56 protein-coding genes (1 of these 56 only partly in view) are annotated in these 49946 nt (G+C 65.9%); 36 read left to right on the forward strand and 20 right to left on the reverse strand.

Annotated elements, in window-relative coordinates:
- The 6 genes from RDU83_10115 to RDU83_10140 all read right to left on the reverse strand — a co-directional run.
- Window positions 1–288, reverse strand: partial view of a pyridoxal phosphate-dependent aminotransferase gene (locus RDU83_10115; protein MDQ7841368.1) — the start only. The gene continues 912 nt to the left of window position 1, outside the view; 288 of the gene's 1200 nt are visible here — the first part of the coding sequence; its start codon is at window positions 286–288; its stop codon lies off the left edge, out of view.
- 99 nt (window positions 289–387) lie between these two features.
- Window positions 388–1518: an aminotransferase class I/II-fold pyridoxal phosphate-dependent enzyme gene (locus tag RDU83_10120; protein ID MDQ7841369.1), complete on the reverse strand. Its 1131-nt coding sequence runs from the start codon at window positions 1516–1518 to the stop codon at window positions 388–390.
- 34 nt (window positions 1519–1552) lie between these two features.
- Window positions 1553–2548 (reverse strand): succinylglutamate desuccinylase/aspartoacylase family protein, encoded by a 996-nt coding sequence (locus tag RDU83_10125; GenBank protein MDQ7841370.1) that lies wholly within the window; start codon window positions 2546–2548, stop codon window positions 1553–1555.
- 71 nt (window positions 2549–2619) lie between these two features.
- Window positions 2620–3525, reverse strand: coding sequence for a carbohydrate ABC transporter permease (locus RDU83_10130; protein ID MDQ7841371.1), 906 nt, complete (start codon window positions 3523–3525; stop codon window positions 2620–2622).
- 8 nt (window positions 3526–3533) lie between these two features.
- Window positions 3534–4460, reverse strand: a complete 927-nt coding sequence (locus RDU83_10135) for a sugar ABC transporter permease (protein ID MDQ7841372.1) — start codon at window positions 4458–4460, stop codon at window positions 3534–3536.
- Window positions 4461–4512: 52 nt separating this feature from the next.
- Window positions 4513–5853 carry an extracellular solute-binding protein gene (locus RDU83_10140; protein ID MDQ7841373.1) on the reverse strand — a complete coding sequence of 447 codons (1341 nt, stop codon included), beginning with the start codon at window positions 5851–5853 and terminating at the stop codon, window positions 4513–4515.
- Window positions 5854–6042: 189 nt separating this feature from the next.
- Here RDU83_10140 and RDU83_10145 point away from each other — a divergent pair, with 189 nt between their 5' ends.
- The 3 genes from RDU83_10145 to RDU83_10155 all read left to right on the forward strand — a co-directional run bounded on the left by RDU83_10145 (window position 6043) and on the right by RDU83_10155 (window position 8932).
- Window positions 6043–6543 (forward strand): hypothetical protein, encoded by a 501-nt coding sequence (locus tag RDU83_10145; protein MDQ7841374.1) that lies wholly within the window; start codon window positions 6043–6045, stop codon window positions 6541–6543.
- Between the two features lie 355 nt (window positions 6544–6898).
- Window positions 6899–7960, forward strand: coding sequence for an Ldh family oxidoreductase (locus RDU83_10150; protein ID MDQ7841375.1), 1062 nt, complete (start codon window positions 6899–6901; stop codon window positions 7958–7960).
- A gap of 609 nt (window positions 7961–8569) precedes the next feature.
- Window positions 8570–8932: a pyridoxal-phosphate dependent enzyme gene (locus RDU83_10155; GenBank protein MDQ7841376.1), complete on the forward strand. Its 363-nt coding sequence runs from the start codon at window positions 8570–8572 to the stop codon at window positions 8930–8932.
- A 39-nt stretch (window positions 8933–8971) separates the two neighbouring features.
- Here the strand turns inward: RDU83_10155 and RDU83_10160 are convergent, their stop codons facing one another.
- Both RDU83_10160 and RDU83_10165 read right to left on the reverse strand, forming a co-directional pair.
- A complete protein-coding gene (locus tag RDU83_10160) occupies window positions 8972–9763 on the reverse strand; it encodes an aldolase/citrate lyase family protein (GenBank protein MDQ7841377.1) in 792 nt (263 codons plus the stop codon).
- A gap of 83 nt (window positions 9764–9846) precedes the next feature.
- Complete coding sequence (locus tag RDU83_10165; GenBank protein ID MDQ7841378.1) at window positions 9847–10587, reverse strand: hypothetical protein; 741 nt, start codon at window positions 10585–10587, stop codon at window positions 9847–9849.
- Window positions 10588–10854: 267 nt separating this feature from the next.
- On the opposite strand from RDU83_10165, the gene RDU83_10170 reads away from it, so the two are divergent.
- From RDU83_10170 to RDU83_10210, 9 genes are all read left to right on the forward strand, one after another.
- Window positions 10855–11886, forward strand: coding sequence for a DUF362 domain-containing protein (locus RDU83_10170; protein ID MDQ7841379.1), 1032 nt, complete (start codon window positions 10855–10857; stop codon window positions 11884–11886).
- A gap of 279 nt (window positions 11887–12165) precedes the next feature.
- Window positions 12166–12375: a hypothetical protein gene (locus RDU83_10175; GenBank protein ID MDQ7841380.1), complete on the forward strand. Its 210-nt coding sequence runs from the start codon at window positions 12166–12168 to the stop codon at window positions 12373–12375.
- 64 nt (window positions 12376–12439) lie between these two features.
- Window positions 12440–13018, forward strand: coding sequence for an ATP-binding protein (locus RDU83_10180; protein MDQ7841381.1), 579 nt, complete (start codon window positions 12440–12442; stop codon window positions 13016–13018).
- Window positions 13019–13058: 40 nt separating this feature from the next.
- A complete protein-coding gene (locus RDU83_10185; protein MDQ7841382.1) occupies window positions 13059–13313 on the forward strand; it encodes a hypothetical protein in 255 nt (84 codons plus the stop codon).
- A 186-nt stretch (window positions 13314–13499) separates the two neighbouring features.
- Window positions 13500–13763, forward strand: a complete 264-nt coding sequence (locus tag RDU83_10190) for an AbrB/MazE/SpoVT family DNA-binding domain-containing protein (GenBank protein MDQ7841383.1) — start codon at window positions 13500–13502, stop codon at window positions 13761–13763.
- 3 nt (window positions 13764–13766) lie between these two features.
- Window positions 13767–14087, forward strand: coding sequence for a type II toxin-antitoxin system death-on-curing family toxin (locus RDU83_10195; GenBank protein MDQ7841384.1), 321 nt, complete (start codon window positions 13767–13769; stop codon window positions 14085–14087).
- A gap of 139 nt (window positions 14088–14226) precedes the next feature.
- Window positions 14227–14559 carry a hypothetical protein gene (locus RDU83_10200; protein MDQ7841385.1) on the forward strand — a complete coding sequence of 111 codons (333 nt, stop codon included), beginning with the start codon at window positions 14227–14229 and terminating at the stop codon, window positions 14557–14559.
- Window positions 14560–14842: 283 nt separating this feature from the next.
- A complete protein-coding gene (locus RDU83_10205; protein ID MDQ7841386.1) occupies window positions 14843–15091 on the forward strand; it encodes a type II toxin-antitoxin system prevent-host-death family antitoxin in 249 nt (82 codons plus the stop codon).
- Window positions 15091–15354 carry a type II toxin-antitoxin system RelE/ParE family toxin gene (locus tag RDU83_10210; protein MDQ7841387.1) on the forward strand — a complete coding sequence of 88 codons (264 nt, stop codon included), beginning with the start codon at window positions 15091–15093 and terminating at the stop codon, window positions 15352–15354. The genes RDU83_10205 and RDU83_10210 overlap by 1 nt, the downstream gene beginning before the upstream one ends.
- A gap of 12 nt (window positions 15355–15366) precedes the next feature.
- On the opposite strand, the gene RDU83_10215 is transcribed toward RDU83_10210, so the two are convergent.
- Window positions 15367–16299, reverse strand: a complete 933-nt coding sequence (locus tag RDU83_10215) for an HNH endonuclease (protein ID MDQ7841388.1) — start codon at window positions 16297–16299, stop codon at window positions 15367–15369.
- The gene (locus RDU83_10220) at window positions 16296–17084 is read right to left on the reverse strand and encodes an ion channel (protein ID MDQ7841389.1); all 789 of its coding nucleotides are present in this window, start codon (window positions 17082–17084) and stop codon (window positions 16296–16298) included. Before RDU83_10220 ends, RDU83_10215 begins: the two co-directional genes overlap by 4 nt.
- A gap of 216 nt (window positions 17085–17300) precedes the next feature.
- Here RDU83_10220 and RDU83_10225 point away from each other — a divergent pair, with 216 nt between their 5' ends.
- The 3 genes from RDU83_10225 to RDU83_10235 are packed head-to-tail and all read left to right on the forward strand — an operon-like array spanning window position 17301 to window position 18267.
- On the forward strand, window positions 17301–17537 hold the full coding sequence (locus tag RDU83_10225; GenBank protein MDQ7841390.1) for a BrnT family toxin: 237 nt from the start codon (window positions 17301–17303) through the stop codon (window positions 17535–17537).
- A gap of 4 nt (window positions 17538–17541) precedes the next feature.
- Entirely contained in the window at window positions 17542–17925 is a 384-nt protein-coding gene (locus RDU83_10230; GenBank protein MDQ7841391.1) for a hypothetical protein, read from the forward strand.
- A gap of 45 nt (window positions 17926–17970) precedes the next feature.
- Window positions 17971–18267: a hypothetical protein gene (locus tag RDU83_10235; GenBank protein ID MDQ7841392.1), complete on the forward strand. Its 297-nt coding sequence runs from the start codon at window positions 17971–17973 to the stop codon at window positions 18265–18267.
- Window positions 18268–18332: 65 nt separating this feature from the next.
- On the opposite strand, the gene RDU83_10240 is transcribed toward RDU83_10235, so the two are convergent.
- Both RDU83_10240 and RDU83_10245 read right to left on the reverse strand, forming a co-directional pair.
- Window positions 18333–19943: an iron ABC transporter permease gene (locus RDU83_10240; GenBank protein MDQ7841393.1), complete on the reverse strand. Its 1611-nt coding sequence runs from the start codon at window positions 19941–19943 to the stop codon at window positions 18333–18335.
- A 10-nt stretch (window positions 19944–19953) separates the two neighbouring features.
- Window positions 19954–20970: an extracellular solute-binding protein gene (locus RDU83_10245; protein ID MDQ7841394.1), complete on the reverse strand. Its 1017-nt coding sequence runs from the start codon at window positions 20968–20970 to the stop codon at window positions 19954–19956.
- 156 nt (window positions 20971–21126) lie between these two features.
- On the opposite strand from RDU83_10245, the gene RDU83_10250 reads away from it, so the two are divergent.
- Window positions 21127–22335, forward strand: coding sequence for a hypothetical protein (locus RDU83_10250; protein MDQ7841395.1), 1209 nt, complete (start codon window positions 21127–21129; stop codon window positions 22333–22335).
- Here RDU83_10250 and RDU83_10255 read toward each other — a convergent pair.
- Both RDU83_10255 and RDU83_10260 read right to left on the reverse strand, forming a co-directional pair.
- Window positions 22328–23791: an MBL fold metallo-hydrolase gene (locus RDU83_10255; GenBank protein MDQ7841396.1), complete on the reverse strand. Its 1464-nt coding sequence runs from the start codon at window positions 23789–23791 to the stop codon at window positions 22328–22330. The two genes, RDU83_10250 and RDU83_10255, sit on opposite strands and share 8 nt — an antisense overlap.
- A 40-nt stretch (window positions 23792–23831) precedes the next feature.
- Window positions 23832–24443, reverse strand: a complete 612-nt coding sequence (locus tag RDU83_10260; GenBank protein ID MDQ7841397.1) for a helix-turn-helix transcriptional regulator — start codon at window positions 24441–24443, stop codon at window positions 23832–23834.
- A 91-nt stretch (window positions 24444–24534) separates the two neighbouring features.
- Here RDU83_10260 and RDU83_10265 point away from each other — a divergent pair, with 91 nt between their 5' ends.
- From RDU83_10265 to RDU83_10285, 5 genes are all read left to right on the forward strand, one after another.
- Window positions 24535–25566, forward strand: coding sequence for a hypothetical protein (locus tag RDU83_10265; protein ID MDQ7841398.1), 1032 nt, complete (start codon window positions 24535–24537; stop codon window positions 25564–25566).
- Between the two features lie 111 nt (window positions 25567–25677).
- Window positions 25678–26337 (forward strand): hypothetical protein, encoded by a 660-nt coding sequence (locus tag RDU83_10270; GenBank protein MDQ7841399.1) that lies wholly within the window; start codon window positions 25678–25680, stop codon window positions 26335–26337.
- A gap of 120 nt (window positions 26338–26457) precedes the next feature.
- Window positions 26458–26703, forward strand: coding sequence for a ribbon-helix-helix protein, CopG family (locus RDU83_10275; protein ID MDQ7841400.1), 246 nt, complete (start codon window positions 26458–26460; stop codon window positions 26701–26703).
- Window positions 26700–27014, forward strand: coding sequence for a type II toxin-antitoxin system PemK/MazF family toxin (locus tag RDU83_10280; protein ID MDQ7841401.1), 315 nt, complete (start codon window positions 26700–26702; stop codon window positions 27012–27014). Before RDU83_10275 ends, RDU83_10280 begins: the two co-directional genes overlap by 4 nt.
- 7 nt (window positions 27015–27021) lie before the next feature.
- Window positions 27022–28269 carry an FAD-dependent oxidoreductase gene (locus tag RDU83_10285; GenBank protein ID MDQ7841402.1) on the forward strand — a complete coding sequence of 416 codons (1248 nt, stop codon included), beginning with the start codon at window positions 27022–27024 and terminating at the stop codon, window positions 28267–28269.
- Here the strand turns inward: RDU83_10285 and RDU83_10290 are convergent.
- From RDU83_10290 to RDU83_10300, 3 genes are read right to left on the reverse strand one after another with little or no spacing between them, the layout of a single operon-like run.
- Window positions 28266–29351 (reverse strand): uroporphyrinogen decarboxylase family protein, encoded by a 1086-nt coding sequence (locus RDU83_10290; GenBank protein ID MDQ7841403.1) that lies wholly within the window; start codon window positions 29349–29351, stop codon window positions 28266–28268. The genes RDU83_10285 and RDU83_10290 overlap by 4 nt on opposite strands.
- Window positions 29352–29402: 51 nt before the next feature.
- On the reverse strand, window positions 29403–31376 hold the full coding sequence (locus RDU83_10295; GenBank protein MDQ7841404.1) for an ABC-F family ATP-binding cassette domain-containing protein: 1974 nt from the start codon (window positions 31374–31376) through the stop codon (window positions 29403–29405).
- Between the two features lie 4 nt (window positions 31377–31380).
- Entirely contained in the window at window positions 31381–32391 is a 1011-nt protein-coding gene (locus RDU83_10300) for a LacI family DNA-binding transcriptional regulator (GenBank protein MDQ7841405.1), read from the reverse strand.
- A gap of 120 nt (window positions 32392–32511) precedes the next feature.
- On the opposite strand from RDU83_10300, the gene RDU83_10305 reads away from it, so the two are divergent.
- The 7 genes from RDU83_10305 (at window position 32512) to dapA (ending at window position 40771) form a co-directional block, all read left to right on the forward strand.
- A complete protein-coding gene (locus RDU83_10305; protein MDQ7841406.1) occupies window positions 32512–33927 on the forward strand; it encodes an L-fucose/L-arabinose isomerase family protein in 1416 nt (471 codons plus the stop codon).
- Between the two features lie 33 nt (window positions 33928–33960).
- Window positions 33961–35634, forward strand: coding sequence for a ribulokinase (locus RDU83_10310; GenBank protein ID MDQ7841407.1), 1674 nt, complete (start codon window positions 33961–33963; stop codon window positions 35632–35634).
- A 62-nt stretch (window positions 35635–35696) separates the two neighbouring features.
- The gene (locus tag RDU83_10315) at window positions 35697–37022 is read left to right on the forward strand and encodes an extracellular solute-binding protein (protein MDQ7841408.1); all 1326 of its coding nucleotides are present in this window, start codon (window positions 35697–35699) and stop codon (window positions 37020–37022) included.
- Window positions 37023–37087: 65 nt separating this feature from the next.
- Complete coding sequence (locus tag RDU83_10320; protein ID MDQ7841409.1) at window positions 37088–37966, forward strand: sugar ABC transporter permease; 879 nt, start codon at window positions 37088–37090, stop codon at window positions 37964–37966.
- Window positions 37939–38784 carry a carbohydrate ABC transporter permease gene (locus tag RDU83_10325; GenBank protein ID MDQ7841410.1) on the forward strand — a complete coding sequence of 282 codons (846 nt, stop codon included), beginning with the start codon at window positions 37939–37941 and terminating at the stop codon, window positions 38782–38784. The genes RDU83_10320 and RDU83_10325 overlap by 28 nt, the downstream gene beginning before the upstream one ends.
- Before the next feature lie 42 nt (window positions 38785–38826).
- Window positions 38827–39792, forward strand: a complete 966-nt coding sequence (locus RDU83_10330) for a sialidase family protein (protein MDQ7841411.1) — start codon at window positions 38827–38829, stop codon at window positions 39790–39792.
- A gap of 40 nt (window positions 39793–39832) precedes the next feature.
- A complete protein-coding gene (gene dapA, locus RDU83_10335; protein MDQ7841412.1) occupies window positions 39833–40771 on the forward strand; it encodes a 4-hydroxy-tetrahydrodipicolinate synthase in 939 nt (312 codons plus the stop codon).
- On the opposite strand, the gene RDU83_10340 is transcribed toward dapA, so the two are convergent.
- On the reverse strand, window positions 40756–41112 hold the full coding sequence (locus tag RDU83_10340; GenBank protein MDQ7841413.1) for a cupin domain-containing protein: 357 nt from the start codon (window positions 41110–41112) through the stop codon (window positions 40756–40758). The two genes, dapA and RDU83_10340, sit on opposite strands and share 16 nt — an antisense overlap.
- A 202-nt stretch (window positions 41113–41314) precedes the next feature.
- Here RDU83_10340 and RDU83_10345 point away from each other — a divergent pair, with 202 nt between their 5' ends.
- The 7 genes from RDU83_10345 to RDU83_10375 all read left to right on the forward strand — a co-directional run bounded on the left by RDU83_10345 (window position 41315) and on the right by RDU83_10375 (window position 47756).
- Window positions 41315–42265, forward strand: coding sequence for an aldo/keto reductase (locus tag RDU83_10345; protein MDQ7841414.1), 951 nt, complete (start codon window positions 41315–41317; stop codon window positions 42263–42265).
- 44 nt (window positions 42266–42309) lie between these two features.
- A complete protein-coding gene (locus RDU83_10350; protein MDQ7841415.1) occupies window positions 42310–42825 on the forward strand; it encodes a protein-tyrosine phosphatase family protein in 516 nt (171 codons plus the stop codon).
- A gap of 130 nt (window positions 42826–42955) precedes the next feature.
- Window positions 42956–43429 (forward strand): hypothetical protein, encoded by a 474-nt coding sequence (locus RDU83_10355; protein MDQ7841416.1) that lies wholly within the window; start codon window positions 42956–42958, stop codon window positions 43427–43429.
- Between the two features lie 397 nt (window positions 43430–43826).
- Entirely contained in the window at window positions 43827–45350 is a 1524-nt protein-coding gene (locus RDU83_10360; GenBank protein MDQ7841417.1) for a glutathione ABC transporter substrate-binding protein, read from the forward strand.
- A 67-nt stretch (window positions 45351–45417) separates the two neighbouring features.
- A complete protein-coding gene (locus RDU83_10365) occupies window positions 45418–46347 on the forward strand; it encodes an ABC transporter permease (GenBank protein MDQ7841418.1) in 930 nt (309 codons plus the stop codon).
- Between the two features lie 18 nt (window positions 46348–46365).
- Entirely contained in the window at window positions 46366–47247 is an 882-nt protein-coding gene (locus RDU83_10370) for an ABC transporter permease (GenBank protein MDQ7841419.1), read from the forward strand.
- A gap of 44 nt (window positions 47248–47291) precedes the next feature.
- Window positions 47292–47756, forward strand: a complete 465-nt coding sequence (locus RDU83_10375; GenBank protein MDQ7841420.1) for a DinB family protein — start codon at window positions 47292–47294, stop codon at window positions 47754–47756.
- Here the strand turns inward: RDU83_10375 and RDU83_10380 are convergent.
- Both RDU83_10380 and RDU83_10385 read right to left on the reverse strand, forming a co-directional pair.
- Window positions 47753–48232: an isoprenylcysteine carboxylmethyltransferase family protein gene (locus tag RDU83_10380; protein ID MDQ7841421.1), complete on the reverse strand. Its 480-nt coding sequence runs from the start codon at window positions 48230–48232 to the stop codon at window positions 47753–47755. The two genes, RDU83_10375 and RDU83_10380, sit on opposite strands and share 4 nt — an antisense overlap.
- Window positions 48229–49032: a DNA alkylation repair protein gene (locus RDU83_10385; protein ID MDQ7841422.1), complete on the reverse strand. Its 804-nt coding sequence runs from the start codon at window positions 49030–49032 to the stop codon at window positions 48229–48231. Before RDU83_10385 ends, RDU83_10380 begins: the two co-directional genes overlap by 4 nt.
- A gap of 135 nt (window positions 49033–49167) precedes the next feature.
- On the opposite strand from RDU83_10385, the gene RDU83_10390 reads away from it, so the two are divergent.
- Window positions 49168–49946, forward strand: a 779-nt coding sequence (locus RDU83_10390) for a biotin/lipoyl-binding protein (GenBank protein ID MDQ7841423.1), incomplete at its 3' end; no start/stop codon positions are given.

The following is a 49946-nucleotide window of genomic DNA, read 5'->3' on the forward strand; positions in this document are numbered from 1 at the left end:
GACGATCTCGCCCGACGGGTCGTAGGTGAGACCGTTGTCTCGGGCGAGCTTGTTCGCGATTGCCTGGCAGAGCGCGGGGGTCCCGTAGTTGGATGTGTAGTGCACCTCGCCGCGGTCCAGCGACGCTTTGGCTGCTTCCTTGATGTGGGCCGGCGTATCGAAGTCAGGCCGGCCGAGTTCCAGGTGTATGACGTCGACACCCCTTGCCTCGAGCTGTCTGGCCATCTCAAAGATGCGCCTGATCCCCGAGGGAGGGACCCCCTGCAAACGCCGCGCCTCTTCCGTCATTACCATCGTACCTCCCGTGCCCGTTCCGCACGACGAACGTTCGCTTCCAAGGAGGGGCAAGCAGCAGCTCGGGGGGGCCGTTGGCCCCCCCGAGCCGACTTAGACCTTCGCCCCCAAGGTGGCGGTGAATTCCTCCACGAGCTGGAGGCCCTTTTCCATGGTCTGCGGCGGTACACCAAATCCGATCCGGATGTGGTTGTCGTAAGATGGGGCATAGCAGACCCCAGGTACCAGATAGACCCGATATGGTTCCTCGGTGATCAACCGACGGCACAACTCCCATGATCCAATCGGCAGATCGAACCTCGGGAAGCAGATGTATCCCCCGCCGGATGGGACCCACGAGAACACCTTGCTCTTCTCCATCCAGCGCCGCAACGTCTCAAGATTGCGGCGACCATCCTGCTTACCCGACTCCAGGATCTGGCTGAACTTTGTCGGTTCGAGGACGTAAGCGCCGATCCGTTCGCTGAGCACATTCGTCACCTGTACGGCGTACCGATGGATGGGGAAGCAGCGATCGTACAGAGCCTTGTCCCGGGTGACCATCCATCCGAGGCGGAGACCGGCCATGCCAAGCAACTTGGTGACGCTCGCAGCGGACACCCCACGCTCGTAGTGATTGACGACTGACGGGGACATCGGCCCGTCCCATTCGAGGCCGCGATAGATCTCGTCGGAGAGGATGTAGATACCATGCTTGCGGGCAACGGCACACAGATCGTCCATCTCGGCCGACGTGAGGATTGATCCGGTAGGGTTGTTTGGATGATTGATGTAGATGAGTTTGGTCTTGTTGGTGATGAGCTTCTTCAGGTCATCAAGATCGGGCTTCCACTTGTTCTCCTGGCGGAGTTCCCACTTCTTGATTGTGCAGCCCAACCCCTCACAGACCGTGTGCACCTGCATCCAGGCGGGCATCTCAAGGATGACTTCGTCGCCGGCGCCCAGGAGGGCCATGAGCGGAAGCCAGTTTGCCTCGTAAGTGCCATTGACCGGTAGAATGCAGTCTGGGGTTACATTGTAGTCGAGAGACTTGATAATGCGTTCGAGCAGGACCGGCGGGCCGAACCAGTGCCCAGACCAGTCGAGCGACATGTCGGGGTCCAACGCTTCCATGACATCGCGAAGCTTCGAGGCCGGCCGACCAACACTGGCCAGTGCATACTTGTATCCTGTCTGGCGACCGAAGATGAACCAGTCCCCCAGGAGTTCTCGCTTGATTTCCACGTGACGGCCTCCTTTGGCAATCCTGCTCTTGCGCCTACTTCGGGTCCGCGAAGCACTTCATCAGGGTGTCTCCGGCGTTGACGACCCTCTTGACGAAGAGAATGCGTACGGTGCCACTCGCCGGCGCGGTCACCACAGCAAGCCTCTCGCCGAAGACATCGGTGATCTCGGCAAGAGGGGTGCCTTTCGCCACCTGCTGCCCAGGGTGGACCAGCGGGTGGAAGACTCCGCCGCAGGGAGCCGTCACTCCATAGGCTTCGGCGCGGATCTTCTGAGCGGACGCGGGGACGCCATCGGGGGTCCCGGGGATCATCTTCAGTTCCTTCAGGACGTTCTGGACGCCCTTGAAGTGGATGGCGACGTGCTCCTCGGCGTACGAACCAAGCCCCCCCACCTCGGAGACAAACCCGGCGACTCCCAGCCGGGCGGCCTCCCGCACGAAGGTCCCTGGGTTGCCGCTCGTGGCATCATTGACCCACAGGTACTCGGTCCCGAAGGCGCGCGCGATCCGCTCAGACTCCGCGTCCGTCGACGTGTTCCCGGTTCGGTAGAAGATCGCGAAGGGGAAGAGAATCTCCGGCAGGTCTCCGCCGTGGAGGTCTACTAGGTACTGGCACTTCGCGGTCACCTGGGCCAGGACAGTGTGGGCGATCCTCTGGCTCGCCGTCCCATCGGGTCCCCCGGGGAAGACCCGATTGAGGTTCTGGTTGTCCAACGGAACGACATACGGAGCCCCGATCATGAACGCGGGCATGTTGAGCACAGGAACCACGACAACCGTGCCCCGGAGCGTCTTGGGATCGATCGTTCGAAAGGTCTTGACTGCGGCTTCGATGGCGGCGTACTCCAGCGCATGAACGCCGGCATTGACATGTACGCATGGCCCGGGTTCTACCCCATGCACCACCGCAAGCGGGATCCGAACCTCCTGTCCCAGCGTCTCCATGACAGGAAGCCACCCCGTGGCCTTCATTCCAGGAGCCACCGTCAGGCCCCCGATTTTCGCTGCATCATGAACAGCCCGCCCCATACACGTCCTCCTTTGCAGGATATTCGCACGCTCATGTCCCGATCCGTCACACACGCCCCGTGCGCAGGCAATCAGCGGATCGCGCCTTTGAACATTCCAGACATGATGTAGCGCTGGAAGATCAACGCCAGAACCATCGGCGGAATGATGCTCACCACGGCGACTGCATTGATGAGACCGTAGTCCGTGTACACATCGCGCTCGCCCACCAGCATGGCCGCGACAACCTGAAGGGTCATGGAATTCTGCGTCTTTGCCAGGATCAGGGGAACCAGGAATGCGCTCCATGTGGTCATGAACACGATGATCGCTGTTACGATCAGCCCGGGCACCGCCAGCGGCATGACGATGCGTACGAGCAGCATGAAGCGGCTGCACCCGTCGATGCGCGCGGCGTCCTCCAGTTCCAGAGGAATAGCCGAGAAGTACTCCCGCAGAATCCATATGGCAAAAGGGAGCTCCAGGGCGGTGAGCACAACGACAATGCCAAGGAGGCTGTCGATCAGCCCAAGCGCCTTCATGAGGACGAACAGCGGGATGAGGATGGCGACAATCGGGACGGACCGGATCACCAGGGTACCGCCCAATACGGTGCCTTTGCCGCGGAAATCGAATCGGGCGAAGGCGTACGCTGCGGGCGCCCCCAGGCCAATCGTCAGGAACACCGTCGCGAACCCCACCGCAAACGTATTGACCATGACCCGCGGGATCCAGAGAACAAATGGAGGGATCCAGGTGGCCGCAAGGTTCGGTTGGTACTCCTGGCCGTAGCGCTTTCCCGCAAACACCGCGTAGTAGTTCGTGAACCAGGGATCTGCTGGCTTGATGCGTGGTGGATATTGGAACAGTTGTTCATTGGTCTGGAAGCTTGATGCCAGCGTCCACGCGAATGGAAAGAGGATGTAGGCGAGGAGCAAGGTCGCCGCCAGTACGAGCAGCCCCTTCCGGAGCAGACGGCCTGCGCGGATGGTTGCCATCACGATCGCTACACCTCCGTTTGCCGGTACAGGAGGCCTAGGTAGACGCCCGATAGGACGACTACGAGACCCGCGGTCACGAAAGCAATGGCTGATCCGAATCCGAAGTCCCAGTATCGGAAGGACGTCACATACGCCCAGTAAGACAGGGTTGTCGTGGCTCCCGCGGGGCCTCCCAGTGTCATCGTGAAGATCAGGTCGAACATCTTCAGGGCGGCTGCGCTCTGGAAGATGAGGATGACCACCGTGATGTTCTTCAACAGGGGCATGGTGATGAACAAGAAGCGCTGCGCGACGTTGGCGCCATCGACCATCGCTGCCTCGTAGATCTCCGCGGGGATACCCTGGAGCGCCGCCAGGAACAAGAGCGCAGAGAACGGCATCTCCTTCCAGATGTTGGCCATGATCACGGAGAACATGGGGTAGTCGATGAGCCAATTGACCGGTTGTGCGATCACGCCTACAGTCTGGAGCACGTGGTTGAGCACGCCGTACCGAGCGCTGTAGAGCCACCACCACATGGTACCGGCCGCGATTCCCGGAATTGCCCACGGCAGGAGGAGCGAGGTTCGCACAATACCCCGCCCCGGGAATTCTTGGCTGAGCAGTAGCGCTGCGGCCAGGCCGAGAACCGTGGAGGCGACGATGGATGTTGCTACGAGGACCGTTGTGTTTGTCAGCACCTCGCGACTCGGCCCGTCAGTGAAGACGCGAACGAAGTTACTGAGGCCGACGAATACCTCCGGGCGGGGTGACGCCTTGAGATTCCAGGCGAACCAGCTTGTATAGAACGCGAAGCCGAGCGGCAGAAGAATGAGCGCCGCGATGAGCGCAGAGGCAGGGATCAGTCCCGCGAGAACGAACCGCCGATCGCCGGACCGTACCTGCCCCAGGGTCCGAGACGCCCGGGCTAGCGCTGCTACATTCCTCGCCATATGCGCTTACCTCACCCCCGGGCCACGTGTGCTTGCCGCGCCGGAGACCCGGTCACTTCTTCCCCAATTCATCGGCTCGCCGGGCAATCGCCTGGAGGGTCTGCTCGACCGTCTGTCGACCCAGCAGCGCCTTCTGGAGTTCCTGATTCATGGCGTCCCGCAGCTCTGGGAAGAACGGCTCCATGTACTGTGGAACGATGTCAGCATACGTCTTCAGCTTCGCCATGGTGGCCTTGGCCTGGCTGAGATCCACCCACTTGCTCCAGGAGTCCAGGATCTCCTTGTCGGTCTCGAACGCCTTGAACGAAAGCCCGCGCGCGTTGAAGCCACCGTAGGGCCGGACTAGGTTCTCGGGAGCCGCCAGCCAGCGCATAAAAGCGTCGACGGCCTCCCAGTGCCGTCCTCCCCTGGCTCTGGCGCGTGACGTCACGGCGAAGATGTCGGTCCTGGCCATGTTGATCCCCTTGTCCGGCGCTGGTGCGATAGCGAAGTTGCCAGCCTCCTTCGAGGCCCCTGAGGAGTTGAACCGGATCAAGTCGTGGAAGCTGACCTGAAACCCCATAGGAACATCCCCGCGTCCGAGGAGTTCGGAGATCTTGCCGGCATCCAATTCAAACGAGGTGCGGTCGAAGATGCCGCTCTGCAGCCCCTGTACCATTAGCTGTAGGGCCCGATAACCTGGGGAAGTCTTCTCGAGGAACTGCGGGCGAAGGGCCTTGTCCCAAAGGGTCCCGCCCATGCTCGCGGTTATGAGCTCCCATGACCAGTGGATGCTGTCGGAAGATGAGGTGACGTTCCATGGCCACACGATGGGAGCGGTGAACATCTTCTTCTCCTTCATCGTCATGGCAATGTTGGAAACTTCGTCCCACGTTGTGGGCGGCTTGCTGAAACCTGCCTGGCGAAGCAGACGCATATTGTACGGGAAGATGTGCACGGCGTGGAAGTAGGGGACACCGTGCAAGACGCCTTTGTACGAAGAATTGGAGCGAGCGCTCGCGGTCAGGTCGCGCTTCAATTGACCAGACCAGGCGAGCCCCTCTATGTTGGTGAGGAAACCCGCTTTGACAAACGACGACAGGTCGCCATACATGATGGCAACCACGTCCAGATCATCTGGGTTCCCAACTATCACGGAGAGCGCTACGTCACGGATCCGGCCTGACGGCGTGGGCCGCCAGTTTATCCGGATACCTGGATTCTGCACCATGAACTTCTTCGCGGATTCCTCGTTGATAGTTGGGAGAGCCGTGGTGGTCATCCATGTGACTGTCTCGGGTTGCTGGGCCAGGCCAATGGGCGGCAAAGCAAGGAGGGCTGCCAAGAAGCACACGACCAAGATCCGGAGGGCGACGTGCCTTTCTGCGACCCGACTCCAGTGGACACCATCCATATTGTGCCTCCCCTCTCGCTGTCTCCGGCTGTTTCAAGGTGAAGCCACTGTTCTATGCGGCGCCGTCACCTCCCCACTTCACTGCGGGCGAATCCACCCGGGCCGTCGGCCACGATCACCGTTACCCCGAGTAGCCACTGTTTGTGGTGTAGCAACCATGCGCGCTGCCGACGGTTGACGAAGGCCTACGTGCTTTCCGGATCGCACCCGAAGCACAAGGGACCGCACGGCCTCAATGAGCCCGTCCAGGTGCACTTCCATTGCGCGCTGAGCAGCTGCAGGATCTCGCCCCTCGATCGCCGACAGAATGGCGTTGTGTTCGCGAGCACATTGAACGTGCTCGCGCGCTCGCGCCTTGCGAACGAACGCCGACACCTCGCGATTCTTCCTGATCATCTCCAGCAGACTCATGAGCAGTCCATTCCCGGAAGCCGCAGCGATGCTCTGGTGCAGAGACACATCGTGCTGCGTGTCGATCGACCCCTCCGACACGGCGTGGCTGTGGGCGACGATGGCTTCCCGCATGTCGGCAATCTGGGCTGGGGTGGCTCGGGTTGCAGCAAGACGCGCGGTCTCCCGTTCGATCCCCCGGCGGGCTTCCAATACCTCGATGAGCGCCTCGGGATCCTTGAAGAAGAAGAAGGATGTGATCTTGCGACCACTGGATTCGCGTTCAAGTGCAACGCGTAGAACTTGCAGGCGAGCGAGGCCTTTCCTGGTCAACGCCCGCCCGAGCTTCCCGGCCTTCCGAGTGCACCCAAGCATGTCAAAGTCCCTGAGCACTCGGCCTACCGTGGCCTCTCCGACTTCGATACCCGCGACACGCAGGTGTTGCTGTAGCTGCGAGGCACCTATCCACCCGGACGTCTTCGCGAGAACGTCGAGGACGACGAGCTCCATCTGCTGTCGGCGGTTGTGCATCAGGTCTCCCTGCGAGGGTTTATCATCATCGATGAAGAAGATAGCATCAATCGCGTCGTTGCGTCAAGAAGCTGGGCATTCACCGTTCGGCTGGGCACGACATCGAGTGAAAGAGGTGACCGGGGTGAACCGAGTAGCGGCTTCCTTGCTTCGTGAGTTTAGCATTACCCTGCTCATGGCAGCAGGCTTTCCGCACCACGATGCCTCTGACATGGCGGAGTGCCTGCTCGTGGCCAGCCTCCGGGGAGTCGACACACACGGTGTGACGCGTCTGCCGGCTTACATCCGGGTCGTTCAAAGCGGCAAATGCCCGGCCGCCGCAGACATACGTGTGGTCGCCGACGCAGGCTCGGCCGCCCTCCTCGATGGCGGAGGCGGGTTCGGCTTCGTTCCCGCGACCCGCGCCATGCGCATCGCTATTGAGAAGGCCAGAGCATGGGGGATCGGGGCAGTTGGCGTGCGGAATTCCGGGCACTACGGAATGGCCGCGTGCTACCCTCTGCTTGCGGTCCGAGACGGCATGCTGGGCATCGCCGTTACGAACTCCGACGCGCTGGTTACCGCACCGGGGTTCCGCGGACGCCTGGTGGGCAACAATCCGGTCGCCCTGGCTGCCCCAGCCGGCGATGGGCCTCCCCTGGTGCTTGACATTGCTTCAAGTGTCGCATCCATGGCGAAGATCCGTCGAGCACAGGCCGCCGGCGAATGTATCCCCGCTGGATGGGGGGTTGATGCCAGCGGCCACCCAACCGACGACCCCGGCGCCGTCATCGACGGCGGCGCCCTGCTCCCATTTGGCGGGCACAAGGGGTTTGGGCTGGCTCTGTTTGCGGAGGTCCTTTCCGGGCTGCTGACTGGAGGGCCATTCGGCAAGCATGCTCATGCCGGTCTGCACTACGGGGGAACGAAAGATGACAAGTGCGGGCACTTCCTTGTGGCTGTCAGCGTCGATGCGTTCATGCCTGCGGATCAATTCGCCCAGCGCATGACGGCATGGATTGCCGAACTCAAGTCACACCCGGCAGTGGACGGTGAAGACCGCGTCAGGTTGCCAGGGGAGAGGGCGTACCGTGAGGAGCGCCGCCGGTTGGCCGAGGGCATTCCCCTGTCAACCCGCGATGCGAAGGAACTCCGAGTGTTGGCCCGTGAGCTGCGGGTCCCACCTCCATTGGAACTCGAAGGGTGACGCCGAGACAGGTTTCGCAAGCCCGCCCTTGATTTCTTCTTGATTCTCAGAAGCCGCATCTTGCGGTCTCCTTGATGATCCTCCATGGGATACTGTGGGTGGCCGATTCGGCGCATATCAGTTCTTGATCGCGTTTCGGGAATCGCCGCAGTACCACGGACCCCATACGCAGCGGTAATTGCTCCACCAGGTATGGGGGACCGCATACGAGCCGGAACGACATCTGCTGCAGGTGAATACCAGTTACATGCGCCGGAAGATCGAGCTTGATCCTGTCCGACCTCGTTACATCCTGACTGAACCGGGGGATCGGATACCGGCTGAGAACTGGCGGCTGAAGGTAGCCCGATTTCTGTTTCCCCACCCTCTGGAGGCGACAACGACATTCCCGAAGCCACAAGGTAATCACGCCCTGGCAAGGGCGGAGGTGTCTCGAGTTCCTGGGGCGTGCCAGGCATTCGAATCGGGGGCGTCCGACCCACGACACCGGCGACGGTCTGATTCACACCCGGAAGCGACGAGTAGAAACTGTGGTGGTGAATGAAAGCGTCTACGAAAGGGAGATTGTCCTATCCGGCTGACTCCAAAGCATACAACCGGTAGTAGGCAGTGGGGCCGTGGTGCGTCGCCAGCCCCAGGAGCGTTTGGAAAGCCGCCTCGGGGTTGCGCGTGCCAGTCGCGATAGGGGACTACCTGATGCTGCAGGCGGTGCGCGACAGCGGCGGTACCGCGCTGGCGGTCACCGACGACGAGATGCTGGTAGCGATGCGCGAACTGGCGTCGGTTGAAGGCGTCTTCGCCGCGCCCGAGGCCACCGTGGCCGCGCTGCCGGAGCTGATTGACCGCGGCGCCGTGACGCCAAAGGACAGCGTGCTGCTGCTGCTGACCGGCGCCGGGATGAAGTACACCAACCTGGTGCCCGTCAGCCTGCCGCTGGTGGATACGGAGCGGCCGGGAGAGACGATCGTCTAGGGCCGCGGGCGGACGCCCAACGCCGGCGGCACGCCGGCGCTACTTGCGGGGCGCCTTCGCCTTCTCAGCCATGCCTGCCCTTATCTTCGCGTAAGTTGCCGCGGCCGCGCCGGCCAGCAGCCACGTGTCGCTCCCGGCCGCCACAAACCGGAACCCCTGGCCCAGACGCTCCAGCGTCTGCTCCGCGTTGGACGCCATGTAGCCCGCGGCGATACCGTACCGCCGCGTCGCCGTCAGGACACGCTCGACGGCCGCCTTGAACTCCGGGTGGTCGAACTGGCGGAAGCAGCCGAGGTTCGCGGAAAGGTCGTTGGGTCCGATGAAGAGCACGTCTACGCCAGGCGTCGAGGCGATCTGTTCCACGTTCGCCAGCGCCTCGGTCGTCTCGACCTGACAGATCACCACCACCTGGCTGTTCCACCGGGTGAAATAGTCCACCAGGTCCGCGCCAAAGCGGTTGACCCGGCTGCCTGCCACGCCCCGGATCCCCTCCGGCGGGTACTTGGCGGCCGCCACCGCGGCCTGCGCCTGCTCAGGAGTGTTGACCAGCGGAACGATCACGCCGTAGGCGCCCCGGTCCAGCGCCTGCTTGATGAGCCCCGGATCGTTGGCGACCACGCGGACGAGCGGGGTCACATTGGTGCCCTTCATGGCCCGCATCTGATCTTCTAGCGTTTCGGTGTTGGCCGGGCCGTGCTCGGTGTCGAGCAGAAGCCAGTCCATCTCGAAGGCGGCCAGCAACTCAACGATGGACGGCGACGGGATGCTGATCCAGTGGCCTACGGTGGGAAGGCCCTGGGCCAGGCGAGACTTGAGCGGGTTGGTGAACATGAACTGCGCACCTCCGGAGATGTGAGCGGTTTCTTGGGACGAACTCGTGGAGCGTCCTCTGCTTGGAGCGTCCGTTGTGTCTATTACGACGGGAAGGAGGAGTCCCCTCTGTGGGGCCAGAGGCCGGCCTCACGCAGATAGGCCAGGACGGTCTCGGTCGGGACCTGCCAGACGAAGCTGGCCCGGTGGGGCTTGAACCCGAGCTCCGTGTTGATCTTGCGCATGGGCGCGTTCGAGTCGGCGTTGCCTGTGCGCACGAAGCGCACCTCGGGTCCGTCCGCAAGCACCTTCTCCATCATCGCCGCCTTCAGCCAGCGGCCAAGACCCAGGTTCTGAAACTCGCCAAACACGGCGGTCCCGCGCTGCTCGAGCAGGGCAGGCCGGTTCGGGTTCCACGCGACATCGGTGAAGCCGGCTATTCGGCCGCCGGCGCGTTCACGCGCGTACATCGTCCATACCTGTGTACCGCAGGCACGGCCGATCTTCTCGAACTCGCGGATCTGCTGCGGCGTCCAGTGGAAGTCCTCCATGTCCAGGTCATCTCTCGGAGCCCGGTTGATGGACTCGAACATCACGGCCACCTCTTCGATGCTCTCCTCCGGGTAGTCGCCTTCCCACAGTCCGAGATCGAATCCTGATGCACGCTCCCGGGCTCCCTCCTGCCAGCGCCGGAGCAGATCTCTGTCGAGATCCTGTAGGTCGAGCTGGTTCTGGTGGCCTGCGAGGACCATCCGGGCGCCTATTCTCTCCATGAAGGCGGCGGCCGCCGCCTCGTACTCGCGCCGGCTCGCGCTCCTCGGGTCAAACGGCTCGATCCTCACCATACCAGGCATCCTCATCGACGCTGCGGCACTCCAGCGCATCCTATCCGATCGGCCTACCGCAACAGGACGATGATACCCCTGCGCAGCCCGATGAACCAGTAGCCGCGTTGAAAGGATCCGGGTCGGCGTCCAAGGAGGAGCGGGGAACAGGGATGGGGATCGTTGCGTTGAACCAGGAAATCGAGGACCAGCGAGGAGAGACGGTGGTTATCACGAAGCCGAGGACCCTCGTCTATAGGGCGCAGTGCTTTGGGGGGTGAGCGCACCGTGAGACAGAGCCGAAGGAAGTTTCTCAAGATCGCAGCGGCCGCGGGCGGAGCGCTGGCGCTCCGGGGGTTTCCCGAAGGGATGCTCGGCCTGGGCGCCGCCGAGGGCAGCGCCTTGGGCCCGGTTCCCCATCCCGGCAAGGTGGCACTGGTCAAGACCGGCCAGCACCGGGACGGCGTGCTCAGGGCCCTGCGCCTCTTCGGCATGCCGGATGTGCGCGGCAAGTCCGTCGTGGTGAAGCCCAACTTCAACAGCGCCGATCCGTTCCCGGCTTCCACCCACGATGAGACGCTGCGGACGCTGATCGAGAGATGCAAGGAAGGAGGGGCCCGCGAGATCACGATCGCCGACCGCAGCGGGATGGGGGATACCGCCCGCGTGATCCGCGACAAGGGCGTAGACACGCTCGGCCGCGAGATGGGCGTAGGGGTCGTGGCCCTCGAGCACCTGCCTGCCTCGGAGTGGCGCAACCGCTCCTTCCCCGGGTGGAACTGGCAGAAAGGCGTCATCTACCCTGTCCTGTTCGAACGCGCAGAGGTCATCATACAGACCTGCTGCTTGAAGACCCACGGCCACGGCGGGCACTTCACGATGTCGCTCAAGAACACGGTAGGCATGGTGGGCAGGCGCGACGCCGACGGCTACGACTACATGCGGGAACTGCACGGCTCGCCACTCCAGCGGACGCTGATAGCGGAGATCAACCAGCTCTACCAGCCCGCCGTGGTGGTCCTCGACGGCATTCAGGCGTTCATAGACGGGGGACCGGCGAGGGGCACACTTGCCAGGCCCGAGGTGGTGCTGGCAGGCACCGACAGGGTGGCACTGGACGCGGTCGGAGTGGCGCTGCTGCGCATGCACGGCGTGGTGGGCGCCACGGCCCAGGGCAGGATCTTCGATCAGGAGCAGATACGCCGGGCAGTTGCGCTGGGGTTGGGGGTCTCGACGCCCGGTGCCATCGAAATGACAACAGACAGTGAGGAAGGCCGCGCGGTCATCGCGGCGGTGAGGAGCGAGCTGTCCAAGGGGTAGAGGCGGATCGGCCAACTGGGAGCGCCTCACCGACCAGGAGGCCGATCCCCGAGGAGAGGTATTCCGGCTCCTGGAGGATTCCGAGGATCGCCAGGCACTCTCCGCCGACGGCATCGCGCCGCTGCTCGTGCCGGAGTTGGCCGTCCTCACCATTTGAAGAGTCTGGGGCCGGAAGCCGGGGTCTTCGTTCGCGTCGGTTCGACCAACCGCCGTGCCGATCCCGCATTGACTGATGAGCTCCGGCGTTCCGTTCGGAATGAGAGCTTCGACGAGCAACCGATGCCCGACCTCGACTCGGAAGCGATCGACTTCCGAGCCGCTTCCGAGTCGTTTGCCCCTGTCCGTGCGCTCAGGCGGGGAGACCTCGTGATACTGCGCGTCACCACCAGATACCAGGGGCGTATGGTTCCCACCGTCGGGGGGGTGCTGCTCTTCAGCAGGGACCGGGAGCGCTACTTCCCCGACGCGTGGATCCAGGCCAGGCGTTGAGGAAGCCATCCGGTTCATCCAAAGGAACACCGCCCGCCAGGCGGTGATCGGAGAGGTTCGCCGTGTGGACCGATGGGCGTTTCCGCCGGTGGCTGTTCGGGAGGCCATCGTCAACGCCGTCGTCCACGCCGACTATTCGCAACGGGGAGCGCCCATCCGTGTCTCGATTTTCGACGACCGCATCGAGATCGAAAACCCCGGCCTGCTGCCGTTTGGGCTCACGATCGCCGACATCAAGCAAGGCATCTCCAAGCTGCGCAACCGTGTGATAGGTAGGGTGTTTCACGAACTGGGACTGATCGAGCAGTGGGGGAGCGGCATCCAGCGGATGACCGGTGCCTGTGGGGACGCCGGGCTCGACCCGCCGCGGTTCGAGGAGATCGGAACCCACTTCAGGGTCACGCTGTCGGCCGTCCGCCGCAGGCCGCCCACGCTGGACGAACTGGACGAGCGAATCGTCGGAGCGCTCCGCAAGAGGGACGGCCTCGCTACCCACGAGATTGCGAGGGCAATCGGGCGCACTGAGCGTACCACTCGCTCCAGGCTTATCTCACTGATCGGTCGGGGCCTGATCGTTGAGGTGGGTACAGGACCCCACGATCCCAGGCGTCGGTACTTCCTGGCATCGGGCGACGGAGCATGATGCGGTACACGGGTAGGCAGAGGGAGTCTCCCCCACACCCTTGGCCGGGGGGAAGGCGTGTTTCCGCGAACCCCGAGGCCTCCGTCCAAAGGCCCTCGTCCTCGGCAGCGGCCCCAACGCGCTCGAGGTAGCCATTACCGAGTCTGACCGGCGGCCGGCCGCCGCCGTGTCAGGCGCGCTGGTGGCGAAGATCCGGGATCTCGGCCTGCAGCCCTTCCGCGCCCCCGAGCCTCTGCCGCCGATTGGGGAAGACGAGATCCACCTGGTCTGCTGGATGGGCGTGTACACCGCATGAGTATCGTGGAAGACCCGCGCGCCGCGCCGCCGCCGCAACCGTAGATCCTTTCGGCCGATAAGACCGGTAGATCGCCCGTGCGTCTGGAGAGCCGTGGCTGAGCCAGGGATTGACAAGGCATCCCCCAGAGAAGTAGTGTATAGACTGTTTATACCGTTATAATTGCTCTCTGGGAGGATCCGAGAAATGACCAGGGCCCTTCGGCAGATTACCACGGTCGGCAACAGCCTTGGAGTGACGCTGCCTCGCGATTTGCTCGAAGCCTATGGGCTAGAGAAGGGGGCTCTTGTGGAACTGCGCCCCACCCGAGAAGGGTTACTGATTCAACCGGCGAGGGTTGTTTCCGCGCTCTCCCCACAAGGCACCGAACTGACGAAGGGCATAGTACGGCGCTACCGGAAGGCCCTCGATGCTATGGCTAAGGGCCACCGCGCCGTGGGTGAACGGTAGCGCATGGAGCTTCCGCCGCTCACCGTCGCGGAAGCTGAGGCAATCCACGCCGCCGTCATGGAGGAATACGCGGTGGAGCCCGCTGACGAGTACACTCAGGCGGCAACCCTGCTTTGGGGAGTGATCCGAAGCCACCCCTTCGTTCAGGGTAACAAGCGTACGGCGTCTGTGCTCGCTTTCTTCTTCCTTGAGCGTGCTGGCTACCGTGTGGAGGCACGAGAACAGGCCGTTTTGGATCTAGTCAACGGTGTGAACGAGGGGAAGGTCACCGTCGAGGCCGCCGCGGCTTGGTTTCGCAGATACACGGTACCCCCCGCGGAATGACCGGCACCCCTGACATCCGAGCCTCTGCCGCCGCATGAGGTGTCCTTCGACCACCCCCCCGCACAATTCACAGGCCGCTGCCGATGCCTGGATTGCATGAGCCGCGAGAGGAACAGGAGCCTCCGGCTGAGGGTCCCGCTTGGGCAAGACAGAGGAGATCAGGATTGTCTTCCGCGGTCTCTCCGCCCGCGGGCGAGGTGCGCTCATCGTCGGCATCAGCCGCCGCGGCGTGCATGTAGCAGAGGTTGTTGACGTCAGGGCCAGCTTCGACCAGTCCCCACCGGCCCCGTATCTCGCCACGACGGCAGTGTTCTCCTGGCAGGAGTTCAGGGGGCGAGAGCGCTGCTACAGCGGTGACGACGGCTCGGGATGCCTGCGCCAGCGGATCGTGGCCGGGGCGATTTCGTTGATCGCTGCCCACGGAGGAGCCCACGCTTGGCTCACTTCCGCGCGCAATGTGAAGCTCTCATGAGTTGGGTAGCCGGTGTGTCGGAAGTGGAGGCCTACCTCCAGGCCTGCGGCTGGACCAGACGGCCTTCAGTGCTCGTTCACAGGCTCGCTGCCGAGACGGCAAAGCGGCTGGGCGTCTCGGCTGAACGAGTTCGCCAGCGAAGCGCTGGCGCTCACGGTGGGGGCGAGCGGCGCTGTTCCTGTTCTTGACGGGACGGTCAGGATGGGGAGCCGGAGCGCGGGACATTGACATATGTACACTTGAGCGTACACTATGAGCATAGGCCAGCAGTGGAGGTGCTCGTGTGGACAAGGTCATCGGGGTTGTGGCCGCTCGGAGCAACCTGAGGAAGATCCTGGAAGGCACATCCAGGGGCGCCCGGTACATCATTACCTCTCGGTCGCAGCCCAAGGCCGTGCTTGTGAGCGTGGAGGAACTCGAGACTCTTGAGGTCATGGCCGATCACGCGCTTCTGGACGAGATCCGGCAGGCGAAGGACGACATCAAGGCAGGACGCTATGTTCCTTATGAGGAGTACTTCGGGCAGGGGTGATGGTACGCGTCTTCGTCACTCGGCGCTTCCAACAGAGCTTCGAAGCGCTTGATCCCCCCATCCAGGCAAGAGTGCGCGCCGCGCTGGAAGGGATCCGACTGAATCCTCACCTCGGGAAGGCGCTCACCGGACCGCTGGCCGGGGAGTTCTCGCTCCGCGTTGGCGCCTACCGCATTGTCTACACATATCTGCCTGCCGAAGAGGCAGTCTGGCTGGAAACGGTCCGCCACCGCCGGGAGGCCTATCGAAGGCGCAGGCCCTGACAGCGGCGCCGATCAACCGATGTACCGCCGCTCGTTGTGCCACGCGAGGAACTCCGGCTTCGGTCGGGCTGCGAGACTGTCAGGCACCCATATCCGGCTGCCGTGCTTGGCGAGGTACTCCTCGCCGTTGTCGAATTCGGTCCGGAGTTTCTTGCTGACCTCCATGCGGTACTCGGGCGTCACGGTGACGTAGCCCCGATCGAATAGGATGTGGAGGTCGCTCCTGAGCAGGAGCCCGTTGTCCACCCGGTGCTCGCCACCCTCGGCATACGGACGGATGTGCGCCGCCTGGAGGACCGGCAGAGCCTTCTCGCCTGTCACCGCGCACTTCCGGCGGTAGGCGTCCGCGACCATTATCTTGAACGATCCCTGCCCGAGGCGAGGGAGAACCGCGACAGGCTCCCCGTAACGCTTGGCAGGCTGCGGGGTCTCGCCGACTGCCCCTTCCAGATGAAATGCCCGCATCCGCAGCCGTTCCTGGATATCCTGCCAGAGGGTTCTCCCCGGCTCGACGGTCAGGTCGTATGTCTTTCCGCGAACGATGTTGGCGTGCCAGGCAGGAACCGGGAGCCACTCCTCACGCGGGAAGAAGAACGGCTCCTGGAGCAAGATACAGCCGATCTCATAGTCCTCGTGCGGGGCCGAACGGATGCGGCGGTAGCGCTCGATTCGGGCGCGCATCTCCGGGAGGCTCTCGGCACCGTTGCTTATGTCAAACGCCTCCCATGCGAGGCTGACGCGCAGCCTGGTCCGGTGGGAGAAGACCCCTCCGCCCACGATGAAGTCATGGGGGCGGTGGAGCTTGAAGAGGAGCAACTCGCCGGGTCTGAGCGCGTGGAACCCTCCGCCCGGGCTCGGCTGCCAGAAGTTCACCTCGTCGAGGGCCCCGGCGCTCCGGAGATGCTCGAACCAGTTTCTGTCGGTGACGGCGACGTAGGCGTTCATGGCCGCTCGGCATCTGGCTTCTCGGCCAGCCGCGCCACTGCCTGCTCCACCCTGTCCATCTGTTCGACCAGCCGCCTGAGTTCTGCGCGCACCGCGCCGTGATCCCAGGCGACGCTATCCTGCCGCGTCCCCGCCGGGCGTTCCGGACCCACCTGTCTGTCCTGCCCGATGAAGTACGCCGCGATAGAGGCGGCCAGGGTTGAGACGAGCCCCACTCCGGCCAGCATCAGCACAACGGCGATGGCGCGGCCCCATGGGCCGACTGGAGCTATGTCGCCATATCCCACCGTCGTCGCCGTGACGATGGCCAGCCACATTCCATCCAAGACGCCGCCCTTGACCTTCTCAGGTTCGACCATGTGCAGGAGCACACCGCCGGCCAGGATCAGGAACACGTTTACCGCGGCGAGGTAGACGAGCCCCGGCCGTCCGATGGCCAGCCGCAGGGCTTTGAGGCCCCGCAACAGGACCACAGGAATCCGCAACAGCCGGAGCAGCCGGACGAGCCTGGCCAGGCGCAACAACCCCATGAGCGCCGGAAGCATCGGAAAGGACAGGACGACTATCGCGAGGCTGAGCCGGTTGGACCGAACATAGGTCCTGCGATCGCGCGACAGCGCCAGCCTGACGGAGTACTCGGCAAGGAAGACGGCCCAGACCGTCCAGTCTCCCACCACGATCAGGAGGCTCCGGGCGCCCCGTTCCGGGGCCACCGTAAGGGGAATGGTGACGAGGGCCGCCAGGACGACGGCGATCTCCAGGGCGCGATCCAGCCGGCTGCGCACGAGTCGGCAATTCGGCCCCTGGCCCCCTCTATACCTGCCCATACCGGCGGTTCGGGCTGCGGGTACGAATCCGAGAACCGCCGGGGCGCCGGCCTTGGCAATCGAGAGCTTCGGGCGCCGATAGAAAGACGGGGGAATCGTGGGGACCGGCGTCGTATAGGAAGAGGATAAGGTAGTACAGTAAGAGTATTGACAGTATATTTCCTGGACTGTACAGTGAGGCCGCGGATCGAGCGCACGTTCATAAGCCGCCGGATTCGGGAGAAGCTCCGAAGGCGGGGCATCGAGCCCTATCATGCCAACCAGGCCATTCGCAATCGAGAGGTGTTCCGCCGGGCCAGGTACGGCGCGTACCTCGTGCTGGGCCGCGACGAGACAGGCCGGTTGCTGCTGGTCGTCTTTCACCTGCGAGGAACGACCGCGCACATCGCAACCGCGCGACAGGTGACGTAATCAGATGGCCCGAGCGCTGAGGCGGTTGCTGCCGGAGTTCACCAGCGAGCGCGAGCTCGTGCGGTTCCTCGACGATCCGGCGGCCGATCTGTCCGCGTACAACCTCGAGGCGTTCGGGGAGCGGGCGGACGTCGAGGTTGATGACGCGTCTCTTCGCCTCCAGGAAGAGGCTGAGTACGGCCGTGGCGAGCCTCTGCGTCCCGTCACGATGAGGCTCGACAACGCCCTGGTACGCGCCTTGAAGCGGATTGCCCTCCGGAAGGGCCTCTCGTACCAGACGCTCGCCCGAATGTGGCTTCGGGAGCGGGCCATCGAGGAGCTTAGGGCCGCAACCCAAAGACCTCGCAAGCAGGAGACCTCGCGACTAAGTCGTACTCTGCACTTGTAAGTGTCTCAGCGGCATCGAACCTACCAACGGAAGGGGGGAACGTCGTTGCCAGCCAAGAAGCGCGCCAAGCCAGCTCGCAAGGCTCCCGTTAAGAAGAAGGCGGCGGCCAAGACCACTGCCCGCAAGAAGAAGCCCGCCAAGGCGAAGCCGGTACGCAAGCCCGTTCGCGCGGCCAAGAAGGCCCCGGCGAAGAAGCCGGTCAAGAAACCCGTCAAGAAGCCCGTCAAGGCCCGGGCGAAGCGGCCCGCTAAGAGGCGAGTGGTTCCGGTTGCACCGCCAGCCCCGGTCGCACCGCCGGCCCCGGTGGCGCCGCCGACTTTCTGGGGGACCCCGCCCGCATAGGTACAGGACCCGACCGGCTCAGACCCCTGCTTCCACCGCGGAGCAGGGGTCTTTTGTTGAGTGCCCTACCCCACCCTCGCCGTCCTAACCTCTGCCCCCAACACCACCCGGGCCGCGCCCGCGGCCGCCAGCGTCACCACCAGCAGCAACGACGTCAACGCGGCTGCCCCGCCCCATGATCCGTTCACGATGAGCGACATGATGGCGAAGGTCGCCACGACGTGTCCCGGAGAGACGAGGAAGACCACGATGCTCACGTTGACCACGGTACGGATGGACGAGACCGCGAACACGTCCACAATGGCCCCCCGCAGCAGCGGTAGGTAAATGTCCCGGACCACGTCCAGGCTTGTGGCACCCAGGTTGCTCGCCGCCTCCTCGATGGCCCGCTCGATCTGCCGGAGGGAGGCGGCAATCGTCTGGTAACCCAGCGGCAGGTGCCAGAAGGCCAGCGCCAGGGCCAGGATCCAGTAGGTGCCCACCAGCTCGAGCGGCGGCTGGTTGAACGCCAGAACATAGCCCACCCCGACGAAGACGCCCGGCAGCGCGCCCGGCAGCATCGCGACGAAGTCGAGAAGGCGCCGCACCGGGCTGTCCCTGGAGGCGAGGAAGGCCAACAACACCGCGAGGACGACCGTCATCGCCGCGCTTCCCGCCGCCAGCTTGAGGCTGTTCACCAGGGTGCCCACCCGGTCCAGCGAGAGGCGCCAGTGGTCCATTGTGATGGACCAGTCATATCCCCAGACCGCGACGAACGCTCCCAGCACAATGGTCAGGTACACGAGCACCACCAGCACCGAGGCGAACGCGCAGATCGCAAACACGGTCCACCGCAGCCCGGGCGGGATCCCTAGCGATTCCATGCGCCCGCCGCGTCCCGTTACCGTGACGTACTGCCTCCGTCCGATAATGTGGCGTTCGAGGAAGAAGAGCACGACCGTGGGGACAATGAGCATTGAGACAACCAGGGCCGCACCCCTGGCGTCACCCATCCCCTCCAGCCGGAACCAGGCCTCTGTTGCCAAGAGAGGGAACCCGCCGGCGATGATTACCGCGTTACCGAAGTCGGCCAGGACGGTAATTGCCACTACGAGAAGCGCACCGGTCAGGCCCGGCCTGGCCAGTCCCAGTGTGATGTCCCTCAGCACCCGCCGCGGATCCGCTCCAAGACTGGCGGCGGCCAACTCAAGGGTGGGGTTTATCCCCCTGAGCACGCCAGTGATGATAATCGCGGCGTAGGGAAAGAACGCCACGGTCTGGGCGAGCCAGAGTCCAGGCAGGCCGAAGATGTTCACGTTGAGCCCGAGCAGGGACCGTGTGATCAACCCCTGCTTGCCGAACAACAGGATGTAGGCAAGGGCCACCATGAAGGGAGGAGCGAACATCGGCAACTGGACGATCACGCGGAAGAACCTAGCGCCGGGGATGTCGCGCCGCGTCATCGCGAAGGCGAAGACCAGCCCGAGGGCCGTCGCCGACGTGCTCGACAGCACCATCATGAGAAGGCTGTTCCGCGCGGCCTGCATCCACCGCGCGCTATCCGGAATGGCTAGGTAGTCTTCCAGTGCTGGGAACACCAACACGCGGAAGGTCGGATACAGGACGAATGTGACAAGCAGCAGGCCGGCGGCGACGAACGCCGCCAGCAGGCCGGGATCGGCCGTCAGCCGTCGCATCCGGTTCGGTCTAGCGGCCTACGTCTCGGGTCCACCTCTCCCTGACGCGGCTCATGTTCGCGATGGCCCACTCGCGGTCGTACTTGACCAGCTTGATGCTGTCGAACGCCGGCATCCCGAGAGGGCTGGGGACATCGCCCCTGACCGGGTAGGTCAGGTGGAACTTCACGCCGATGTCCTGGGCCAGCCGCGAGTACAGGAAGTCCACGAACTCCCTGGCGCCTTCTGGGTTGGGGCCTCCCTTGATTATCGAGACCCCTCCGATCTCGAAGCCGGTGTCGGTCGGGAGCACGATGTCAATTGGCACACCTCGGTTGCGGGCGATGAGGCCTACGTGCGCCCAGTTCATCCCAAGTGTTGCTTCCCCACGCTCCACCAGTGTCATGGCCGCTGGAACCGTGGGCGCGTACTGCGATGTGTTGGCGTGGAGCGCCCGCAGATAGGCCCACCCGCGGTCCTCGCCGAGCCTAAAGAATTGGGTGGCAGCGAAGATGTACCCGGCGCCGGTCGTGACCGGGCTGGGCTGGACGAAATGCCCGCGGTATGCCGGCGCCAGCAGATCGTCCCAGGTCCTCGGCAGCGAGACCCCGGCCGCTCCCAGCGTCCGGTCAAACAGCGGGCGGTTGACGACGGCCGCGAGCACGCCCAGGTACCACCCGTTCCAGAACCCCTGCGGGTCCACGAGCTCCTTGCCGATGCCGGCCTGGGCTATCACCGGGGAGCGGTACTGCGCCAGGATGCCCTCGGTTGCCAGCGGCGCGTGGAAGTCTATCGAGCCGCCCACGAAGATGTCCGCGCGGGGTCGGGCTTTCTCGGCCACGATGCGCGCGGCCATGGTGCCGGCGGCGGCCACGGTCAACATCTCCACCGGGATGCCCGTCCGATCGGTGAACGCCTTGACGATCCGGCTGATCACGGTCTCGTCCATGGCAGCATAGATGACGATCCGGCGCGGCTGCGCCTGGGTGTGGACCGCGCCTGTAAGGGTCAGGGACAACAGGAGAACAACAACGGCAAGCGTCCTCACGAAATCTCCCTCCGCACTAGCAGTCTTGTACCGCCCTCTGGATTCCCCCACCGCCTTTATACGGGGCGCACGCGGGTCTTACCTTCCCCCCACTCAACCCCCGCAGCGTCTTCCCCGTCCACCTAGCGGGAACAACACTTCCCGGAGGAATGATGGATGCGCACCCACCACCTATCAAGCGTTCTCCTGATCACCGCGCTGCTGGCCGGACTCGCCAGCGCGAACGCGCGCGGCGCCGGTCCGGCAGCCGTTCCGGCCGAGTACGCCGACCTCTATCCGATGCTGGCAGCCAAGCTCCGCACGATTGATAGCCACATCACCTCACGGTGGCGCGGCGAGCGACACGATACCCTCTTCAGCGCCGAGCTGCTGGCGGCCAACAGCAACCAGGGCGAGACGCTGCTGCGCCCGCAGGCGTGGCAGGTGGTCATGCTCAACCTCGATCGGCTGCAACTGGTGGGCGTCCGCGGGGTCAAGGTGGCGATCAAGTACCCTATTTTGGTGCCGGGTTTCCCGCGCTCGGCCGAGTACCTTGAGTTCTTCAAGCGGCTGTCCGCCGAACTGAAGAGGCGGAACGTGAAGTTCCTGGCGCAGATGACGCCCGGATTCCGCGAGCCGGCATTCAGCTCCCTGCCTGTGGCCGGCCACTACACCGGGCTCACGCTCGAGCGCTACATGCGCGAGACGCGGCAGATGGCCGAGGTGATCATCCGCGAGATCAAGCCTGACTACCTGACCATCGTAAACGAGCCGCACACGGCGCAGGAGAACACCGGCCTGCCGTTCACCGTGGGAAACTTCACCGGGGTCGTGCAGCATGTCCTGAACGGTCTGGACCGCGCGGGCGTCCAAGTCGGCGCGGGCACCGGGACATGGGACGATCTGGCCTACGCGCAGAGTCTGGCCCGGACCACGCTCGACTACCTCGACATGCACATCTACCCGATCAACCAGGACTACGTGGTTGACAAGGCGATCAGGTTCGCGGACATCGCCCGTCGGGCCAACAAGAAGTTGGTGCTCGGCGAGGCGTGGCTGTACAAGACCCGCGACCACGAACTGCGCGGCCAGGCGGTCGCCGCCGCCCCGGCGCTCTTTGCGCGCGACGTCTTCAGCTTCTGGGAGCCGCTCGACGTGGAGTTCATCGCGATAGTGGGAAAGCTCTCGCACTTTCTCAACATTGACTTCACGTCGTTCTTCTGGTCGCGACACTTCTACGGTTATGTCGATTACGGGGAGAGTACCAGGGGACTGCGGCCGGCCGAGTTGTTCAGGCAGGCCAACCTGGCCGCGGCGCGCAACATGATGGCCGACCCGCCGCAGCCCACGCGTACCGGGATGGCGTTCCAGCGGCTGGTCAGATAGCGATCGCGACGCCGGCGGCCGGCTCCACCACCTGCACCTCCGGCACGAGTTCCCGCCACAACCCCGGCACCTCGGTGTGAACCGGCACCAGGATCTCCGGCCGCAGCCGCCTGACCATCCGCACCAGGTCGGCCTGACCGGCGTGTCCGGAGGCGTGGCTGCGCAGACGGCCGCGCACGCCCAGCAGGTCCAGCCAGTTGTCCAGGCGTCGCTCGTCCTGGGCCTGCTCCTCGCTGTGCGCCTCGCTGGCAGAGTGGATGAACAGCGCGTCGTCCCCAGCGCCCGGGCCAGCGCCCAGGCCAGCGCCCAAACCCTGATCACCGCCCACGCCCAGGTCAATCAGGTTGTGGACATCCCAGAAGGATAGCGCCAGCATTAGACTTGAGCGCGCCGGCCGCAGCTCGTCCGCGGTCCCCACGGTGGGCCACCTCAGCACCTGGCGTTCCCACATCGGATAGTCCTGATCCCGGTAGGTGCCGCTGCCTTTGCGCTCCTTGAGGATCAGGATCGGCTCCATCTTCGGGTCGGGCACCAGTGGATGCCGGCCGTGCAGGTGCTCCAGCAGGAACGCGTCCTGGGGAAGGACGACAAGGGAGCGGCCGGTCTCCCTGGCGATGCCCAGGAAGGTGGACAGGCGGTAGAGGTCGCGCGGCGCGAAGTCGGCTATCACCGGCCCTGCGCAGCCGCGCACCGCCTCCAGGCACTCCGCGAAGACGTCCTCCTCGGTCCGGCGCTCGGTGGCGTCCAGGCGCGTGCCCTCGGTGATCAGCATCCAGACGCCCTCGGCCGCCGCGGACTCCAGCATGGCTTCGCTGAGGTGCGCCTCAGGTCCGTGGAAGCGCAGGTCGCCGGTGTAGAGGATGTTTCCCCGCGAGGTACGCACCAGAAAGGCCATGCAGCCGAGCATCGAGTGGTCCACCGGCAGGGCGCGGCAGGAGAGCACTCCGGTCGTGAACTCGGCCTCGACGGTTTCAAAGCGACGCGGCACGACATCGTCGTAGGGTGGGAGGGCCGGCCTGGGAAGGAAGTTGAGGATTTCTGTCTCGAAGTCGCGCGACCGGCTGAGGGCCATGGCCTCGAGGGTGGCGTGGCACAACGGGGAGCAGTACACCGGGATCCGTTCGTCCAGGAAGCCGACGTGGCCGGCGTGATCGAGGTGGGCGTGGGAGATCAGGACCGCCTGCGCCGCGGGCGCGCCGTGGACCGGTAGCTCCGTGTGCTGCGCCATCTCCAGCAGGTCGCGCCGGTAGAGACCGGGGACGGCCGGCAGCACGCCGGTGACAAGCAGGTCGGTTAGGCCAGCAGCGGTGCGCGGTTTGAGGTACTCCTCGAAGAACTGTCCCCGGCGGGTGTAGCTGATGCCGAAGTCGAGGAGGAGGCCGGAGTCCTCATCCTCCAGCAGGATCTTGTTGCCGCCGATCTCGCCGGCGCCTCCGAGGACGGTGAGGCGCAGCATGGGACCGACTACCCGCGCGCCCGGCGTCGCATCGTACCGTCTACATGCCCCCGCCTGCCAGGCGGCGGGCCAGCGCGAGCAGGATCCGCAGGTCGTCCTCGCTCAGGTACTCGAGCACGGCCAGCAGGGCTCGGAGCGACCCGGTCTCGGGCGATGGGGCCTGGTGGGCGCCAATCGCCGGCTCGATGTTGAAGCGGCTGAAAGCCCGCTCCCGGCGGGTATTAGGGGTCTCCATGCGCGGTGATGCGACGCGATAGGCCGCGATCTGCGGCTGGTCCGGCTCGTCGGGCGACTGGTCCGACTCCCCGGGCGGCTCGTCGATCTGCGCCATGATCGGCGTCTCGTCCGGCGTCTCCGGCAGGGCCTCGGACATGACCTCGATGTAGGCGAGCATCTCGCTGGGAGACCGGCCGAGCGCCTCCGCCACACTTGCCAGCACGTCGGTTGACGGCCGCTTGTAGCCGCGCTCCACCTCATAGAGATACGAAGGCGAAACACCCGACTCAGTGGCCAGGGCGTCTCTGGTCATCCCGCGTTCCCTCCGCAGCCGCCGGATCGCCCTGCCATAGTTAAGATATGCCCTGGCGCGCCCGGCCCCCATGGTTCGATCGGATCTTTCACTCCTGCCGGACCTCTCACCCCTGCCGGTCATCTGGCCACCCCGCTACCATACTCGCTATAGACTTGACAAACTCCACTATAGCATATATACTGGGCTAAAGCGAATATTGGAGGCTGCGCAAATGAATGATTCCCAGGCGCCTGTCACCACTCTCATGGCTCTCTTCGCAGAAGGAGCGATTCGCTATGGCGAGCCGAACTCCTTCTCGGGCCTGACCCTGTTCCCGCTGTTCACGGACTGCCGGGCTCGCTTCGAGTATCTCCTGCTTGCTCAGGCAGTCGAGTCAGGAGTCGCCGTGATCGAGGAGATCGGTGGTGGGACGGTACCCGGACTGCGCATCCACAACCAGGGCGAGAAGCCGGTCCTGCTGCTGGATGGCGAGCACCTGGTCGGCGTCAAGCAGAACCGCGTCCTCAATGCCACGATCCTGGTGCCGGAGAAGACCGCGCTCGACATCCCGGTGTCCTGCGTCGAGGCCGGCAGGTGGGGCGCCCCGCGCTCAACGGCGATGCCCACGAGCCCGGCGCTGTTCTTCAGCACCCGCGCGGTCAATGTCCAGGCGGTGGCGGACTCGGTCCGCCGCCACGGGACGTACGAGGCCGATCAGTCGGCCGTCTGGGAGGGTGTGGACGAGACGCTGCGCGCGGTGGGAGCCGCATCGCCGACGTCGGCCATGCACGCTGCCTACGAGCACAGGGCGGACGACATCGAGGAATACCTGAAGCGGCTCCCGAGACAACAGGGACAGACCGGCGTGGTCGCCGCGGTGGGCGGCCGCGTCGTGTGCGCGGACCTCTTCGACCGGCCGGAGACCCTCGATGGCCTCTGGGATCGGCTCATCCCGTCGTATGCCGTCGAGGCGCTGGCGAAGGGTGATGGCGGAGCGACAGGCGATGGCGGCGCGCAGAGCGCGTCGGGGGAGGCCGAGACATTCCTGAGTTCCGCCCGGAGCGCCACGGTCACGGCGCACGGCGCAGTTGGCCGCGGCACCGACCTGCGGATCACCGGAGGCGGCGTGGTGGGCGCGGCGCTGGAGGTCGAGGGCGCCGTCCTGCACCTCTCGCTGTTTCGGATCAAGGATCGCGGTCAGAACGGGCGATCGCGCGCCGCGGGGTTCGCTCCGATGGGCGAGCGGAGACGGCGGAAGACCTAACAGGAGCCTCGGTCTGCTTGGGCACTTGACCCGATGAAGCTGACACTCTGGCCTAACGCGGACAGCATACCACCGCCGACCCTCAACGGTCGGCGAAAGGGGAGAAGGAACATGAAACAAGGCTACACGCACATCGCTGTGATTCTGGATCGCTCTGGTTCGATGGAATCCATTCGAGACGATACGATCGGCGGCTTCAACGCCTTTCTGAAGAAGCAGAAGGCAGAACCCGGGAAGGCAACCCTGACGCTCGTTCAGTTCGATACCCAAGACCCGTACGAGGTGATTCACCGGTTTGCGCCAATCAAAGATGTTCCCGAGCTGAACCGCAAAACGTATGTGCCTCGTGCGTCAACGCCATTGCTTGATGCCCTTGGTCGGGGGATCAATGACCTTGAGATGAGCCTTGGCAAACTCAAGAAGGAAGACCGTCCATCGCAGGTTGTCGTAGTCGTCGTCACGGATGGTGAGGAGAACTCAAGCCGGGAGTTCCGCAAGGACCAGATTGAAGAGATGATCAAGGAGAAGGCCGAGAAGGACTCGTGGCAGTTCGTTTTCTTGAGTGCTGACCTTGCCGCTATAGGCGACGCAATGGCTGTCGGCATTCCCGCAGACGCGGTGTTGGTGTTCGAGAAGAGCGGCAGAGGCAGTACGAGCGCATGGGCTTCCCTATCCAAGCAGACATCCGAATACCGGTCATCTCGAAAAAGGAAGTTCGGATTTGAGCAGGAAGACCGAAAGCATCCCGACGATCCACAGAAGAAGGCATGAGGCCGAACCAAGGCGTGCAGGCGACGCGGTGCCCGCGCACGGCGCGGCGCTAGGTGCGCTTCAACGGGCAAGCGTAGGGGTTTGACACGCGAGCGCGCTGAATGGTAGTATGACTCCGGTATGAAAAAGGTAGCCATCAGTCTTCCGGATGCTCAGGCGGACGCCGTCGAGCGCATACGTCGCCGGCTGCGGATTCCGCGCAGCCAGGTTATCCAACGGGCCATTGCCGTGTACCTGGCGGCGGAAGGACATCACCGGGCGGTCCGCGCGTACGAGGAGGGCTATCGCCGGTGGCCCGAGGGCACCGAGGCCGAAGCCCTGGCCCAGGCCACCACGGGCGCGTTGGAGCAGGAGGAGTGGTCGTGAGGCGGGGCGAGATCTGGTGGGTGCGGTTCCCAAGCCCCATCGGCCTCCGCCCCGCCGTGCTGGTCTCTCGGAATCAGGCCTACCGAGTACGCACCGCCGTGACCGTGGTCCCCCTGACGCGAACGATCCGACGGATTCCCGTTGAGGTTGCGCTGGGTCCGGAGGATGGGATTCCCCAGCGGAGCGTGGCCAACGCCGACACCGTCGCGACGGTCCCCAAAACATCGCTGGTGGAGTACCTGACAACACTCTCACCGGCCAAGCTCCAGGCGCTCGACCAGGCCTTGAAGTTCGCCATGGATCTCCCGTAGAGGTCGCATGCCCAGCCGCGCCGTTGTCGTCGGAGCCGGCGCCATCGGCGCCGCCTGCGCGCACTTCTTAGCCCGATCCGGCTGGGGGGTCACGCTGGTGGATCGCGATGAGATCGGCCGCGGCTGCTCCTACGCCAACGCCTGCCTGATCGTTCCCAGCCACTCCCACCCGATTCCAGAGCCCGGAGCAATCCGCCGGGCCGCTCGCTGGATGCTCAGGCCGGACAGCCCGTTCTACGTGCGCCCTCGCCTCGATCCAGGGCTGCTCGACTGGTTGTGGAGGTTCCGACGTGCATGTAGCCCCGAGGCAGCGGAGCGCGGGTTCCGTTCGCTGCTCGATCTCAGCCGGGCCGGCCTGGCGCTCTTCGAAGAGATGACGCGCGAGGCAGGCCCGGCTTTCTTCTATAAGCGTCAGGGTCTGCTGCACGTCTATCTCACGGACGCGGGCTTCCGCGAAGCCCATCACGAGCACGTCGCGCTACGGGAGGCCGGGTTCAACGCCCGGCTCCTCGACCGGGCAGAGGCGCTGGAGTTTGAGCCCGCGCTCAGCCCGCGCATCCGCGGCGGGCTGTTCATCGAGGGCGAGGCGCACGGCGACTGTTACGCCTACACCCTGGGTCTGGCGGGCCGACTGGAGGCGAGTGGGGCTCGACTGATCACCGGACGCGGCGTTTCGCGGATCACGGTGGCGGGAGGCAGGGCGCGTGGTGTGCTGCTTGAGCCGCAGGGTGAAGAGATCCCCGCGGACCTGGTGGTGCTTGCCGCCGGCGCATGGACGCCTGCACTGGCCGCGCCGCTCGGGCTGCGCATCCCGCTTCAGCCGGCCAAGGGCTACAGTGCGACCATCCCAGGATATCCAGGCGCACCCCGTGTGCCGCTCCTCTCGATGGAACGGCGCGTGGTTGTCACGCCGCTGGGCGATCGGCTCCGATTCGGCGGCACACTTGAGCTGGCCGGTCTCACACCCGGCATCAACCCGGTTCGGTACAGGGCCGTGGTGAGCGCCGCTCACGAGTTGCTGGCGAGTCCGCCGCCTGTGGATCAGGCCGAGGCCTGGTACGGCTTCCGGCCCGTCACTCCTGACGGACTGCCGGTTATAGGATGGGCGCCGGGGATCGAGGGACTCATCGTCGCCTCCGGGCACGCGATGCTGGGCTTCACGCAGGCGCCGATTACGGGGAAGCTGGTGGCTGAACTGGCGGATGGGCGGCCGCCGTCGGTGCCGCTGGAGCCCTTCCGCCCCGACCGCTTCTAGGCTACGGCTACGGCGTGGGCCGCCTCCACCGCGGCGCGGAGGTTCTCCGGTGGCGTGTTTGCGCCCAGGTTGCAGAGATACAGAGCAAACCGCCCGCCCCGCGCCCCCACCTCTGCGTAGCGTCGCACGCGCTCGGCGACGGCCGCCGGCCGCTCCTGGGCCAGAAAGCCGGCGCCGACGCCCAGGATCAGCGGCACGTCGTGAAGGTCGGCGTAGGTCTTGTAGAAGCCGGGACCCAGCGCTTCTACGTCTGGATCCTGTCCCAGAAGAGGGCCCGGACCGACAAGAAGCTTGAGGTCCAGCATCTCCTCGGGCCGCTTCAGATAGCGCTCTCCGGCCCAATTCGCCACGGCGACTCCCGGACCGGACAACTCGCGGAGCCGGAGAATCGAGGGGACCACCCACTCCCGGAGCAAGGTCAGGTTGACGATGGGCGGGGAAGCGGTGGCATCCACGCCCGAGATCTTTGTGCTGTGTGGAAAATGGCGCTGCAGGTAGACGATCCACGGCGCCAGCACCTCCTCCGAGATCCGGGCGAGGAGGTCTCGAGCGAACTCGGGGTCCGTGTACATGTCCAGGAGAAACTGCTCGATGCCGCGCAGGTTCGTGGCCAGCGTGAAGGGGGCGCAGAAGCTCAGCCCCGGCTCGATCCCCGCGAGTCTCCTGAAATGAGCGTACATCTCCAGAACGCGCTGACAGGCCGGTTGCGAATCGAAGTCGGGCGTCCGGATGCGCGAGAGGTCGGCTCGGTCGCGGATCAGGGGCGCGGTCCGGTCGATGTCCGGCATCCCGTCCTCGCTCCACTGGATACCTTGCCCCAGCGCCTCGGCCTCGATGTTGTAGACGTCGTAGGTAATGGCCGGGACGTCCAGACCGAATCGCGCCTGGGTATCCAGCGTGGCCGACACCAGGAGTTCGGGCCGCCTGAAGAACTCTCGGCGGGGAATGCCGCACTGCTCGGCAACGAACTCGTGCATCTGGGCATACACGGGCACCCACCGGGCCGTGCCGCGCATGGCATCCGCCATCAGGGCGACGCCCTCCTGGAACACGGAGTAGTCCGCCTCGCGCGACTCAGACACGCTGGGTGCCGCCGAAGAATGCATCCGGGAGCGCAGGCGCCATGAAGGCACTCATTGATTTTCCGCCTCCTCAATCCGCTCGAGCGTTTCGTACAGTGCCTCCAATTTGCGCTCCGCTTCCTCGTACCGCAGCCGCATCGCCTTGGCCCGAGCCGGGTCGCGGTAGAGGTCGGGATCACCCAGCCACCCCGCGGCCTCGTCCCGCTCACGCTCCGCGGCCGCGATCTGAGCGGCCACCTCGTCGAAGGTCGGCGCAGCCGGCGGCGTACCTGCCGCGCCCTTGCGCGTGGCCTTCCCGGCGCGCGGCTCCGACCTCTGCGCCCGCTGTGCTGCCTCCCTTGTACGGCGCTCGCGCATCTCGCGATAGGTGCCGGCGAAGTCGGCGATGCCGCGGTCCTCGACCGTGAGAATGCGCGTCGCAAGCCGCTCCAACAGATAGCGGTCGTGTGTGGCCACGATCATCGTGCCGGGAAACTCGCGCAGCGCCGCCTCCAGCGCCTCGCGCGCCGGGATGTCCAGATGGTTGGTGGGCTCATCCAGCAGCAGCAGGTTGGGCTCGTCCAGCAGCAACTTCGCCAGACTCAGGCGCTGGCGCTCGCCGCCGGAGAGCATCCCCACGCGCTTGAAGACCTCCTCGCCGCTGAAGAGAAAGCGGCCCAGGTAGGCGCGCACCTGCTCAGGACTGAGCGGCCGGTCGGAGAGGATCTCGTCGAGCACGCTGTTGGCGGGATCGAGCGCCAGGGTGGACTCCTGGGCGAAGTAGCGGGGCCGCACGCCGGTCCCAAGCGTGACGATACCCGATGTGGGGGTCTCCAGGCCCGCGATCAGGCGCAGCAGCGTGGACTTGCCGGCGCCGTTGGGTCCCAGCATGCCGACGCGCTCGCCGCGGTAGATCTCGAGACTCACCTCGCTGAGCACCTCAATGCCTGCGGCACCGGGGCTGCCCGCGCCGGCGGCGGGTGCGCCCGCCCCGCCGGCCGCCGCCGCATCCGCCGTGGGATCCTCGAACCGCTTGGTCACCTTCTTGAGCCGTGCCACAATCTTCCCCGACGCGGGCGCAGAGGTAGCCCTCACCCGGAGCCCGCGCCGCTCCCGCGGTGCCTCGATCATCTCGGCTTCCACGCGGGCAAGCATCTTCTCGCGGCTCTTGGCCTGCGCGGCGCGCTGTCCAGCCTTGTAGCGGCGGATGTAGTCCTCGAGCTTCGCGATCTCCTCCTGCTGCCGGACCCAAGCCTCCTGCTGCAGACGAATCCGTTCGGCCTTCAATCTCGCGTAGGCGGAGTAGGCGCCGGGATAGGAGGTTACCCGACTGTCTTCAAGTTCGAGAGTGCGCGAGGTCACGGCGTCGAGCAGGGCTCGGTCGTGGCTCACCACGATGCACGCGCCTGGGAACGACTTGAGGTAGTCCTCCAGCCACTCGGTCGCGGCCAGGTCGAGGTGGTTCGTCGGCTCGTCGAGCAGCAGCAGATCGGGCTCGCCCAGCAGCGCGCGCGCCAGCTCCGCGCGGACGCGCCACCCGCCGCTCAGCACGCCGAGCGGCCGCGCAATGTCCGGTTCGCGGAAGCCCAGTCCCGAGAGGACCATCCAGGCGCGGGTCTCCAGCGTGAACCCGCCCGCATGCTCGAAGTGATCGCGCACGCGGGCGTACTCTTCCATGACCGCGTTGAGCCGGTTGGTATCGCCGTGCACCTCGGGCGCGGCCATCAGGTGCTCCAGGTCGAGGGCGCGCGCTTCAAGCGCGCGGACGTCTGCCGCGCCTTCCAGCACGTGCGCGAGAACCGCGCTCTCCGACGGTCCCACAGGGGTCTGCGGGAGGTAAGCCACCCGCGCCCATCCGGCCAGGCCGATCCGCCCCTCATCGGGTTGATCCAGCCCTGCCAGCAGGCGCAGCAAGGTAGTCTTGCCGGTGCCGTTGCGGCCGATCAGCGCGGCGCGCTCGCGGGCCTCCAATGAGAAGGTGACACCCCGGAGGATCTCCAGGTCGGCGTACGATTTGGAAACGTCGTTGACCGCAAGAAGTGGCATGGGATCAGGCGCGGGCCCCGGCGCCGCAGGATTCCCGCACGACCAGTTGCGGCTGGAGGACAATGGTCTCCGGTGGGCCGCTACGCGGTGCGGCCAGCCGCCGTAGGAGCAACTGCGCCGCGGCAGTGCCCAGGGCGTAGCCGGGCTGGGCGACCGCGGTCAGCGGGGGCGTCAGCACCGGCGCCCAGTACATGTCGTCAAATCCCACGACTGCCATCTCCTGGGGGATAGTGACGCCCTCTTCTTTCAGCCGGAGCAGTGTGCCGATGGTCATCAGGTTGTTTGACACGAACAGGGCGGTGGGGCGCCGGCGGACCCGCAGGAGTTCCCCGGCAAGATCATACCCACTCCGTTCCTTGAAGGTCCCCTCCAGTATACATCGCGCGTCAGGCTTGATCCCCGCGCGCCGCAGCGTATCGAGGAACGCTTCGAGACGCTCGGATCCGGTGTAGAGGCGCCGGGGTCCGCTGATGATGCCTATGCGCCGGTGGCCGAGGCGGATTAGGTGCTCGACCGCCGCGCGCACGCCTGCCCGGTTGTCAATCAGGACCGCGTCGGTCTTGAGGCCGTTCAGGCGCCGGTCCACCTGGACGGTCGGAATGCCACTTGCCAGCAGTCCCCTCAGTAGGTCGGCAGGTCCGCCGGAAGGAGAAATGATGAGCCCGTCCACGCGCTTCTGCCGGATCGTTCCGAGGTACATTGCCTCCTTGATCGGATCCTCATCGGCGTTGCACAGGATGATGGCGTAGCCCTGTGCCAGCACCACGTCCTCGACGCCGCGGACCACGGCGGCAAAGAACGGGTTAGCGTTGTCCGAGACGATCACCGCCAGGGTATTGGTGCGGCCCTTGATCATGCTGCGGGCAATGGCGTTGGGATGGTAGTCCAGGTCGCGGGCGGCCCGCGCAACCTTCTCTCTCGCGTGGACGCTCACGTAGCCGTAGCCGCCCAATGCGCGGGCGGCGGTCGCCATGGATACCCCGGCACGCCGGGCCACATCTCGTACGGTCGCCATGCAGGAATCCTACCCGTCCCCCGGCGAAATAAACCAGGGCAATGTGATAACGCTCTCAGAAGTTCCATCACAGGGCCCGTTTCTCCTTTCGCGGGTCCTGCGCACGGAAGGAGGCAGGGCATGCGTACCCCCAAGGTCGGCATCCTGACGTTCTCCGACGGCCGGCGCCACGTGCACTCGGAGCTGCTGCCGATGACCCGCGAGTTCGAAGGCCGCCTGACACGGCGGCTGCGCGAGGCCGGCTGGGAGGTGGTCACCGGTCGCGATATCATCTGGACCACCGACCTGGCGAAGAGCGAGGCGCAGTACCTGGCCGCCGAGCGCGTGGACGCCACGATCTTCAACTTCGCCATCTGGAGCTTCCCACACCTGGCGGCGATCGCCAGCCAGTTCGCGCCCGGACCGTTCCTGATGTTCAGCAACGTCAACCCGCGGTATCCGGGCCTTGTGAGCATGCTGGCCAGCGCGGGCGCGCTGGACCAGGTGGGCGTGTTCTGCGGACGCGTCTCGGGCGATGTGGGCGACGATGCGGTCTTTGCTCGCGCGCTGCAGTTCCTGCGCGCGGCCGCGGCCACCAACCGGCTGCGCGGCGAGACCTACGGGCTGATCGGCGGCCGCTCCATGGGCATGTACACTGCGCAGAGCCCGCTGGACCAGTGGCAGCGGCAGTTCGGCATTGACGTCGAGCACATTGACCAGTTCGAGATCGTCCGCCGTTCCGAGCTGGTGCCGGCGGACCGCGTCGAGGCCGGATTCCGATGGCTCGAGAAGCACGTGGGACAGATCCACTACGACGGGAAGAAGCTGACGCCCGAGTTGCTGAAGCGCCAGATCCGCTCCTACCACGCGGTGCGCGACCTGGTGGACGAATGGCGCCTGGACTTCTGCGGCATCAAGGGCCAGCCCGAGATGACCGACCACTTCGCAACGATGGACCTGGCTGAGGCGTTCCTGAACGACCCTTACGACTGGGAAGGACCCCACGATCCCATCGTCTGCGCGACCGAGGCCGACATGGACGGCGCGCTCACGATGGAGTTGTTCAAGCACATCGCCGGCACGCCGGTGCTGTTCGCGGACGTGCGCCACTACGACGCCGCGGACAACGTGTGGGACCTGTGCAACTCCGGGCAGCACGCCACCTACTTTGCGGCCCGGTCGTTCGATCCGGCGGTGAACCTGCCCAAGGTGCGCTTCTACCCGGAGATCATCTACTTCCCGGCCGGCGGCGCGTCGGTGGCGCACATCGCGGCTCCGGGTCAGGTGACGCTGGCCCGCCTGGCCCGACGCCAGGGACGCTACTGGATGGCGATCGTTCCCGCTGAGTTCGTCGAGTTCCCGGAGGAAGTGGCCTGGGCGAAGGCGGCCGCGACCACGCCGGAGTGGCCGCACGCCTTTGCGCGGTTCCGGGTGGGCGCCGACGAGTTTCTGTCCGAGTACGACAGCAACCACATCCACGGGGTGTACGGGGACTACGTCCAGGAACTGGTGTGGATAAGCAAGATACTGGGGATGGACTGCCGGGTGTTCGCGTAGGCCGCGGTGGCAGGGCTCAAGGTGGGCGGGCGCATGGACCGGTACACCATCGGCATTGACTTCGGAACCGAGTCGGCGCGCGCGGTGCTGGTCGGCACCTCCGACGGCCGCCTGGCGGCCACCGCCACATTCGCGTATCCCCATGGTGTGATAGACCGCGCGCTGCCCGACGGTAGTGGGCGCGTCGGCGGCGAACAGCCCGCCGGCGCGCCGAATGGTAGCGAACGGCTGCCGCCTGACTGGGCTTTGCAGCATCCCGGCGACTGGGTGCTGGCGCTGGAAACTCTCCTGCGCGCGATGGCCGCCGCCGCGCCCCCTGATGCGATCGCCGGAATCGGCATTGACTTCACCTCGTGCACCGTGCTGCCTGCGGCCGCGGACGGGACGCCCCTGTGCCTGCTGGAAGAGTACCGGCGCGAGCCTCACGCCTGGCCCAAGTTGTGGAAGCATCACGCGGCGCAGCCCTATGCCGACCGCATCAACGCCGCCGCCGGATCGCCTGGGGGCGAGTTCCTGCGTCTCTACGGCGGCAAGACCTCTTCTGAGTGGTCCTGGGCGAAGGGGTGGCAGTTCCTGGCCGAGGCCCCCCACCTGGCTCCGGTGGCGGAACGCTGGATCGAGGGCGGCGACTGGATCGTCTGGCAGCTCGTCGGACGCGAGGTGCGCAGCGCCTGCCAGGCCGGATACAAGGCACACTGGCAGAAGGACGCGGGCTATCCAGCGGTTGCGTTCTGGGCATCACTCGATCCTGCTCTCCCCACTCTGCTCGGCAGACTGGGCGATCCGCTTCCCGTGGCAACACCTGCCGGCGGCCTGCTCCCGGAGTGGGCCGCACGCACAGGGCTGCGCGCTGGCACGCCGGTGGCCGTGGCCGTGATTGACGCGCACGCGGCGCTTCCGGCCGTGGGCGTCAGCGGGCCCGGGCAGTTGGTCGTCATAATGGGGACCTCCACCTGTCACCTGCTGGTGGACGCGCGCCGTCAGCCGGTGCAGGGGATCTCCGGCGTTGTAGAAGACGGGATACTCCCCGGCCTGTTCGGATACGAGGCAGGCCAGGCGTCGTTCGGCGACATCTTTGGATGGTACGTGCGCACTCATGCCGCCGGAGCAGAGGGCGAGGCCGCGGCGTTCGCGCATCTGGAGCGCGAGGCGGCGCGCCTGGAGGCAGGGGCGACGGGTCTGCTGGCGCTGGACTGGTGGAACGGCTGCCGGACCCCGCTGGTGGACGCCGACCTTTCCGGCCTGATCGTCGGGCTCACTATCGCCACCGAGCCCCACGAGATCTACCGCGCGCTGCTCGAGGCCGCGGTCTTCGGCACCCGCAGGGTTATTGACACCTTCGAGGCGGGCGGCGTGGCGGTGGGCGAGGTGCACGCGTGCGGCGGACTGGCCGAACGCAGCCCGCTGTTGCTGCAGATTACCGCCGATGTCACCGGCCGCGACGTGCTGGCGGCGAAGGTGCCGCACGCGTCCGCGGTCGGCGCGGCCATCTACGCGGCGGCCGCGGCAGGAACGGCGCACGGCGGGCATGAGGGCATGACCGAGGCGATCCGGCGGATGGGCAGCACCGACCGTGCCTGCTACCGGCCGCGCCCGGAGGCGCAACGGATCTACGATGACATCTATCGCGACTACCTAGATCTTGCCCGGCATTTCGGCGAGGGCGGCACGGAGGTGATGAAGCGGCTGCGTCGCCTGCGAGGATGATACGATGTTCTCGGGGACGCTCGTACAGTGTACGTGATTGAACGATCGCAGGAGGTGAAAAGATGGGGTTGAGAGAGGATCTCGAACACCGCATGTCGGTTAGCCGGCGCACGTTCCTCAAGACGACCGCCGCGGCCGCCGCAGTGGCCGCCGTGGGAGCAACACGGATCCCATCCGTCATGGCCCAGGAGCGGGTCACGACACTCGACTACTACACGTTGTTCCACAGCGGCGACGCCGCCGCCATGGAACGTATAGTCCGGCTCTTCAACACCGAGAACCGCGCGGTCAGGCTGAACCTGCTGCAGGGGCAGTGGGCCGAGTACTACGCGCAGCTCTTCGCGGCCGTGGGCTCGGGCAACGCTCCGCACATCGGCATCTGCCACAGCAGCCGCGTCATGGACGTCTACCGCGCGCTGACCCCGCTGGAGGAGTCGCGTGCCGGCAACCTGCTCGACGCGGCCGGCATTCGGGCGCCGCAGTACACGAAGAGCGTCTGGGACGCGGGCGTCTTTGACGGCAAGCGTTACCTGGTGCCCCTCGACACGCACATGTTTGGGATGTGGTACAACAAGGACCTCTTCCGCCGGGCCGGGCTCGACCCGGACAAGCCGCCGGAATCGCGCGAGGACTTCGAGCGGGCGGCCGATGCGATCAAGGCCCGCACCGGGCAGTTCGCGTTCCATCCCGCGGAAGATGCGCTCCCGCGCAAGCTCCGCCGCGCCTGGGAGTATCTGTTCTGGGGGCAGGACGGCTCCCTGCTCACGCCCGACGGCAAGCGGGCGGCGTTCAACGACGAGAGGGGCATGCGGGCGCTGGACTATCTGGTCGGCATGATCCACCGCAAGGGCTGGAACGCGCCTGGCACCGACGGGTTCAAGCAGTTCGCCGCCGGTCAGTTGGGAATGTTGATAGCCGGCAACTGGTTCTTCCCGACGGCGAAGGCCAGCGGCGTCAACTTCGGCTTCCACTACGTTCCCAAGTTCTTCGAGAAGCCGACCACCTGGGGCGACAGCCACAACCTGGTCATCCCGCGTCAGCGCCCTCAGCGGGCGGGTGACGAGGTGCTGGTGGCGGCTGCCAAGGCGATCAAGTGGATCAATGAGCGGTCCTCCCTGTGGGGGATCTACGGCGGCCACATCCCGGCGTTCCTGCCCGCGCAGCGGGCCAAGGATTTGCAGGATTCCGAGACCTGGCAGATCGCCCTGAGCAAGTTCGCCTACATGGCGAACCAGGGGTGGCTGCACTACCCTCTGGTGCACCCGCTGGCTCCCAGGGTGCACGCGGCGGTCGAGCCGCACATCCAGGAGGCCTACAATGGGCGCCTGACGCCCAAGGACGCCCTGACCCGCGCCGAGGCCGAGGTCAACCGCGTTCTGACAGGCTGATGCAGTCCGGGGAGGACGCCGCGAGGCGTCCTCCCCTCACTTCGTGACCAGGTGATCGGGATCTCATGAAGCGTCGCTACGGCAGGACCGTCGAGATCGCGCTCTTCATACTGCCGTTCGCCGCGTTCTGGATCCTGTTCCGCCTGGGTCCGGTCCTGTACGGCTTCTTCATCAGTCTCTACCGTTGGGATCCCCTGGGCGACGCGAAGTTCATAGGCGCCCGGAACTACCTCAACCTGGCCCGCGACCCGCGCTTCTGGAACGCACTGGTCAACACGCTGGAGTTCGCGGCCATGGCGATCCCGCTCATCGTGGGGATCGGCCTGGTGCTGGCGCTGTTCATCTTCGCCGGCCGCAAGCGGCGCGTCACCACCTGGCTGGAGGCCGGTTTCTTCTTCCCCTACCTGCTGACCGTCTCGGTTGTCGGACTGATATGGCGCTGGCTGCTGGATCCCGACTTCGGAATCGTGCTGCTCACCCTGCGGGACATGGGCATTGACCCTCCGGTGTTCCTGAACGAGCCGCGATGGGCGCTCCCTGCCATCGCGCTGGCCACGGCGTGGTGGCTGGCCGGCTACCGGATGCTGCTGTTCCGCGCGGCCCTCGAGGACATCCCGGACGAGTTCTACGAGGCGGCGCGGATAGACGGCGCTTCGAGCCCGCGCGTCTTTTTCTCCATCGTGCTGCCGCTGCTGCGCCCGGCCATCCTGTTCGCCCTGGTGCTCACCACGATCTCGGGGTTCATCGTATTCGGGCAGGTGCTGATCATGACCGCGGGCGGCCCTGGGCGGGCATCCGAGGTCCTGGCCATGTACCTTTATCGCTTCGGCTTCGAGTATCTGGAGATGGGTCAGGCAGCGGCCGTGGGCACGGTGCTCTTCCTGATCATCCTGGGCCTGACGATGGTGTCGTTCCGATGGCTCGGCTACGAGTCGTCCCTGTGACCGCGGCCAAGCTGGGGCCGCGCCTGCTGGTGGCCTTCGCCGCCGCGCTGGCCCTGCTCTGGGTGGCTCCCATCGCCTGGATGTTCACCACCGGAATCAAGTCCGCGCCCGAGATCTTCGCGCTTCCTCCGACGTGGATCCCGCAGCGCCCCACGCTGGATCACGTACACGTCGTGCTCACCCGCTGGCCCTTCCTGCGATGGACGCTGAACAGCGTGGTGGTGGCCGGAACCACGACGGTGCTCTCGGTGCTGGTCTCGGTGCCGGCGGCGTACGCGTTCTCGCGCCTGCGATGGAGGGGCCGCGACGCCATCTTCCTGGTCTTCCTGTCGTCAATGCTGATCCCGCTCGAGGTGAACGTCATCCCGCTGTACTTCCTTATGAACCGGCTGCACCTGCTGAACACCTACCCAGCGGTTTTCCTGCCCATGATCGGCATGCCGATTGGGATCTTCCTGCTGCGCCAGTTCTATATCAACATCCCGGGTGAGCTCGACGACGCGGCGCGGGTGGACGGCTGCGGCAACTTGAGGATCCTCTGGCACGTGATCCTGCCGCTTTCGCGCCCGGCGCTCGCGGCGCTGGTCATCTACATGTTCACCTTCGCGTGGAACGAGTTCTTCTGGTCGATGATCGCCCTCTCGTCGCCGCAGATGTTCACGCTTCCGATCGGCCTGCGCGCCCTGCAGGGCGCCTACGACATTGACTACGGCGTCCTCATGGCCGGGGCGGCCATGGCAGTACTGCCCACCCTGATGCTGTTCCTGTTCCTCCGGGGCTCCATCATCCGCGGGATCACGATGACCGCGCACAAGTAGGTCGCACGAGCAGATCGCACGAGAAGGCCGAGGCAGACTCAGTTGCGCATCGCAGCCCGATACGCCGCCACCAACCCGCTGCCCACGCCGTTCTGTCACGGCGCCACCCTGTTGCCGCTCGACGGCGGAGACCTGCTGGGCGCCTGGTTCGGCGGGACCCGCGAGGGCCTGCCGGATTCGGGTATCTACGTGGCCCGGCTGGCTTCCGGCGCGGCCGCCTGGGAGCCGCCCATTCTGGTGGCTCCTGCCGACGGCCACCCGTGCGGTAACCCAGTGCTGTTCGAGGGGGCGCCCGGGGTCATCTGGCTTGCCTACTTTCGGGTGTGGGGCGAGTGGTGCACCGGCGGGAAGCCCTGCGCCCGGCTGTCATTCGATGGAGGCGCCTCGTGGGGCCCGGAGATGCTGTTGCTGGACCGAAGCGGGGTGCTCACGAAGAACAAGCCGCTCCGCCTCGGCGACGAGCTCCTGCTGCCTGTCTACGACGAGTGGAAGTGGCAGGTGGGCGTGGCGCGGTTGGGCGTCTCGGCGCACACTGAGCTCTGGCATTTCGATAATCTGGCGATCGGGGCCGGCAGCAACGTGCCGATAATCCAGGGGACGCTGGCCGAGGCGGAGCCCGGAACGCTGCTCATGCTCATGCGGACCAAGGCAGGGCGCATCTGGCAAGCGACGAGCCGCGACGCCGGCCGGACATGGCAGGGACTGAGGGCCACGGCGCTGCGCAACCCCAACGCGGGCGTGGATGTGGTCCGCCTCCGGGACGGGCGCCTGTGGCTGTGCTACAACGATACCGACCGCGGCCGCGACCCGATGGAGTGGGATCTGCGCTACCCCCTGTGCCTGGCTGAAAGCACCGATGGCGGCCGGACCTGGCGCACGGCCCTCACGCTCGAGGAGGGGCCCGGGGAGTATTCGTATCCCGTGATCGTTGCGGACGAAGCAGACCGCGTCCACATAGCGTACACCGCGCTGCGCAAGGAGATCCGGCACGTCGTTCTGGAACCATAGGATGGAGCCCCGACATGATAACGTTCTCAGAGGCCGGCCCATGACGATAGCCCAACGCCTCGGCGAGGTTTTGCTGCCGCCCGTTACACCCTTCGATGGCGGCGGGGCCGTGGACTTCGCCGCGCTCGACCGTCTGCTCGCCTGGCTCCTGGACCGAGGCATGTGCGACAGTCTGTTCGTCGGCGGGACGACGGGCGAGTTCCACGCGCTGTCACTCGAGGAACGGGTGGCGATCTTCGAGCGGGTCAAGGCGTTGGCCGGCGCCCGCGTCCCCCTGATCGCCGGAACCGGCGCGGCGGCCACGCGCGACGCCGTCTTCCTGACACGGGAGGCCGAGCGGCTCGGCTACGATGCGGTGGCCGTGATCCTGCCCTACTACAGCCGGCCGACCCAGGACGAGATCTACCATCACCTGGCCGCGGTGGCGCGCGCCACGGCCCTACCGGTGATCCTCTACAACATCCCCCTGTTCACAGGCGTGAACCTGATGCCCGAGACGCTGGCCCGGTTAGCCGAGCTGCCCAACGTCGTTGGTATCAAAGATCAGGCAGGGGCCAACCCGACCCAGGCGTCGGACTACCTGCGCGTTGCGCCGCACCTGGCGGTCTATTGTGGGGACGACGCGATGATCCTCCAGGTGCTGGCGCAGGGCGGGGTGGGGTGCGTGAGCGGCGGCGCGCACGTGCTCGGCCGCCTCATCAAGGAGATGATCCGGAAGTTCAAGGCGGGCGACGTGGACGGCGCGACCGCGATCCATCACCGGTTGATGCCGTTCCATCGCGCGCTGACGCCCGGCGGGCGCGCCAACCCGATCCCACTGACCCGGATGGCCGTGACGCTCGTCACAGGGATTGAAGTCGGCCCACCGCGGCCGCCGCTCATGCTCCCGGAGGAGTCGGAGGTGGCGCGGCTGCGGGGCGTGCTGGAAGAGCTGGGGCTGCTCGGCGGGGATCCGCCCCGAGCTTACCCGCGCAGATAGGCGTCTGCCCCTGCGATCCAGTCCTGGCGCGGCGGGCTGAAGAAGTCCACCGTCACCACGTCCTCCAGCATCTCCGCGCTGTGCGGCATGCCGCCCGGGATGAGCAGCACCTCCCCCTGCTGCAGCACGAGTTCCCGCTCGGGGAAGGTGAAGCGCATAGAGCCCGACGTGCAGTAGCTTAGCTGTTCGTTCTCGTGCTGGTGGGTGGGCACCACCGTGCCGGCCTTGAGTTCGATCATGGCCACCATAAGGCGTTCTCCCCACAGCATCCGGCGCGTGATCCTGGGGCTCAGCGCCTCAGGTGTCAACGCGGCCAGGACCGCGTGCTGGATCTCGCTCATCAGGCACCTCCGGGTGAGTGTGAGGGAGGATTCGCCGCGAGGTGGCGGCATCACCCCCTTGGGAGGATCCCTGTTCCGGAGGATTCCCGCCCCAGAGGATTCCAGCGCTGCCGAATCAAACTCTGCGCAGAGGCCTCGCGCTGGGGGTCTGGCGATGTAGAGGCTTCTCGATGAGGGGGCCTCGCGATCAAAGGGGGATGGGATGAGATACCGTCGTCTGGGCAACTCCGGGCTCAAAGCGTCCGTGTTGGGATTGGGAGGCAACACCTTCGGGCGGTCCGTGGACGCCGATGGGACGGCGCGCATCGTGCACGCCGCACTCGGCCTGGGCGTCAACTTCTTCGACACGGCCGACATCTACAGCACCGGCGTCTCCGAGGAGCACCTGGGCCACGCCCTGGTCGGCAGGCGCGGCGAGGCCCTAATCGCCACCAAGGTCTTCGGCACCATGGGCGAAGGACCCAACGAGCGCGGGTCTTCGCGCGCGCACATCATGGACGGGGTCCACGCCAGCCTGCGCCGGCTGAACGTGGAGTACATTGACCTGCTGCAGCTCCACGAGTGGGACGGCGAAACACACATCGAGGAGACCCTGCGCGCCCTCGAGGACTTGGTGCGCCAGGGCAAGGTCCGCTACATCGGCTGCTCCAACTTCGCCGCCTGGCAGCTCGTCTGGTCGCTCTGCACCAGCGACCGGCGCGGGTGGGCGCCGTTCGTCTCGGTGCAGCCCGAGTACAGTTTGCTGGCGCGCGGCGTAGAAGCCGAGCTGCTTCCGGCGTGTCAGGCCTTCGGGATCGGGGTGATCCCGTACTTCCCGCTGGGCGGGGGCATCCTGACCGGGAAGTACAGCGAGGGAGAACCGGCCCCGGAAGGGACCCGCGGCTACCAGAGCGAGCGGTTCGAGAAGCGGTTCATGACAGCGCGCAACTTCGCGATCGCCCGCGCGCTGGAGGCATGGGCGAAGGAGCGCGGGCATCTGCTGGCCGAGCTGGCCGTTGCATGGCTGCTGGCGCGCCCCGCTGTCTCCACGGTGATCACCGGGGTCACGAAGCCCGCACAGGTGGAGGCGAACGTCCGGGCCGCCGAGTGGGAGCTGTCGGCGGCGGAGGCGGACGAGGTGGCGGCGCTGGCGCCGGACAAGGACCGGGCATGAGTGTCCTCTGACGTCACGCGACAGACCAGGTAGGGGGCGTTATGATGGGCGACCGGAAACTCTTTCGCAGGGTCCGACTCCCGGAGGCCGTTGCCGGCCGGCTCTACCTCCACAGCATGCCCGGGCGCTACGAACCTCTCGAGGCGTCGTTCGCAGAGGCAGTAAAGCTAGGCATTGCGCGGATAATCTGCCTTGTTCCTCCTGCGGAGATCGAGTCCGCATCTCCATCCTACGCGCAGGCGATCGAAGAGGGGCGTCTCCCGTGCGATCGCGAAGCGTTCTCGATACCCGATTTCGGCGTTCCCGAAGACCGGCGCGCGTTTGCCGGGTTTGTTCTCTCGACAGCCTCTCGCATTCAAGAGGGGGAGCGGGTTCTTGTGCACTGTCAAGCGGGCATCGGCCGAACCGGCACGTTCGCCACCTGTGTCCTCCTGGCGCTCGGGCTGTCTGCTGCGGAGGCCGAGAACGCCGTACGCGAAGCCGGCTCCCAACCTGAGATCCTCGCGCAGCGGCAGCTCATCAACTGGTTCAAAGAGAACATGCACTCGGGAGGCCGGTAAGAGCATCAGGAAGGGATTTAGAGACTCCCTGTTGAACGACTTCTTGATGGTTGCTAGATTAGAACCAGCCTCCTTCCTCCCACGTTTAGAAATTGGGTAAGACGGGCATTGTTTTCTCTTGGAGGGTGCTATGAAGCACTATCCCATTCTCTACGCTTTTCGGGACAAGGTATCAGGGAACGGCTTTCTGGCCGATGTATCCGTTCATGGTCGCGCTCTCGCTTCAGAAGAAGAGGACGGATGGTGGCTATTTGGGGTAGAGCCAGGCGATGTGGTAGCGGAAGGACGAACATTCGCAGAAGCCGGAGCGGAGTTCCCCTTAGCGTTGAAGGCTGTCCTTTTCGACATCGCGGACGAGGCTAAGGACTACGCGGATTTCGAGGCAGAGGTTCGACGCTTCTTCGACGGAGTGAATCGCGTAACGGAGCAAGGCTGGGAGGCTGCCGTTACCAGGATTCGTGCCGGAGAAGCCATCGCAGATGCTATTTCCAGCCTGCCTGTCTGGCCGGCTGAGTCTCCTCGTGTGATCGAGGTAAAGTTACTCGACCAGCCAATGGCAAAGGATAACGTCCTCGATCCTCAGCCCTTAGCCCTCGCCGCCTAGCTTTCGATGTCGTCTTCTGGGATGATCTCTCTAAAGGCGATTCGGGAGATGCTGGCGGCCTGTGCTCCTGGGTCCATCATGAAGCGCAAGAAGCACCGGATTTGGGTTCTTTTCAACAATCAGACCTATAGAGGATTACCAACCGGAGAACATGGGGCAAGAGATCCAGAGATCAAGGCTGGACATGTCAAGAACATGGTAAATTTCCTCAGCATTGACATGGAGTGTGTCAAGCATCACTTAGCGATCTTTCGGTAGCCCCCCTGACTGTCTGTCAAATTGACCCACTACCGCCTGACCTGTGTCATTGCGCGGGATGGTCGCGCGGCTTATCATTGAGGAACAGGGCACCGTGCTGGTGCCCTTGGGAGTTCGCAGACAACGGAGGGTGGCGTGCATGATTAGGCGGATGCTTGCGGGTTTGGTTGTTCTTCTCGTTCTGATGACGGGGAGCGGTAGGATCGGGGTAGGCGCGCCGGCGCCTGGAGATACCATCACCGTCGCGATGCAGTCCGATGCGACCGCGCTGGATCCCCACCGGACCAACGATGGCCCGTCGTTCCTTGTGATCAACCAGATTTTCGAGACGCTCCTGGTGCGCACCGCGCGGGGACTCGAACCGCGGCTGGCCCTCTCCTGGCGGCCGGTCGGAGATCGCACCTGGGAGTTCAAGCTCCGCCGCGGGGTCAAGTTCCACGACGGGACCCCGTTCAACGCGGAGGCGGTCAGGTTCAGCATTGATCGCTTCATCAACCCGCAATCACGGGCACGGGCCTACTTTGTGCTGAGCATGGTGGAAGGGGCCAAGGTGATCGCCGACGACACCGTGCAGATAACGACGCGCTTTCCGTTTGCGGCGCTGCTCAACCACCTGACGCATCCCTCCACATCCGTGATCAGCCCGACGGCCGTAGGCCGGTTCGGCGCCGACTTCGTGCGCAATCCGGTTGGGACCGGCCCGTTCAAGTTTGATTCTTGGGTGGCCCGCGACCGGATCACCATGGTGCGCAACGACGACTACTGGGGAGGTCCGCCTCAGATCGCCCGCGTCATCATGCGGCCGATCCCGGAGGCGTCCACGCAGATCGTTGAGCTCGAGTCGGGCGGCGTGGACCTGATCTTCAACATGCCCGCCGACTCCGTTGCGCGGTTGGACCGCAACCCGCGAGTGACCGTCTACAAGGAACCCAGCTTCAGCGCCAACTACATCGGGTTCCACATGGAGCGCGCGCCGTTCACGGATGTGCGTGTGCGCCGGGCCGTGGGGCACGCGGTGCGGGTGGCCGGTCTCATCACATTCTTCCTGAAAGACCTGGCCACGCCGGCGAACGGACCGCTCTCCCCTGTTGTGTTCGGCGCGAACCCCGACCTGCCGGGGTACGAGTACGACCTCGACCGCGCCCGCGCGCTGCTGGCCGAGGCCGGCGTTCGCCCGGGTCTCCGGCCGCGTCTCGTCATCTTCGAGAGCGCCGAGTGGCGGCGGATTGCCCAGGCGATTCAGGCAAGTCTCCAGCCGCTGGGCTTCCAGGTCGAGGTGGACGTGGTGGAGTTCGGGACCTGGCTCTCGCGGCTCGATCGCGGAGAGTTCGAGATGTACGGCATGCGGTGGGGAACGGTCACGCTCGACGCGGACTACACTCTCTACTCGCTGTTCCACTCTTCGCAGGCGCCCAACCCGAACTACTCGCGCTACAAGAACCCCGAGGTTGACCGGCTGCTCGATGAGGGCCGCGCCATAGCAGACCAGGGACGGCGCGAGCAGATCTACCGGCGGGCGCAAACACTGATAGTCCGGGACGCGCCGATGATCTTCCTATACTACCCGCTGTCTACCTATGCGGTTCGCAGCGGCATCCAGCACACAACGGCGCCGTTCTCGTGGATCAATCTGGAGTTGCGCAAAGCGACGGTGCAGCGGTAGCTGGGCGCGGCGGTAGCTGGGTGCAGTGGTAGCGGCGGCGCGGCGACGGTGACGGTCTGATCCGCTCATGGGGCGCTACCTTGTTCAGCGCCTGAGCCTGCTCGTCCCGGTGATGCTCGGCGTCACGCTGGTGGCGTTCATCACGCTCCACCTGGCGCCGGGTGATCCCGCACGCGTCCTGCTGGGCGAGCTCGGGCAGGGTGCATCTAAGGAAGAGATCGCCCGGCTCCGCTCAACCCTGGGGCTCGACGCCCCCCTGCCCGTGCAGTACGGCCGTTTCGTGTGGCGCGCCGCTCAGGGCGACCTCGGGCGGTCGCTGCGAACCGGCGCGCCGGTGCGCGACGAGGTGCTTGCCCGCGCCCCGTTCACCCTCGTTCTGACCGTCGCGAGTCTGGGGATCGCGCTGGCGATCGGCATCCCTGCCGGCGTGCTCTCCGCCGCGTACCGCGGCCGTGCCGTGGATCACGCGGCGATGCTCCTGGCGCTCTTTGGGGTCTCGCTGCCGGTGTTCTGGTTGGGCCTGCTCCTGATGCTGGTGTTCTCGCTGGCGCTGGGCTGGCTGCCTGCCTCGGGGTTCGGGACCTGGAAACACCTCGTGCTGCCGGCGGTGACGCTGGGGCTGGCGTCATCGGCGCTCATCGCGCGCATGACGCGCAGCAGTCTGCTGGAGGTCCTGGGGCAGGACTACATCCGCACAGCCCGTGCCAAGGGCCTCGCCGACCGGACCGTGCTGCTGGGCCACGCGCTGCGCAGCGCGCTCATCCCGATCGTAACGGTGGTAGGGCTGCAGCTCGGCGGGCTGCTCGGCGGCGCGGTGCTCACCGAGACCGTCTTTGCCTGGCCGGGCCTGGGACGCCTGGCCGTCAGCGCAATCTACAGCCGCGACACTCCGCTTGTCCAGGGGACGATTCTCTTCACCGCCATCGCGTTCGTGCTCATCAACCTCGCGGTGGACCTGCTCTACGCCCTGCTCGATCCGCGGATTCGCTATGACTAGCCGGCATGACTAGCCCGCATGGCTAGCGGAGAGAACGCAATCCTGGTGCACCGCCTACGGTGGCGGCTGCGGCTTCGCCACCTCCTCCGGTACCGGTCGGCGGTGATCGGCATGCTGGTGCTGACCGGAATCACCGTGGCCGCTGTGCTGGCGCCCTCGGTCACGCGCTACGACCCCTCTGCCCAGGTGTGGGAGCAGGCCCTGCAGCAGCCGTCGTGGGCCCACTGGCTGGGCACCGACGAGTTCGGCCGCGATCTGCTTACACGCATCGTCTTCGGGGGCCGCATCTCCCTGGTGGTGGGATTCCTGGCAGTGGGGATCGCAGCAGGCATCGGCGTGCCACTGGGCCTGATCAGCGGTTATGCCGGCGGATGGCTGGACGTCTTGGTGATGCGGGTCATGGACGTCCTCCTGGCGTTTCCGGCAATACTGCTCGCGATCGCCATAGTCGGGGCGCTGGGGCCCGGGCTGCGCAATGCCATCGTGGCAGTAGGAATCGTGGGCATCCCTGCGTTTGCCCGAGTGGTGCGCGGGGCTGCACTGGTGATCCGGGCGCAGGACTACGTGGAGGCGGCCCGCGCGATGGGAGCCGGCGCAGGCCGTGTGGTGGCCCGCCACGTCTTTCCCAACGCCACCGCTCCGGTTATCGTGCAGGCGACGCTGAGCGTGGGCGGCGCCATCCTTGCGTCGGCCGGCCTGTCGTTTCTGGGCCTGGGCGCGCAGCCGCCTACGCCCGACTGGGGAGGGATGCTTGCGAGCGGGCGGGAATTCATGCTGCAGGCCTGGTGGATCGCCACCTTCCCGGGTATCGCAATCATGCTGACAGTGCTGGGATTCAATCTGGTGGGTGATGCGCTGAGGGACCTGCTGGATCCCAGGCTGCGACCACCCGGGACGTAGATGGCCCCCCGAGATGTGACCGGCCGCCCGGCCCGCGTGTAGCGATGCTACCCCCACGCATTGCCGACGGATTCGCGAGGCTACCGGTCGAGCTGACCGATCTGTGCCGGCCGCACACCTGGGAGGACCTCACGAGACCTCCCGGGGAGGGGATGAAGTCGATCCGCGACGTGCTGGTGCACATGGTCGGAGCCGAGGCCTTCTGGATTCAGCATGTGGTGCTCGGGGGTCGGCGCACGCGCCTCGATCCGGCGTCGTTCGGCGATCTCGACAGCATCCTTGCCGCATGGAGGCCGCAGCGGGAAGCGACCATGGCGTGGCTGTCCGCACTCACACCCAAGGCGCTCGGTTCCCGCAGGGCCTTTCCCTGGGATCCGGAGCAGACCGCCGGCGTTGAGGAGATCGTCTGGCACGTCGTGACCCACGAGCAGTATCATAGGGGCCAGGTCTTCACCCGGCTGGCGTTGCTGGGACGGCGGGATCTCCCCGACTACGATCTGCTGCGCTAGTAGATCCGGGGAACCATGTGCTTCGTGCGCGCGCGGTAGTCCGCATAGTCGGGGAAGCGCTCCATCAGGAACGCCTCTTCCCTGTGCGCTTTGGCATGTATGTAGAGTGTCAGCACCGCGGCCAGCACCAGGTGCAGGCCGCTCGTGCGCCAAAGTGCCCATCCTACCGCCGCGACCAGGAGTCCACCGTACGCGGGATGGCGCGTGCGCGCGTAGAGGCCGGTCTGCACAAACTCGCCCCCTGGCCGCGGCCGGGGCAGGATGGTCAGGTTGGGACCGAGTTCATACAGAGCGCGAAGGCCCAGCCATCCTCCTGCGATGACCAGCGGCACACCGAGCGCCACCCAGAGCGCACGCGACGGCGCGGTCCAGCGCCACGCGGGCGGCGCCAGCGCCACCGCCGCCATCAGGATTACCTGACCGACCACCAACCACTCGCCGCGCGTGCCCTTCCACCAGGGCGGTCGGTCGCTCATGACTTGCCTCCTTGAGGGCGCGGCTCCCGCAGAGGTGCGTTCAACACCCGGCGGCGATGCGCCTTGGACAGGTTCTCGCACGCGTAACGCAGCACCAGCCGCGTAGTCCGGTCGCGGTTCGCCATCAGGTAAGTCACGACCTTGCCGGCCTGCTTCTTCGTCGCCTCCTTCAGCAACCATCCGACCCCTTTCTGAACCATGAGATCGGCATCGCCGAGCAGCCGGTCTGCCATGGCCAGGACCTCGGGCAGGCGCTCGCCGGTCCGCGCCAGAGGGATCATGCTGACCGCGGCCGCGCGGCGGCGCCACCGGTGGCGGCTGCGCGTCCAGGGGGCGAGGCGGCGGATCAATGCCGGGTGGTCGCGGATCAGCGGCCCGATGAGCTGGCAGCACAGCGAGTCGCAACTCGCCCAGTCGTTGAGGAAGCTGACCCATCGGTCGAAGGTGCCAAAGTGCGCCGGGGTCAGGTGACGGCCGAATCGCTCCAGGATGCGGACGGCGAGCGCCGCCTCGTCCATGTTGCCCGACCGGTAGAGGCCGCCGGCGATCCGCAGCGCCGCGGGCAGCCCGGTGCGCGCGGAAGGCCGGGAGCCGGTGCGACCGACCGCGCGGGGCTGCGGCCCCTTGGTCTGCCCCGTCCGAAGCGCCGCGACGGCGTCGCGGGCGAACCCGTCGAGCAGCGCCCGGTGCACGCCGTAGGTCTTGACCCCATCCACGAAGTAGCGCCGGGCCCCGGCGGCATTGATGGGGTCGGCGTGAGCGCGCAGCAGGGCGCGCAGCGATGCGACAGAGACTGGCACTGGGTACCTCCGACTTCCCTGGGTGGTTTCGCGGTATGTTCGCAATCCGCCCATGGTTTCCTCCCAGAGGGAGCCGCTGGTCCGGGTCGAACTCGCCAGAGAGGATCACCAGACGCAGTGCCCGGGAGGTTGGGTGTGAAGCACGGTCGCGTTGTCGCCCTCGTCGTCGCAGGCGTAGTTGCTGCCGGCGTGCTCTATCAGATCAGCGCTCCCTGGCGGGCCACCCCCGTGGACCTCGCGCCGGTTGAGCGGGGATCGCTCTCCGACTCCCTGGCCGTCACAGGGACGGTGGAGGCGCGGACCGTGACGGTGTCGCCGAAGGTCCCGGGGCGGGTGCGGGCCGTACACGCGGCGAGCGGCGACGAGGTACCCGCTGGCCGGATCCTGATCGAGCTGGACAACGAGGAGATGGCTGCGCGCGTGGACGAGGCCGCGGCAGCGGTGTCCGCGGCCCGGGCCCGCCAGGCCCAGGCTGCAGCGGCCCTGGAGGTGCAGCGTGCCACGGCGGTGGCCCGGCTGGCACAGGCCGAGGCCGAGCTGGCCGTCGCCCGGGCACAGCGTGACAAGGCCCGCGCCGGTGCCCGGCCGCAGGAGCGGCAGCAGGCCGCGGCCCGGGTGGCGCAGGCGAAGGTAGCGCTCGACCAGGCCCGGCGCGAGCACCAGCGCATGCGCGACCTGGTGGCCCGAGGCGCGCTTCCGCAGAGCGCGCTCGATGCCGCCCGCGCCGCCGAGGAGACCGCGCAGTCCCTGCACGACGCCGCGCTGCAGGCGCAGAGCCTGATTGAGGCCGGCGCCCAGCCCGAGGACATCGCTACTGCCGAGGCGAGGGTGCGCCAGGCCGAAGCCCTGGTCGCCGCGGCCCGTGCCGCGGCCGCAGAGGAGCGCGTCCGCGCGGCCGATCTAGCCACCGCCCG

It is taken from the genome of bacterium, assembly GCA_031082185.1.
GTDB lineage: Bacteria > Sysuimicrobiota > Sysuimicrobiia > Sysuimicrobiales > Humicultoraceae > VGFA01.

Excerpts from the sequence above, each read along its gene's own strand:
- RDU83_10135 (MDQ7841372.1), bottom strand. The coding sequence starts at position 4,460 with ATGGCGAGGAATGTAGCAGCGCTAGCCCGGGCGTCTCGGACCCTGGGG.
- RDU83_10125 (MDQ7841370.1), bottom strand. The coding sequence starts at position 2,548 with ATGGGGCGGGCTGTTCATGATGCAGCGAAAATCGGGGGCCTGACGGTG.
- RDU83_10190 (MDQ7841383.1), top strand. The coding sequence starts at position 13,500 with ATGACCAGGGCCCTTCGGCAGATTACCACGGTCGGCAACAGCCTTGGA.
- RDU83_10215 (MDQ7841388.1), bottom strand. The coding sequence starts at position 16,299 with ATGAACGCCTACGTCGCCGTCACCGACAGAAACTGGTTCGAGCATCTC.
- RDU83_10230 (MDQ7841391.1), top strand. The coding sequence starts at position 17,542 with ATGGCCCGAGCGCTGAGGCGGTTGCTGCCGGAGTTCACCAGCGAGCGC.
- RDU83_10295 (MDQ7841404.1), bottom strand. The coding sequence starts at position 31,376 with ATGCCACTTCTTGCGGTCAACGACGTTTCCAAATCGTACGCCGACCTG.
- RDU83_10175 (MDQ7841380.1), top strand. The coding sequence starts at position 12,166 with ATGCCCGACCTCGACTCGGAAGCGATCGACTTCCGAGCCGCTTCCGAG.
- RDU83_10345 (MDQ7841414.1), top strand. The coding sequence starts at position 41,315 with ATGAGATACCGTCGTCTGGGCAACTCCGGGCTCAAAGCGTCCGTGTTG.
- RDU83_10315 (MDQ7841408.1), top strand. The coding sequence starts at position 35,697 with ATGGGGTTGAGAGAGGATCTCGAACACCGCATGTCGGTTAGCCGGCGC.
- RDU83_10305 (MDQ7841406.1), top strand. The coding sequence starts at position 32,512 with ATGCGTACCCCCAAGGTCGGCATCCTGACGTTCTCCGACGGCCGGCGC.
- RDU83_10285 (MDQ7841402.1), top strand. The coding sequence starts at position 27,022 with ATGCCCAGCCGCGCCGTTGTCGTCGGAGCCGGCGCCATCGGCGCCGCC.
- RDU83_10340 (MDQ7841413.1), bottom strand. The coding sequence starts at position 41,112 with ATGAGCGAGATCCAGCACGCGGTCCTGGCCGCGTTGACACCTGAGGCG.
- RDU83_10275 (MDQ7841400.1), top strand. The coding sequence starts at position 26,458 with ATGAAAAAGGTAGCCATCAGTCTTCCGGATGCTCAGGCGGACGCCGTC.
- RDU83_10165 (MDQ7841378.1), bottom strand. The coding sequence starts at position 10,587 with ATGGTGAGGATCGAGCCGTTTGACCCGAGGAGCGCGAGCCGGCGCGAG.
- RDU83_10360 (MDQ7841417.1), top strand. The coding sequence starts at position 43,827 with ATGATTAGGCGGATGCTTGCGGGTTTGGTTGTTCTTCTCGTTCTGATG.
- RDU83_10255 (MDQ7841396.1), bottom strand. The coding sequence starts at position 23,791 with ATGCTGCGCCTCACCGTCCTCGGAGGCGCCGGCGAGATCGGCGGCAAC.
- RDU83_10355 (MDQ7841416.1), top strand. The coding sequence starts at position 42,956 with ATGAAGCACTATCCCATTCTCTACGCTTTTCGGGACAAGGTATCAGGG.
- RDU83_10210 (MDQ7841387.1), top strand. The coding sequence starts at position 15,091 with ATGGTACGCGTCTTCGTCACTCGGCGCTTCCAACAGAGCTTCGAAGCG.
- RDU83_10160 (MDQ7841377.1), bottom strand. The coding sequence starts at position 9,763 with ATGTTCACCAACCCGCTCAAGTCTCGCCTGGCCCAGGGCCTTCCCACC.
- RDU83_10350 (MDQ7841415.1), top strand. The coding sequence starts at position 42,310 with ATGGGCGACCGGAAACTCTTTCGCAGGGTCCGACTCCCGGAGGCCGTT.
- RDU83_10140 (MDQ7841373.1), bottom strand. The coding sequence starts at position 5,853 with ATGGATGGTGTCCACTGGAGTCGGGTCGCAGAAAGGCACGTCGCCCTC.
- RDU83_10370 (MDQ7841419.1), top strand. The coding sequence starts at position 46,366 with ATGGCTAGCGGAGAGAACGCAATCCTGGTGCACCGCCTACGGTGGCGG.
- RDU83_10250 (MDQ7841395.1), top strand. The coding sequence starts at position 21,127 with ATGCGCACCCACCACCTATCAAGCGTTCTCCTGATCACCGCGCTGCTG.
- dapA (MDQ7841412.1), top strand. The coding sequence starts at position 39,833 with ATGACGATAGCCCAACGCCTCGGCGAGGTTTTGCTGCCGCCCGTTACA.
- RDU83_10320 (MDQ7841409.1), top strand. The coding sequence starts at position 37,088 with ATGAAGCGTCGCTACGGCAGGACCGTCGAGATCGCGCTCTTCATACTG.
- RDU83_10310 (MDQ7841407.1), top strand. The coding sequence starts at position 33,961 with ATGGACCGGTACACCATCGGCATTGACTTCGGAACCGAGTCGGCGCGC.
- RDU83_10300 (MDQ7841405.1), bottom strand. The coding sequence starts at position 32,391 with ATGGCGACCGTACGAGATGTGGCCCGGCGTGCCGGGGTATCCATGGCG.
- RDU83_10380 (MDQ7841421.1), bottom strand. The coding sequence starts at position 48,232 with ATGAGCGACCGACCGCCCTGGTGGAAGGGCACGCGCGGCGAGTGGTTG.
- RDU83_10240 (MDQ7841393.1), bottom strand. The coding sequence starts at position 19,943 with ATGCGACGGCTGACGGCCGATCCCGGCCTGCTGGCGGCGTTCGTCGCC.
- RDU83_10260 (MDQ7841397.1), bottom strand. The coding sequence starts at position 24,443 with ATGACCGGCAGGGGTGAGAGGTCCGGCAGGAGTGAAAGATCCGATCGA.
- RDU83_10325 (MDQ7841410.1), top strand. The coding sequence starts at position 37,939 with ATGGCTCGGCTACGAGTCGTCCCTGTGACCGCGGCCAAGCTGGGGCCG.
- RDU83_10130 (MDQ7841371.1), bottom strand. The coding sequence starts at position 3,525 with ATGGCAACCATCCGCGCAGGCCGTCTGCTCCGGAAGGGGCTGCTCGTA.
- RDU83_10195 (MDQ7841384.1), top strand. The coding sequence starts at position 13,767 with ATGGAGCTTCCGCCGCTCACCGTCGCGGAAGCTGAGGCAATCCACGCC.
- RDU83_10375 (MDQ7841420.1), top strand. The coding sequence starts at position 47,292 with ATGCTACCCCCACGCATTGCCGACGGATTCGCGAGGCTACCGGTCGAG.
- RDU83_10265 (MDQ7841398.1), top strand. The coding sequence starts at position 24,535 with ATGAATGATTCCCAGGCGCCTGTCACCACTCTCATGGCTCTCTTCGCA.
- RDU83_10270 (MDQ7841399.1), top strand. The coding sequence starts at position 25,678 with ATGAAACAAGGCTACACGCACATCGCTGTGATTCTGGATCGCTCTGGT.
- RDU83_10365 (MDQ7841418.1), top strand. The coding sequence starts at position 45,418 with ATGGGGCGCTACCTTGTTCAGCGCCTGAGCCTGCTCGTCCCGGTGATG.